Genomic DNA, 45,834 nt, shown 5'->3' with positions numbered 1-45,834 from the left:
GAACTCGCTAGCCTTAGCCGGCAGCTGCAACCTGGCGTAGTGCCTCGGCGCTTCGGCTTGCCAACGCTCCTCGGGCAGGAACAGACGCTCGCGACCGCGGAAGCTCAGTGAATGAGCTATCCAGACCGAGCCGTTGCGCACCGCCCGGCGCAGAGCAAGCAGGGTGGCGACCTCTAGCGCCCCGAAGGCACGCTCGCGGTCAGGGTCGGCGATACTTGCGAGCCAGGCGGCTCCCAGTCGTAGGGCCGTGACTTCGCTTGGAAGTCGCTTGATGCCGGCGGCGTACCCGGCTCGAAGCGTGTTCAGCGCATCAAGTGCCGGGTGCTCGCCGGTGGCCTGCCAAGGCAAGCGGCTGACCCCCACCAGCAGCGAACGCACCGGCGCAATGGCATCGATCAGGAGTTGCCGTATGACCGATGCTCGACTCGGCGGGCGCTGAGCGCACTTGGCAGCGACGATTTCGCGTAGGCGTGAACGCAGTTCGGTATCTGGCACGGCGTCATGGTCTGCGAGCTCGGAGAGCTCCTGCAGCAGTTCCTGGTACTGACGCGCCCAATCCACGGACGCGACACCGTCGGCACAGTGGTGCCACAGGTCGGCCACTCGACGCTGGAACATGAAGATGATCTGGTCGGTCGCCGTGAGCAGGCAGTAGCGCAGGAAGCAGCTGAGCTCCAGCGTGCGGGCCGGCTCCTTGATCCTGGCACTGACCGATGGGGGCCGCCCGGCCATGCGCCTGGCGTAGCGGCGCACCAGAACGTCGTTGAGATCCCCCAGATGTCGATCGACGCCGAGGTCGGTCAGGAACGCGATCCTTTCCAGGACCTCGGTGATCTGGCGTGTGGAATGCCTTGCCGGCGTGCTCCACAGCCCGCTCTGGCAGTGCTCGCCGTCTGGACGCGGCGTATCCAATGCCGATACGCGCGCAGTGAGACCAGATCAGGCGCGGCAATGTCCGGTTCTCGGCTCAAGGTGGCGAAGCAGGGCAGGGGGGCACGATCCGCACGCTGTTCGGCGGCCGTCCGGTCATGCGGGCGAACCCGATGTGCAGCGCCAAGCCCAGCTTGAGGCGGTCGCTGCTGGTCGCCACTGCGGTGTCTCCGCGCCTCTTGGAAGAGTTGGCCGCCGCAGAGTCCAGGGCCTACCTGTCTGGGATGACCGCTGGCAGCCACATCGAAGAGTGCGCCCATGAAGCAGCAACCATCCTCAAGCCCCTGGGGAAAGGCCTCTTGGACGCGATCAACAAGCGAGGCGGCGCCGCACGCATCGACACGTTTCCCGCCTAGCGTCAGTGACGTGCCTGCGGACATGGGCTATTCCTCCGAAGCTCGAGCACCCACACTCATGGGTTCGCGCCCCAGCTGCCGGCGCCGTTGATCGACTCCCACAGGCACTCGTACAGTTGCTTAGCGGTGAGCGATTCGTCGGCGTCGGGGACGTGGCGCAGGAAGTCGACGCCTTCTGCATCTGCATCGGCCTCGCTGATATCCTGCAGCCTCTCGACGCGCACGCCGGTGGCCGCGGGCCGCGCCACGCCTTCGGCGCCATCGATGGTGATCGGAAGCAAGCCAAAGCCGACGCCGCAGTCCGCCAGCATCCAGGCGATCGACCCAACCCCGTCGAAGGGCTTCTTTGAGAGGCAAGAGAACTACTTGCTCGATCTGCAGACCTTCAGGAAGAAGCTCGCAGCATCGTCACGCGCCGCGAAACCGAAGTGAAAGCACTCAAGGCGCAGGTGGCGGCTGACCGGGCACTGATGGGGGACTAAGGCGCTCTTCAGATGTCACCGGGGCCTCACCCTAGGTGGCCCCAGCAGCGGTGGATGACAACGGCAGCCAAGAAAATTATCGGCGAGACCAGCAGCAATCCGCGGACGCGGTTTATCGCCTTGCTCTTTTTCTCTATCCACTCGTGGGCCGCTACGATTCGCCTTTCGATGTTTGCAATCTCGAGCCGGCGCATCGTGTCTATCGAAAGCCCCGGATACAGCAAGACATTCTGTGGATCTTGAAAAGGCGCGGGGAATGGATCCAGCCACATTGTCCGAAGGAACAAATAGAGACCGAGGACAGTGAACCACGCGCAGAGGACAACGTTTCCGAAAACGAAGGGGGTGAGGCTGGCGTCCAGTCCTTTTGCCATAAACGCGAACGTTCCGCCGATCCCCGCGAGGACATAGGTCAGGGTCGCCTGCGCTTCCTTTTTCATGTTGTCGCCGGTTGTGAACTTCTCCTGAAGGTTCTTCAACCCCAACTCTTCGGCCCACTTCAGGCGCTCTGGCCATGTTGCGTGTGGCTTCGTTTCCATCTCTACCAGCCGCCTTCACCCTTGGACTTCAGGAACTCATCCCGTGCCGAGCTCTTGGCGGTTTTCTTCGGCTGGGGGATCTCAAAATCCTCCATCGGCTGCTGAGTCCTGGCAGCTGACTTCTTGCTCGCCCGGGTCGCGCGCCCCGATCCCTTCATCTTGTCCGCGACCCTCGTCGCTGAACGTTTCATGGCAGCCACGTTCTACCTGTGCGCGGGCGGCACGTCGTTCTTGCGGGTTGGAACAGGCTGAGGCACGAACGGCCCTGGCGCCGGCGCAGGTGACGGGGGCGGGGCGCTCGGTGCTGGTCTGTTGCTAGAGTTGCTCATCGGGATCTCCTCGGGTTGTAGTTGGACGGGTATTAGAGCGTACGATCCAAAGCCGCGCCAAGGTGAGTTTGCAGGTTGAGAAGTCCGAGGCCTCGTCACATCAGCTCGGCGCTGGCCGCCCCGGCCGTCGGCGAAGTCGAACACCACTGCGCGCAGCGCGCTGTAGCTCGTCGTGCAGTAGCTCCAGAGGTACGCCGGGTGTGTCTTGCCGTTGCCGGGTTTGAGCATCGCCACGGGCGTCTCGTCGGCATGCAGCACGCGGTCTTCGAGCGTCTCGCGCTTGAGCGCATCGACCAATGGCTGCAGCTGCACGCCGCACTGCCCGACCCAGCTGGCCAGCGTCGAGCGCGGGAAGGCGAGGCCCGCGCGACCGAAGATGGCTTCCTGCCTGTACAGCGGCAAGTGGTCCAGATATTTGCCCACCAGAACCTGCGAGTGCAGCCCAGCTGTCGGGATGCCCTTGTCGATGATGTGCGGGGCGACGGGCGCCTGCACCAGCGTCTCGCACTTCGTGCAGACTCGTTTGCCGCGCACGTGGCGCTCCACCGTGAACACGCCAGACTGGTAGTCGAGCTTCTCGGCCACATCCTCACCAATGCGCTGAAGCGCGTAGCCGCAAGCGCAGGTGGTGCTCTCGGGCTCGTGGCGGATCTCCCGGCGCGGCGAGTGCGCGGGCAGTGCCTGACGCTTGGGCAGTTGCTTCTCGCGCTGCGCCGACGGCGCGCTCGCGAGTTCCTCCAGCTCACGTTCCACCGCCGCGAGGTCGGCATCGATGGTCTCTTCCAGGAGGCTCTTCTGCTCGGCGTTGAAAGCTTCCGACTTGGCGGCGAACTTCAACCGTTTGAGCACGGCCATCTCGTGCGTGAGTTTGTCGATGGCCGCTTGCTTGAACGCGATCTCATGGTCGCGGCGCTCGATCTCGAGCCTGTCGGCTGCGGCCCCTTGCCTGAGGGAGAGCACCATCTGTCGCAGTTGCTGCGCGTCCAGATGGTCAAGGTCGGCCGTGTCAATCACGGAAGGTGATGGTGCCCCAGCGTGCCGGCCCACGCATCAGCACATTCTGCAATTGCACTACAGCACGCAGATCACTCCAGCTTCGCCGATACGTTGCCATGGAAGCCCGAGCACCAGCGCATCGAACTGCGGATGGGTAAGGCTGAGGGTGGTGCCGCTGTCCTTGGGCCAGACGAACTTGTCCTGGTGCAGGCGTCGTGCTGACAGCCAGATCCCGATTCCGTCGTGCACCAGGACCTTCATGCGATTCGCACGCCGATTAGCGAACAGGTAAGCGTGGTGCGGGCGCGCGGCGCCGAAGACACGAACCATGCGTGCCAGCGCCGCTTCGGTGCCTGCGCGCATGTCTGGGAGGAGGAACTGATCGTGGAACTCGTCCCTGAACTGCTCCTGAATGCCCCCCGCGGCGGCACCAGGGTCCAGCGCAACCCGATCGAGCGCATGGCGTTGCCCGTCACGCCTCCGGTTTCTCCGTCCCACTATGGATTGAGGTGCACGATCAAGACCAACGTCAGTGCGGCCAATCCGAAGATGAAGGCGATCGCTGCGTTTTGCCTGAATCTTTTTCCTGCCGATTCTCCAAGAGGAATGCGAGGCTCGAAGATGGCAAGAGATTCGTTACGGCTCGGCGCTGCCTCGTTGTCCGCGTCTTCCTTTGATCTCGGGCTGGCCAAGTGCGAATGGTCGTCCGTGCGAACATCGTTGGCGACTTCGTCGCCGCCATCTCGCAAACAACCAGCTGCGGTAGTTGGCTGGCGAGTGCCTTCTTCCTTCAACAAGGCCGTCCGCGCGAGCAGCTTATGTATTGGCATAGATCTAGTTTGCCACGGCGACACCCTGGCTCAAAGGTGGGTCTAGAGCGTGCAACATCGTAGGATCGACGCTTAACACGAAGGACCTAGTCATGCGCGCAGCATGCCTGGGGCCCGCTCCATACAGAGATGGTTCGTCGCCTGCAAGAGGGTCCTGTTTGATGTAATCGCACTTTTTTCGACATGTGGACCCTGCGCCTTTTGCAAGCTCTGTTCAGTGACGTCAAACGGTCTGCATGCATGTATACGGCTTGCTGTGGGGCGCGTCGAAACATGCCCGCAGCCTCGATGAGATCCGCACACCCTGTCCTCAGCAAATTGACGGCTTGAGTGCGTGACGCAGCCGGTCGAAAAATCAGGCTTCGGGGTGTTGGTTCAACCACTTTTGTCATCACTTCCGAAAGCTTCGCAAACCAGTGCTGGGGGTATTCCTCCTCGAATGTTGTGCTTGGCATTTGGTGGCGGTCGCTCAGCGCGCCGCGGCACTCGACGGGCGATATGGCATGTCGCTGCTCAGCAGGGCCTGGATCACCCGCGCATTCTTGTTGGCCAGCGCCACGGCCGCGCGGTTATAGCCACGCCGCGCGATCAGGTCCTGAAGCCAGCGACTTTGGGCATCGGTCTTGCCCACCGAGTAGCGCAAGACAGATCGCGCACCGTGTATGAGCAAGGTTCGAAGGTATTTGTCGCCTCGCTTGCTGATTCCCCTGAGCTGCGATTTGCCGCCCGACGAATGCTGACGCGGCACCAGACCGAGCCAAGCGGACAGATGTCGGCCGTTCTTGAACTCTTTGGCCTCTCCGACCGAGGCCACCATGGCTGTCGCCGTGATGGTGCCGACGCCGTCAACGGCGGCGATCTTCCGGCACAGCGCTGACTGCTTCATGAATGACTTGAGCCAGGTCTCGGCGTGCTTGATCCGCTCCTCCAGAGCGTGGATCTGTTCCGAGATCTCTAGCACCATGGCTTGGCACACGCTTGTCACCTCGCCCTCGCACGAGCCGATGATCTTTGGGACTTCGCGCTTGAATGCCTGGCGCGTCTGCGCCATGGACACGCCTCGCTCGACTAGCAATCCTCTTGCCTGGTTAATCAGTGCCGTGCGTTGCTGCACCAGCAATTCGCGCACACGATGCACCGCCTGGATGTCCTGCTGCTCGACGGACTTCACCGTCACGAAGTTCATCGTCGGCCGGCTGGCGGCCTCGACGATGGCTTGCGCATCGTTGCGGTCGTTCTTGTTGGTCTTCACGAACGGTGTGACGTACTGCGGACTGATCAACCGCACCTCGATGCCCATGGCACGGAAGCATCGGGCCCAATGGTGGGCGGATCCGCACGCTTCCATGGCAACGATGCGAGGCCGCGATTCGCGGACGGTCTCGACGAATGCGGTGCGCATAACCTTGGCGGTGTAGACCGTGCGGCCCTGGCGATCGGCGCCGTAGAGTTGGAAGACACGCTTGGCCAAGTCGATGCCGAGAATGTAGATCTCCATGATGAACCTCCGGAAACAGCGGTTGATGAGTCGCTCAGTTTGCTATCGGGGTGGCGCAGGGTCCATCTCAGTAAATTGACACGGTCGTAGTTCTCGCCGACAACCAGACACTGCCGTGGATCACGCGCGCAAGCATTGAGCGAGCAACGGGGTGGACGCTGGTTCAGGCGCTGTGCGAGCGCCACGCGGCACCGTGAGCCTGCTCATATCAAGAGACCTTTCTGACTTGATGGCGTTGGCACTCGATGCCGGGCAACGCGCTACCCTGGAGAGCATCACATTCCTCGGGGTGTGCAGTGCAGCAAAGTAAGCTTCGAGAATGGAAGCCGGAGCATCTTCTGGACAGGGGGTCCTGCAGCTGCGCGCAGTGCTGCGCAGCATCAGCCCGTTGATCTGGCGGCGCCTTCTGGTGCGAGGCGATACGAGCGTCGCGCGGCTTCACCAGATTCTGCAGGTCGCGTTCGGCTGGCAGGACATGCACCTTCACCGCTTCGAGATTCGTGGTCGCGAGTACGGAGTCCACCAAGAGGGTGGAATCTTCTTCGAAACCGACGCACACGCAGCCCTGATCGGCCAACTGAAGCTGCGGCCCCTCGAACGATTCACCTACGAGTACGACTTTGGCCATCTGTGGGTGCACGACCTGCGCATCGAGGCGACCTTGCCTTTGGACCCGAAGCGGATATATCCGGTGTGCATCGCAGGCCGACGCGCTGCACCCCCACAGGAGATTGTGGCGGTCCGCATGCATTCATGGTCACTCGGTTCGAGTACACCTTGATTGGCGAGAGCAGGTCCCGGCAGGAATTCGATGATCTTCTCGACGAGGTGGAAGACGAGGAATGGGAGATCCTGCGCCACTACCACCCCGATCGCTTCGATCGGCGCGCCGTCAATCGAAGGCTGGCCGCCTTGGCTGGGCAATCTCAGGAAAGGTAGGCCCCATGAGAGTCACCGTTCAGGTTCATATCGAAGTCGCCGCGGCGCGGCCGGTCACCGTGCCGCTTCATGTCATGGATCGGGCATGTGACCAGGTGCAGGACGTCGGACTCGCTTTCGGCGACGCCAAGCCATCCTCGGCAAGCTCCAACAAGCGCTTGTCCAAGAGCAGCTGGATGGCTACCTATCCGACCGCAGGGCCTGTCCGTACTACGGCAGGCCGGGAGCCGTCAAGGGCTACCACCCTCTGCGCTTTCGCACCGCCTTCGGGGATATCGACTTTCGCAGCCCCCGTTGGCGCCGCTGCCGCTGCGAGCAATCCCGGGAGGCTACTTTCTGCCCGCTGAGCGAACTGCTGACGGTGCACACGGCCCCAGAACTGACATATCTGCAGGCCAAGTGGGCCGCGCAAGTCTCCTTCGCGGCGGTCGGTGCGCTGTTGCATGATGTGTTGCCCGGCGACCAGGGGCTGCGTCCGGAAACCATTCGTCGGCACGTTCTGGACACCGCAGAGCGACTCGAAGCGCAGCTCGGCCCGGAGCAGTTCGCCTACGACGGCGGCTCCCAGCGCGAGATCGAAGCCTCGCCGGAGCCTGCCGCTCCCATCACGGTGGGGCTGGACGGCGGCCACATCCGAGGCCGCGATCGCCTGCCGGGTGCCAACGGATGCTTCGAGGTCATCGCCGGCAAGAGCATCCCGGACGAAGGTGCGGCGAAAGTCTTCGCCTTCGTCCATCGGATAGACCGCAAACCGAAGCGGAGGCTGCGCGCCGTGCTCGAGTCGCAAGGCATCCTCCCTCGACAGCGCATCACGTTCCTGTGTGACGGCGGCGACACCGTGCGCGAGCTTGGCGCCTTCCTGCACCCGCGATCCGAGCACATTCTGGATTGGTTCCACGTCGCCATGCGCATCGAGCAACTCTTGCAAACAGCACGCGGGTGGCAAGGCTCGGAGAAGGAGCACCTCCTCAAGAGCATCGAGCGCGTCAAATGGTTCCTGTGGCATGGAAACGTGATCCGCGCCGACGAAACCCTGTACGACCTGGTCGAGGAAGTCAACGGCGTACTCGAGCAGGACAGGCAAACTGGGCGGCCGTCTTCGGTCGTGCTGAAGAAACTTGATCGGGCGCTGGGTGAATTCGCGACCTACGTCGACAGCAACGCCGGCGCCATCGTCAACTACGGAGAGCGGTACCGGTGCGGGGAGCGCATTGCAACCGGCTTCGTTGAATCCGCGGTCAACCAGGTGATCTCCAAGCGGTTCGTGAAAAAGCAGTAGATGCGCTGGACGCCGCGCGGCGCGCATCTGCTCCTCCAGGTTCGCACCCAGGTCCTCAATGACGAGCCACGCGCATCCTTCGAGAGGTGGTATCCGGGTTTCGGAGCTCGGGACCAGGTGCCGCTCGCGGCGTAGGCGGTGGAGCAAGGATGCTGCACTGCACACCCCCCGGGATTGTGATGCTCTCCGCAATGCACGTCCAAAGCCTCTATTCGCAGATCGAAGATGGACGCAGGGAATGAGCCGAAAGATGACTGGCTCTAATCTGATGCTCAATAACCGACGGTGAACCTCTTCCCGAGGGTGCCGGCGATTCGATCTCGTCGACCATCGCGATCGGGTGGACGACCACGTGCCCTTCGGCGGCCGCAAGGGGTCGAGCTACGGGCCGCGCGAGCAGGGCCGGTATGCGCAGGATGTCTTCACTTTCGTGAAGACGGCGTACACGCTCGGGTAAAGCGCGCTCAAGCCATCCGCTTGACGGCCTCGATCCACTTTCCGAAGGCGCGCATCTGGTCGGTGACGAACTTGCGCGTCTTCTCGTCCGTGCATCCGCCTTCGGCGTCGAACTTGGTGGCCGCGTGACCGATGAACACCTCGGGCTTCACGAGCGGCATGGCATTCACGAACAGCAGAATCTTGCGCAGATCGTATTGAACGCGCGCGCCACCCAACGGACCCGGCGAGGCCGACAGGATCGCAATCGGCTTGTGCGCGAAAGGCTGGTCGTCGCCACGGCTGAGCCAGTCAATCGCATTCTTCAACATGCCCGGAAGCGAGAAGTTGTACTCGGGCGTCGCGATGACCAAGCCATCGGCGCGCCGGATACGGTCTCGCAGTGCCGCCACGGCCGGCGGAAAGCCCTCGGCAAGCACGTCGGCGTCGAAAGCGGGCAGCTCGCGCCACTCGACAACCTCCATCGCCATGTCCTGCGGCATCACCGATGCGGCCAGGTTCAACGCCATCCTGTTGATCGATGCGGCACGCAAGCTGCCGCAGATGCCGACGATATCCAGATTGCTCATCCTGCCGTGTCTCTCATTGAATGCTTCCGCCGCCCATGTGGAGCAGGCTCTCGGTGACGTTGCGTTCCGTGCTGGAAATGTGCTGCCTCAGCAGTCCGACCGCCTTGACTTCATCGCGCGCCAAGACCGCTGCCAACAAGCGCTGGTGCTCTGCCGTCTTGTTGCGCTCGACCTTGCGATGCCGGGCTGAGTAGTGCCTGAATCGCTCGGCGTTGTCGAAAAGGGCGGACACCAGCTTGAGCAGCAACGGCGACGTCGAACCTGCGTAGATGGCCATGTGAAACGCGCGATGACGTCGCGACCAGCCCTCCTCCAACACCATCGGACCGGTACTCAGGCGCTGCTCGATCAGCGAGAGACTGTGGGCAGCGGCGACCAGATCCGACTCCCACTGATCCGACCCGTTGGCCATGGCATCGCGCAGCGCCTCGGATTCAACAAGCAGTCGCACGCGCGTGAGGTCGGCGATGCCCTGCACGGTCAGCGGGGAGACGTGGAAGCCGCGGTTCTCGAAGGCCTGTACCAGACCTTGCTCGGCCAACCGGCTCAAGGCCTCGCGCAGCGGGCTGCTGCTGATTTCGTACTGCCTGCTCAACTCATCGACCCGCAGACGCTGGCCCGGCTCGACTTCGCACCGGACGATGGCCTGGTGAAGCCGTCGATAGGCGAGCTCCGACAGCGGGATATCCGCCTCCACGGCGGGTTCGGGGGATTGGGCTGGGTTCTTCACGGACGGCATCTTAGCGCATCACGCAGATATTAGAACATTGCGCATGCTCGTATACCCTATGCGTATTCTACCGTTTTATGCATGAAACTTCGAATGCAAATCAAGCGGTGCGCCCGTCGCGCGCCAACATCCCCCTTCAAGGAACCCAAATGAAACTGATGTCCTACCTGAACGCCGGCCAAGAGACCTGGGGCGTCGTGATCGGCGACGGTGTCGCCGACCTGAGCCAGCGCACGGGCTGCGCCACGCTGGCGGACTTCATCGCGAGCCCGAAGTTCGCGCAGCGCGACGCGGTCGTTGCCGGATTGCAGGCCGACACGAAACTGTCCGACGTGGTCTTCCTGCCCGTGATTCCCCGTCCGGAGAAGATCGTCTGCGCGGTTCGCAACTACATGGACCACCACCAGGAAGTGCTGGCTGCCGGCATGCAGCGAGAGCTTTCCGAAGAACCGCCGATCTTCCTGCGTGTGTGGCGCTCGCAGACTGCGCACGACGCCCCGATCGTCCGGCCGACGGTGTCGGACTCGCTCGACTGGGAAGGCGAGTTGGCGGTGATCATCGGCAAGGGTGGCCGCAACATCGCCGAAGCCGATGCATGGAACCATGTGGCCGGCTACAGCTGCTACAACGACGCCAGCGTGCGCGAGTGGCAGTTTCACGCCAAGCAGATCGCCTCGGGAAAGAACTTCGAGTCCACGGGCGCCTTCGGCCCCTGGATGGTGACCGCGGACGAGATCGAGGCAGGACGCGAGCTCAAACTCGAGACCCGGCTCAACGGACAGGTTGTGCAGTCGAGCCACACCGGCCACATGATCTTCTCGGTCCCGCGACTTATCAAGTACGCATCGACCATCTTCACGCTGGTGCCCGGCGACGTGATCGCTACCGGGACCCCGGCTGGCGTGGGTTGGAGCAAGAAGCCGCCGCAGTTCATGCAGGCCGGCGACACGGTGGAAGTCGAGATCGAAGGCATCGGCCTGCTGCGCAACCCCGTCGTCGCCCAGGCCTGAGCCGCGCGATCGCTCCAAGGAGACAGGAGACACACATGAAAAGAAGACTGCTTCTCGCAGCTTGCGGCACATGGGCCGCCTGCGCGGCACTGCCCGCCTCGGCGCAAGGCTATCCGGACCGCGCCATCAAGATCTACCAGGGCTTCGCGCCCGGCGGCAACGCCGACGCCATTGCCCGCGCCGTGGGCATCGAGCTGGGCAAGACGCTCGGGCAGCCGGTGGTGGTGGAGGCGCAGGCCGGGGCCGGCGGCACCATCGCGGCCTCCACGGTGGCGCGTGCCAAGCCCGACGGCTACACGCTGCTGCTGGCCACCGGCGGCCACGCGGTGGCGGGTGCGCTCTACAGCACGCTGCCCTACAAGACGGTGGCGGATTTCGAGATGGTTTCCACCATCACCTACTTTCCGTTCCTGGTCGTCGTCAACGCCAATTCGAAGTTCCAGAGTTTTGCCGAGCTGATCGCCGCCGCCCGCGCCGGCCCGGCTGCGCTGGCCTACGGAACGGCAGGCGTCGGATCGACCCACCACCTGGCGGGAGAACTGCTGCAGAGCATGGCCAAGGTGCCGATGCTGCACGTGCCCTACCGGGGCGACGCGGCCTCCATCACCGCGCTGCTGGCGGGCGACGTCCCGTTCATCATCGCTCCGCCCACCGCGGTCATGTCGAACATTCAGGCCGGCAAGCTGCGCGCGCTGGCGACCACCGGGCCGCAACGCTGGCCCGGCATGCCCAATGTGCCCACCGTGGCCGAGCAAGGCGTGCCCGCGTACGACGTACGTTCCTGGGCCGGCCTGATGGCGCCGGCCGGCACCCCACGCCCCGTGGTCGACCGACTCAACTCGGAAACGGTCAAGGCCTTGAATACACCTGCGGTGCGCCAACGCCTCGAAGACATGGGCGGCGAGGCCCGCGGCAGCACGCCCGAGGAAATGAAGACCATGGTCGGCAACGAACTCCAGAAGTGGACGCAGGTGGTGGCCGAGGCCAAGATCCCGAAGCAGTGAACCCCACAAACCGCATGACCTTTCAGGAGCTACCCGCATGAAACCGATTCCCGCCGCGCTTGCCCTCTGCGCGCTATGCGCCTTGCAGACCCACTCGATGGCGCAAACCGCTGACGCCTACAAGAAAGAGGGCTTCAACTACAGTGAATGGGCCAAGGGCAAGTTCTCCGAAGTCGTCACGGTCACCAGCCCGCGGCGTACCCTCTATCTGGCCGGTGTCGGGTCGGAAGACGAGAACGCCACGGGCGACGCCAAGATCCTTTTCAAGGATGACTTCTACAAGCAGTGCTTGTACGCGTGGGACAAGATCAAGCGCATCCTGGAGAAGCAAAACGCGGGGCTTGTCGATGTGGCCAAGGTCACGACGTATGTCACTGATATCCGTCATCTGCGCGACGCGTTCAAGTGCCGGGCCGACACCTTCGGCTCGACACCACAGCCGGCCGGCACCCTGGTGGAGGTCACGGGTCTGGCCTGGCCGGGGATGATGATCGAAGTCGATGTCATCGCAACCAGCGGGAAATGAGGTTTCCACCATGTCATTGATCACCATCCGCAAGCGCAGCCTGACGGTCGAGACGGTCTATCACGAAGGGGGCCCGGTGGCCGACAAGCCCTTGCGGCTGGCCGCCGCATGCGCTGTCGTCCGCAATCCCTACGCCGGCCGCTACGAGCCCGACCTGCTGCCGTTCATGGCCGAACTGCGCGCCCTCGGCAAGCTCCTGTCCGACGAACTGGTCGCGACGCTGGGCAAAGACAACGTCCAGGCCTACAGCAAGGCCGCCATCGTCGGCGTCAACGGAGAGCTGGAGCACGGCGCGGTCTGGCACGAGGCGGGCGGCTGGGCGATGCGGGAGGCTCTGGGGGACCCAAAGGCCATCGTCCCGTCCGCGAAGGCGGTCGCACACACCGGCTACCGGCTCATGGTCCCGCTGCACTACATCCACGCCGCGTATGTTCGCAGCCACTACAACAGCTTCGAGGTCGGCATTCAGGATGCGCCGCGACCCGACGAGATCCTGTTCGCGCTGGTCATGGCCGATGGCGGCCGCATCCACGCACGGCTGGGCGGCCTGAGTACGGACAAGGTCTCCGTGCATGACGGGCAGCGCTGACCGATGGCACGCACCACCATGAAGGCCATTCAGCTTCAAGAGCCCGGGGGGCCCGAAGTGCTCGCACTGGTCGACCTGCCCCTGCCCGAGCCCGGACCGGGCATGGTGCGCGTCAAGGCCCATGCCATCGGCGCCGGCGGGCCGGACGTGTTGATCCGCAACGGCACCTACAAGTGGATGCCGCCGATGCCGGCGATCCCGGGCAACGAGATGGCGGGCGTGGTCGACGCCATCGGCGCGGGTGTCCGGACCCTCGCGGTCGGCCAGCGCGTGCTGGTGAGCGCGCGCGAGTTGCCCCAGCGCGGCAGCTGCTATGCCGAATACATCTGCGTGCCGGAGGCCGCCCCCTTTGCACTGCCCGATTCGATCGGCTTCGACGAGGCGGTGAGCCTGGGCAACTTCCAACTCGCCCTGGCCCTGCTGGCCAGCAATGGCAACCTTCCGGCCCGATCGATCCTGGTCCCCGGCGCCGCCGGCGGCGTGGCGACCGCCCTGGTGCAGGTGGCCCGGGCGCGCGGCCTGCGCGCGATCGGCACCGCATCGACGGAGGTCAAGCGCGCCTTCGCGCTGGCCAACGGCGCGAGCGAAGTGATCGACGGCCATCCCGACACGCTGACCGAGCAGGTGATGCGGCTGACCGACGGGCGCGGCGTCGACCTCGCCTTCGACCACATCGGCGGCAAGCTGTTTATCGCCTGCCTGCGCGCATTGGCGCCGTTCGGCATGGCCGTGTCATACAACATCGTCAGCGGTCCGCCGGACGGCGACGTGTTCGACGAACTGCGCAAGCTGCTGGGCAAGAGCCTGGCGATCCGCACCTTCTCGATCCACACCGTGGACGCCGATGCCGTGCAGCGTCGTGGCCTGATGGAATCGGCCATCGCGCTGATGGCCGCCGGCAGCGTGCGTGCGCCGCAAGCCACCCACTTCGCGCTGGCCGATGCGCGTCGCGTGCACGAGCTGCTCGACAGTGGCGAGACGCTCGGCAAGATTGTTCTGCACCCTTGATCCCACGCCCGGAGCCCATCTTGGACCAGCCCTACACCCCCAACCTTTCGCACTGCGGCATCTTTTGCCGCGACTTGCAAGTGATGAAGGCCTTCTACAGCGGGACTTTCGACATGCAGGAGACGGACCGCGGCGAGGGTCATACCTTCCGCTTCGAGATGATTTTCCTGAGCGGCCGAGACGACCAGCACCACCAGTTGGTGCTGGCCTCCAGCCGCGGCGCCGACTCGCCGAGCACCGTGATGCAACTGTCGTTCAAGGTCCAAACGCTGGACCACCTGCGCGAGGCGCGGCGCCGCGCACTGGCGCTGGGTGCCACGAAGATGCGCGGGCTGAATCATGGCAACGCGATCTCGATCTATTGCATGGACCCGGAAGACAACACGGTCGAGGTCTATCTCGACACCCCGTGGTATGTCAGCCAGCCGCACGGCGACCCGCTCGATCTCGACCAGGACGACGCGTCGATCTGGGCCGACACCGAACGCATTGTCCGCACCGACCCGAGCTTCATGCTCATGTCTGAATGGGCTACTCGCTTTGCACAACGCAAAGTCGCTCTACACGGATCGAACAACTAGCAACGAAAGGTGTCTCATATGGACCGCAGAAACTTCGGATGTGCCGCGTTCTCAAGGTCTCTGCGAGTCGCTACTACGCGTGGCGCGAACGACTGACCGTCGAGGCGTTCGATCGACGATGCGGTGCTGCTGGAGCGAATCCGCGCAATCCACACCGAATCCGACGGCACCTACGGCATGCCCCGCGTGCGCGCTGAACTGATCGACCAAGAGATGCGCGTCGGTGGTCTTGTTCGTCTGTCAGTGCTCGCACCTTCTCGGCCCAATCGGGAGCTGTAGTCGATCGATGCATCTGCCCCAAGACGTTCTGCAACGCCTCTTCTTTCCGGCGTGCTGGCCGCCGCGATCACTTTGCCGGCGCCGTAGAGCTTGGCCAGTTGGATGGCAACTTGTCCCACCCCACCCGCGGCAGCCGCGATCAGTACGCTCTCTCCCGGAGCCAGTCGCGCAGCATTGCGCAGCGAGATGGCGGTGGTGAGACCGTGCCCAACCAGCGCGGCCGCTTGCACGGCGCCAAAGCCGCTCGGCATCGGTATGACCATGGCCGCCGGGACACAGATGAATTGTGCATATCCCCCGGCGCCAGGCGTCGCAAGGACCGGGTGCCGACTTCGAGGGTAGTGACCCCCTTCCCCACCGCGGCGATCGTGCCGGCGACTTCAACACCCAGGATGAAAGGTGGGCGCGACGCGTGGGCGACTTGCTGGTGCTCACGGTGTTAGGGATGGTCTGCAAAACTGGCCCGAGCCTTGCATGATTTGATGCCATGATTTCCAAACGCGTAGCCGAGCAGTTCGGTGGTGAGCTTGCGAATCAGCGGCACTGGGCCCTTGCAACCCATTCCGGGCTTTCCCAAGAGAAACTTCATGGCTTCGAGTCGCCGTATCGCTGCGCGGGCTCGGCCATGCCAAAGCCGCCACGCAGGCCACCGGCCAGCATCGACAGGCGATCTTGGTCAACCGGCTTTAGGTGACTTGCCGCGACCTGGCTGCTCACAACGGCGTTGAGCTTGCCGACCCTTCGTCGCAGGTGGTACCAGTCCAGGATGTGGGTTACCTTCGGCAACGTGGCCAGCTGCCACTGGCGCAGCTGGATGTCGCCATCAGTGAAGACCTCCATCGACCTGTCCTGTCGACCGAACGCGGATAGAACGCATCGGACACGCTGGTGTGCATGCTCGTCGACGGTGCGAACGAATGCCAGGCTGCGCTGCCCGACACCGGCGCGCATGGCTCGGCCGACGACGACTTCGAATGACTTCTCCTCGTCAGGGTGACAAAGCCGCAGGGTAGCCGCCATCCAGCCCGACCGTGGTGACTTTCGGCCTGCACTCCCTCTCAGGCGCTTGCGGACCGACCTGCAGGCCTTGAGCATCGAGGCGGCGCCCAGTGTCCAATGTGTGCCTCCGCACCCCGCTCGTCGAGTTGGTTGCAGCCGCCGGCAACTGGACTTGACCCTGTTGGGCGGACGGGTTGGGACTTGGTTCTCAAGTCGAATTGACGTCTCCCCTTATCCGGTCAGTTCTAAACTGGAGTTGGGCGGTTTTCGGCTTGTTGATCTGACTGATCTGACCTCTTTTTGACGAACTCACCGGGGGTCAGGTGGCCAAGTGATCCGTGCGGGCGGTGATGGTTGTAGTCATGCTGCCATGCCTTCAACTTCTCGCGCGCATCCTGCATCGTAATGAACGCGTTGACGTTCAGGAACTCGTCGCGTAGCCGACCGTTGAACGACTCGATCAGCCCGTTGTCCGTGGGCTTGCCGGGGCGCGTGTAGTCAAGCTTCACACCACGTCGCCAGGCCCATTCGTCGAGCGCTTTGGAGGTGAACTCGGTGCCGTTGTCCACCGTGATCGCCTTGGGCCACCCACGCTGCTGCGCGGCCTCGTCCAGGGCCTTCCCGACGCATCGCCCCGTGAGACGGAAGTTGGCCTCTAGAGACACGCTCTCGCGACTCCATTGATCGATCACCGTGAGCACACGGAATGCCCGGCCATCGAGCATCTGGTCGTGGACAAAGTCCATGCTCCAGTGCTGATTCGGCCCGGTCGCCGGCACCGGTCGACCACGCTGCAGGCTGATGCGCTTGCGGCGTTTGACCTTCATGCGCAGCTGCAGCCCTTCCAGCCGGTACAGCCGATAGACCCGCTTCTTGCCGACCGACCAGCCCTCGCGTTTGAGCATGACCAGGACGCGCAGATAGCCGAATCGCGGTCGGTCCATGGCGACCTCCCGAATGCGCAACCGCAACGCACTTTGATCGCGCGCCTCGCTCTTCTGATACCAGACCGAGGGCCTCAGCAGCGCCAATCGACACGACCTGCGCACATTCACTTTGAAGCGCTCCTGCATCCAGGCTGCCAGCTCACGCCGCTTGGCAGCCTTCAGAGCTTTTTTCGGACGACCTCCTGCAGGATCTGCTTGTCCAGCGTCAGGTCCGCCACGATGCGCTTCAGCCTGGCGTTCTCGTCCTCGAGCATCTTCAAGCGCCTGAGCTCGGTCACGCCCAAGTCACCGAACTTCTTCTTCCAAGTGTAGTACGTCGCTTCGGACACGCCAATCTGGCGGCACACATCGACCACCGGCGTACCCGACTCGGCCACTTTAACATTGCACTCGTCGTCGCCGAGCAGTACTCATCCTATAGATCTGTGCCGTCAAGGTGCAGCTGGACTAAGTGGCTCAAGGGCATTCGTATAGTCGTTGTGGCAGGCTCATGTCCTAAGCGCTCGGTAAATGGGCTTGAGCGGAGGGGAAACAGGCAATTTTCTGGTTCTTTACCGGGCGGCTGCGAGCAGTGCCAACCCGGATAGCAGCATCATGCAATCCAGCAGCTGCTGGAATATCTGTGCGGGTAGGCGAAGCACGAAGAATTTTCCTATGAAGGTTCCGACGGTAAGCGCGCCGCCGATGATCAGACCTTTGAGCACAAGGCTGAACGGAAGTGCGCCCAGGCCAGAAAACGTCACAACCTTGGTCGAGTAGAGGACCAGTGCACTTACTGCCTCTGTGCCGAGGAATGTGCCTTTTAGCAAGCCGTAAGCCGTGAAAACGGGCACGCTGAGCGGCCCAGTTGACAGAACCAGCCCGGTCAAGAAGCCAGTCACGGCGCCGGCAACGGCCAGTTGAGAAAGGCTCAACCGCCATTGACGCCGCCGCAGGAAGTGCCGCGTCGGAACTAGCAGTACGAAGAAGAGCCCAAGCGCAATATCGACCGCATGGCCGGGCATTGCCCACAGCGTTCTTGCGCCCAACGCCGCAGCGGGCGCGCCTGGCAGCGAATACGCGCCGACCGCACGCCAATCGACATCCCGCCACCAAGCCAGCGCACGCCCCGCATTGCCGACGACTGCTGCCACCGCCATGACGGGCACAGCTTCCTTCGGACCAAAAACATGCACGAGCACCGGCAGCAGCATGACTGAGGAGCCGGTGCCGACCACTCCACTGAGCACGCCCGCCATCAGACTCACCGTGAGCACCACCATATACCCCTGCAGCATCCAACGTTCCTCGTTCTTTCTTCTGCCATGACCCGCGCAGATCGGTACGCAACTTCGAACTACGCGACGATAAGCTGTGATCTCAAATCACCATATCGATAAAATCTCACGATAACTGTTGGATCGAATCACAGATGGGCCGAAATTTGCCTCCATTGAATGCGCTTCGGGTTTTCGAAACGGCGGCGCGCGCGGAAAGCTTCACTGCCGCGGCGAGCGAGTTGAACATCACCCACGGAGCCGTGAGCCGACAAATCAAGTCGCTCGAAGAGCGACTGGGGCGGCAGCTCTTCTTAAGGCAGGGGAGACGCAGCGTCGCGACTGACCACGCTCGCGCTTTCGCCCTCGAGATCGGCGCCCTTTTCGATCGCATGGGAGATGCGACTTTAAGATTCGGAAAGTCGCCGCGCAAACGTGTCGTGCGCGTCAATGCACAGACAACGCTCGCCATGCGCTGGCTTATCCCGCGATTGCCCGAGTTCTATGCACTGCATCCCGATATTGAAGTAGTTCTGGCAACCGCCAGCAGTGCCGATCCTGGATTTGGCGGCAGCTTCGATGTTGCGATACGGCGCGATCCGGGCGCCACACCGGGATTTCGACAGTTCGCAAAGACGCCGCTGTTCAGCGAATGGCGTACGGTCATCGCCGCGCCAAGTCTGCTTGAACAGAAACCGCTACACCGTCCGTCGGCGCTGGCACGTCACACATTTATCGCCACAGCGACGCGAGCGGGAGATTGGGATGCTTGGCTCGACGCGGCGGGCCGGGGTAGCCTGCGCCCGGCGAACGTACTTCGGTTCGATCATTTTCACGTCAGTCTGCAGGCCATCGTCGATGGTCTTGGCGTCGGCATCGGTACATTGCCGACCTTGTCGCGCGACTTGCTCCAGGGAAGACTAACACTTCCTTTTCCCGAAGTTCGCGTGGCTGGCGCCGACTATGTGGCATTACTGCCGGTGACTGCGGAGCGGTCCCACCAACTGCATGAATTTCTCGCTTGGCTCACAATGGTAGCCGCAGTACCTTCAACAGCGTAGATGTCGGAAGGGCATCATCAGAAGTGCCCGTTGACGCTGGCGAGTAAATAGCAGAGGTCCGGCCGAGCGCCAAGCCCTAAAGCTAGTGATGGGCCAACGCGTAGTCGTCGTGGGGGCCCTGGCACCTAAGAGCCTTTGGGTTCGAGACACAGCAGCCCGGATGACGAAGTCTCTTTGCCTTGGACGTCGGCGTCCAAAAAGGTCGATGAGATTGCGCAGATATGGAATTTGACGCGCTCAAGATCGCTGATCAGATCAAGACGCTGCGAGCTGATCTCAATGCTCTCTGGCACACCGTCGGTCAGGCGCGCCGAGTGCGCCTAGCTGCATTCCTTCACGCGGGCTCCATACTGCCTGCGGGAAGAGACGAGATTGCGGGCATCTCGAAGATTGCGATGGATGAGCAGCGCCACTGCAAGGGTGAGATCCGCAAGCGTCATGGCGTACAACTCGCTGATCTCACGCCGCTTACACGAGGGTTCTTTGCAGTTCAGACAGGTGACTAGCGACGGCGTCGATGAAGACCCGCGCCTTCGTCGAAAGCGTCTTCCGGTTCGTGTACACGGCGTGCAATTCGACGAAATCAGACGCGTGGTCTGGCAGCAATCGTGACAATGAGCCGTCACGGATGGCCGGCGCAGCGAGGAAGTCCGGCAGCCGCCCGATGCCACAGCCGCCGACGAGGATTGGCAACAGCGCAGCGACATCAGGGATGACGGTGCGGGGAGGCACGCTTACTTCGATGTGCTCGCCCTTTGCCGAGGTATAGCGCCAGCGCGCGGGCTGGTTGACGCGTGACAGCAGGCGATGGGCACTCAGCTGCGATGGTTCGTGGGGCGTTCCGTGGGCCACCAGATAAGCAGGGCTGGCGCACGTCCACAGTGCCATGTCCGTGAGGTGGCGTGCGACGAGTTCCGAGCTGGGTAGCGGGCCGATGCGCAAGGCGACATCGACCTCTTCGGCGGCGAGATCGACCTTGCGGTTATCGACTTCCAGTACTAGGTCGAGGTCTGGATACCGCTTCAGGAAGTCCACGAGCATGGGCGTGAGCAAGATGGCGGCGAGTGCAAACGGAGCATTCACCTTGAGCGTGCCGCGCAACAACCCGGCGGTGCTGTCGATTGACGCCTGAGCCTCTTCGGCAGCGCCTAGCAGGGACACTGCGTGCGGCTGCAACGCGCTACCTGAGTCAGTGAGCTTCACGCGCCGTCCCGAGCGGTCGAGCAGAGCCGCGCCTACGTCGGTCTCCAGGCGATTAAGCGCGCGGCTGATCGACGATTTGGGTAGGCCGGTTGCACGCGCCGCCCCCGAAAGCGAGCCGCTGTCGAGCACGCGAAGAAAAATCCGCAGATCAGAGAGTTGCATGCCCCGATCGTTCCACATCTGGAACGGCACGTCCAACCCTTGCGGCTATGACAGGCATGACCCGGCTTCTTAGGATGCAGCCTTGCTCTGAAGGGAAACGGATGGACGAGCGTTCACGAACTGCTGCATCAGCAGAAATCAAACACCCGGGAGGTGGCATGAAACGCAGAACGCTTCTCGGATCGATGGCCTCTGCTCCTCTCCCAGGCATTGACTGGGCCTCGCAGCCCAAGGAATCACCCGCGGCATCGCATCTAACGGAAAAGAAACTACCCATGAACACAGCCTCCATATCTCCCTTTCATTTGAAAGTGCCCGAAGCGCAACTCCTCGATCTGCGAGAACGCTTGGCGCGCACCCGATTTCCCGACAAGGAAACAGTCGAAGACATGACGCAGGGTGTCCGTCTCGAAACAATGCGCTCCTTGTGCGTGCATTGGCGCACCGCCTACGACTGGCGCCAGACGGAAGATCTTCTGAATCGGGTGGGTCAATACACCACAGAGATCGATGGCCTCATGGTGCACTTTCTTCATGCGCAGTCGCCCCATCTGGATGCGCTCCCTCTCGTCCTGTGCCATGGCTGGCCCGGCTCGGTACTGGAGTTCAAGAAAGTGATCGAGCCGCTGACCCATCCGCCATCGCGTGACGGAGTCCGGCCACAGGCCTTCCATGTCATTGCTCCGTCGATGCCGGGCTTCGGATTTTCGGGTAAGCCCACAGCCACCGGCTGGGGCTTGCCGCGCATTGGCGACGCCTGGATTGAGCTTGTTCAGCGTCTTGGCTACCAAGACCGCTGGGCGCTCCAGGGCGGCGACCTGGGCGCCGGGGTGTGTGACGCGATCGCCCGAGAGCGACCCAAGGGCCTGGTGGGCGTGCACCTGAACTTTGCGATGTTCATGACCACGCCGGCCGAAGCCGCCGAGGCGACACCCGCCGAAAAGGAAATGCTGGAGGACGCCGCCCAGTTCTGGGGTCAACTCTCGGGCTACGCCAAAGTGCAATCGACACGACCACAGACCCTCGGCTACTCGCTGGCGGACTCGCCCGCGGGGCTGGCCGCGTGGATATACGCGATGTTCCAGGACACGGGAGGCACGCGTGACAGTGCGGAAGAGACATTCACCAAGGACGAGATACTCGACCACGTCATGATGTACTGGCTGAACGATTCCGGGGCTTCCGCGGCCCGGCTCTACTGGGAACTGTCAAAAGCGGGTGGCCCTGCAGGAGGGCAGCCTCCCGGCCCGATTACGGTTCCTACGGGCTTCACGATGCTGCCGAAGGAACATGTGCGCAAGTCACGTCGTTGGCTCGAGCGGCGATACAGCCAGGTGGTGTATTTCAATGAGGGCACCGCTGGCGGTCACTTCGCGGCAATGGAGCAACCGGATGTGCTCGTGGACGACATTCGAAAGACGTTCGAGCAAATACTTTGACCTATCGATCTTTCCCGAGATCATGGCAACTGTTGACCCGCTCCGGCGCTAGAGCGGGCGGCCAGAAGCCCGCTTCCTGTAGCAATCCGGGACTCGATTGGATCCTTAAGCCTTGCCTGTTGCAGAGGCGATGGATACCCCTTCGATGCGATGCCGTCTAAGTGAGTTGCTGACGAACCCAGAGGACTTCGCGTCCTCGACAAACTGTTGAAGAAGCGACGTGGCCAAAGCTCCTCGGCTTTTGGGGAGACCCACGCCTGCTCGATGACCATGAATCGCTCGGGCAACAGGCGCAGGCCGCCTAGCCTTCGCGCGTCAGCTTCAGGCTGCTGCCGCACGCCGGCGGCCACGTCCAATCCCATAGCGTGACCGCGCGCGGCTTGTCGCAATGCGGACAGGCCCTGCGGTCGGACAGGTAGCCATCCAGCTGCTCTTGGACAAACGCTTGCTGAAGGGTTTCGAGGATGGTCTTGGCGTCGCCCAGGGCGAGTCCGACGTTCTGCACCTGGTCACATCGACGATCGATGGTGTGAAGTGGCACGGTGAAGGGGCGCGACGCGGCGCCCTCAATGCGAATCTGAACGATTGCTCTCATGGGATCCACCTTTCCTGAGATCGCGCAGCCAAAGCGGCGAGCCTTCGGTTCACCGCGCGCCGATCGAAGCGGTCGGGGTGGTAGTGGCGCAAGATGGCCCACTCCTCGTCGTCCACCTTATCGTCGAGAAGATCCTCGAACTCTTGGCGGGACCTGCTCTCGCCGATCAAGGTGTACTCGAACCGAGTGGCCATGAACGGATGCGGACCGCCGCAATCCTCTGGGGTCCGGCGCGCCGGCCTTCGATGCACACCGGATAAACCCGCTTCGGGTCCAGAGGATAGGTGGCCTCGATGCGCAGGTCGTGCACCCACAAATCGCCGAAGTCGTACTCGTAGGTGAATCGCTCAAGGCGCCGCAGCTTCAGTTGGCCGATCAGGGCTGCGTGTGCGTCGGTGTCGAAGAAGATACCGCCCTCCTGGTGTACTCCGTACTCGCGACCTCGAATCTCGAAACGGTGCAGGTGCATGTCCTGCCAGCCGAACGCGACCTGCAGGATCTGGTGAAGCCGGGCGACGCTCGTATCGCCTCGCAGCAGAAGGCGCCGCCAGATCAGCAGGCTGATGCTCCGCAGCACTGCGCGTAGCTGCAGGACCTCCTGCCCGGAAGACACCCCAGTTTCCATTCCCGAAGCTTACTTTGCTGCACTGCACACCCCCAGGAAATGGATGGACTCCTTCGTTCCGCGCTGCCATGGGCTGTGAGGATCGACAAAGAAGACGCGCACTCCGAACTCGATGGTGAACCGCGCGTGGTCGGAGAGTTCCTTGCCTCGATCCCAAGTCACTGATTGCCATAGCTGAGCAGGCAGCGTGGTCACGGTTCTCTTGAGCGCGTTGGCCATGGTGATGGCCCCGTAGCCCGCGAGCGCAGGACCTCCAGCTTGAATCCAGGATCGTATTTGCTGCGCCTCTTCGTTACTACTCCTGCATCGCCAAGAGAGTCGTAGCCAGCGACCCATTTGCGCAACGACGCAACGTTCACGCCCTGGGCTGCTGCCGTCGCGAGCAAGCCGCCTCTTCCCTTCCTATAGGCCTTGACTGCGTCGAGCTTCTGTTTGTCTGTGTACCTGACCATCCCATTTCCCCAGATTCGTCCAGGTTTTGGGGGTCAGTTCACTTCGAGATGCTCTTCTATTTGCAACAACTTTCAAACAGATTTGGCTTCCGCCGGGCTCGTTCGAGGAGCCCTGAACGTGACTTCTCGATTCGATAGCGCAAGCTAGGCAAGTCTACCCCGACGAGTTGGCCATTCCACTTCTTTACGACGCCTGCGACGAACACGCCTGACACGTTGCTGGTGTCCATCAGGGTCACAACGGCACCAGGTGCGTTGTTGAGGGGAATAGTGTTGATCGTGCCGGTGTCAAGCAACAAGATGTCAGCCTCTTTGCCGGGCGCGATGCTCCCGATCCGCCGCTCGAGGTGAGTAACGTAGGCACCGTTTGTGGTTGCCCATTCCAGAACCTGTCGAGTGGTGACAAGGTGCGGCGCGTTTGCCTCCCCCGAAAGGGAGCGTTCGCTAGCCAATCCCCGCTGAAGAGTGAACGCCGTTCTCATTGTTGAGAACATGTCGGCCGTCATGTTGGTCTCCACGTCAACAGACAGACTAGGCCGGAACCCGAGATCGAGGGCCTTCTGAAGTGGAGGCATCCCATGGCGCATCTGCATTTCGATCGCAGGTGCGACCGAGATCTTTCCGCCCGTATCGGCAATTCGTCTCCACGTGGCGTCAGACAATTGTGTGCAATGGATGTACTCATTGTCAGGCCCCATCGAAGTCGAAACTCGGTCGAGGTCACCAAATCGCTTACCGACGATATGCGACACAATGGGGGCTCCAACTTCGCGAGCCAAGGCCCAGACCTTTGCATCGGGCGCGCTGTTCATCGCAAGGGTGAGCAACTGGTCTTCACTGGCGAAGTAGTCTCGGCGCAAACGCCGGATGTCTTCCGGATATCGGCTCGTTGGCAGGTTTGACCCAGGCGAATAGGCGTACACCGCGCGCCGGCCGGAGTCACGCAATGCCGCAATGCATGCATCGGAGTGCTCGGGAGAGAGCGAGACCTGCGACGTGTCCACCGTGGTGGTCACGCCGGCGCTGAGTTGGCTGAGCGATGCCACTAACTGCGAGACATAGGCGTCCTCGGGTGAGTACAGAGGCGTGTAAAGCTGCTGGATTACTCTGAAGTAGTTCTCCGGCCCATCCTCGGGTTGAAGGCCAAGCGCGCCGTCCGCCAAGATGCTACGAAGCGCCGTCTCGTACTGGTGGTGATGGGTGTCAATGAAACCAGGCATGACGATCTTCCCCCTTGCATCCACGACCACGTCCGCGGTCGCATTGAGGTTCACGCCAACAGCCTCGATTAGCCCCCCGGAGATTAGGACGTCGCCCCGCTCCAAGTCCGGAACGGATCGGTCCATAGTGAGGACGATGCCATCTTTCAGAAGAATGCGGCGGCGTGGATCTTTGGCAGCTCCGGCTAAGGCCGACGTACTGGCAAGATCACCGCGCTGTCCCGCGCAACCGGAGACAGTAGCGAGTAGAGAGAACCCCGCGCCTAGCAGTGTCCGGCGACTCACCGGTTGCAAATGTTGTGTAGGTGTCAATCTCATCATGCTTCTTTCGTCTAGCTGCAATTGAATCCCTGCGATTGATCCTTTAACTTGAGCGTGTGCCCTGCCTCAATCTGCGGTCGCTTGCGGATTTCTGTGCAACATCGTGGAATAGACGACGTCTTTGAACATGTGTCGGGCCGAGATGCGGTTGGAAGGCGCCTGAACCAAATACAACGCGACGAGTCCTTCCTTGCGATCTACGGTGAAGGAGGTGCCGCTGATTCCTGGCCAATAAGCGTCGCCCACGCTGCCCGGTACGACACTCCCGCCAAGGTCGAGACGAACGCCAAAGCCCAACCCGTAGCCGTATCCGGACCCCGATATGGCCGCCGGCGAGCCGCCTAGTCCTTGAATGTGGTTCACCATCATGAAGTCGAGAGTCTTGGGCGATAGCACCCGCACGCCATCGAGCTCCCCTCCATTCAATACCATCTGAGCAAAGCGGAAGTAGTCTTGGGCGGTGGAGAACATTCCACCACCCGCGTAGCGGATGGCCGGTCCCGGCGTCGGCTCTGGGGGGGCATTACGCCAGACCGCCGCCTTCATAGGATCCTGGTCGAAGGCATCTGCGAGTCGTCCGAGTTTGTCCTGCGGAACATACCAATCGCTGTCCTTCATCTTCAATGGCTCGAAAATGGTCTTTTTCACGAACTGATCCAGTCTCTGTCCACTGACACGCTCCAACACAACACCGAGCACATCGGAGGAGATGCCATAGTCGAAAACTGTTCCAGGCTGATAGGCCAGGGGAATGGCGGCGAGCTTAGTCAAAAACTCTTCAGGCGTCTGATTGGTGGCGCCCGGCTGCAGGTCCGCCGCCTCATATGCCTTTGCAATGTCTCTCACATACGCGGGTCGGGTCGGCTCAACAGCGCGCGCCCAGACCAAACCCGATGCGTGGCGTAGCAGATCGTAGATGATGATCGAGCGCTCCAGCGCTATTGGAGCGCTGGGATTTGTCGGGTTTGCGACCTTCAAACCCTTAAGTTCAGGCAAGTAGCGTTCGACAGGGTCATCTAGATTGAGGACTCCCTTTTCCACGAGCGTCATCGCGGCCACTGCGACCACCGGTTTGGTCATTGACATGACCCGGAAGATCGAATCCTTGCGCATGGGCCTACTGCCAGCTGGATCCATGGTGCCGTGCGCCTCAAAATGAACAAGATGTCCGTTTCGCGCAATGATGCTCACAGAGCCTGGCCACATCTTTGAGGAAATTTTCTCTTCGAAGATGCCACCCAGCCTATCGAGGCGCGCTTTAGAGAACCCGAGCTTCTCAGGATCGCGTGAGACTGTCATGGACTGCAGCGCCGGCTTGCTGGTCGGAATGGAGGACTGCGCGTGGGCGCCCATCGATGGTGCGCAAAGTGCACACCCTAGGGCTAATGCAATAAGCGGTCGGCGGAAGTTCGAGGATTCAGAGCGCATGAATGTGCCTTTTTGCGAAGGGGCGAAGAAGAGCGGGGGCTGCACAAGCTCGCACGCATAAAAGTGGTGCGGTCGTGCAAACGTTTGCGTGCGGAGATGCTAGATGAATAGCCGCGGCGCCGTCAAGCCCTTTGTCGCGGCCGGCGCAACCAATTTTCGGCCATCCGAGGATTTAGGTTGTCTGCATGTTGTTAGCGCGGTCGACTTCAATCAGATGCTCCGGGATGCTTTCGATCTGCTTGGAGGCAGGAGTCCAGCTCTGACCGATGCGGACGAGATCCGTGATCGGCAGCTGCAGGGGTATGAATACATCTTCGTCAACGAGTACCAGGACATCGACGAGCAGCAGTACGCCCTGGTCAGCGCCTTGGCCGGCCAACGGCGTGTCGATGCGGACAGCAAGCTGAGCATCATGGCAGTGGGAGACGACGACCAGAACATCTACTCGTTCAAGGGCGCGAACGTTGAGTTCATCCAGCGCTTCCGGGCCGACTACGAAGAGGAGCTCACCTACCTGGTCGAGAACTTCCGCTCCACCCAGAACATCATCTCGGCGGCCAACCATGTGATCCAGCGCGGCGCTGACCGGATGAAGGTCGATCATCCGATTCGGATCGACGCCCGGCGCAAGGACGATCCGCACGGCGGGCGATGGACCAAGGTGGACCCAGAGAGTCACGGTGCGGTGCGACTTCTCACCAGCCCAACCAGCCCGAACACTCAGGCCCAACTGGTCTATGCAGAGATTCAGCGCATTCGACGCATTCACCCTGCGGTGAAGTTGTCGGAGATCGCCGCGCTCTGTCGCACGCATGCCCCGCTGGAGAAGATGCGGGCCATATGTGATGTCGAGGGGTTGCCCCGCGAGATCACGGGGCCTGAGGCCGCCAAGGGGCAGATCTCGCGAATGCGAACACGTGAAGGCTGGGCACTGGCGCAAGTGCTGCGCCGGCGCCGGCTGCGTATGGTCCGACTGGGCGCGTTGCGCAGGCAGTTGAATCGCCAACGGCGCGCACAACCCCGAAACGCCGCGCTGCAGGACTTCCAGGAGATCGTCGAGGACGTTGCCTCGTCGCTTCAGGCGGACATCCTCCCGGCGGCCGAAGTGCTGGAGCTCTTCTACGATGCTGCGGGCGAGATGCGACGCGACGGCCGGGACAGCGCCATCAAGCTCATGACGGCGCACGCTGCCAGGGCCTAGAATTCGGCCACGTCATCGTGATGGACTGCGCAGACTGGCGCTGGAACCATGAGGGCGAGAGACGGCTGCTCTACGTTGCCCTGACACGCGCGCGCCAGACGCTCACCTTGATGCGGGCAGAGGGCGGGCGCAACCCGTACTTAGTCGATCTTGGGACGGTCGGCGGGGTGCAGAACTGCTTGCCGGCCCTCCGGCCTCAGCAACGCGCAGACCTCGAACGTCAGTACGTCATGCTCGGGGCAGCCAACATGGACATTGGGTTTGCCGGACGCAGCCCGCCTTCCCATCCGGTCCATCGGGCGATCGCGACCCTACGCCCCGGGGATCTGGTTGAACTGAGAGACCGATTCGTTCATTCGACCAACGGTCAAATCGTTGGGAGGCTGGCCACGAGCGTCGACGAAATCCCATTGCAAGGAGGCACCGCCGCGGTCGTGGCGATCATGGTGCGCACGCGACTCCAGACGTCCGAGAAGTACTGGCCCTCCTTGCAAGCGGATCTCTGGGAGACGCCGCCGGTGGAGGTCCGACTGGGTGCCTTGCGCATTCAGGGGTTGTCGTAGTGCGCCGGGAGACCGGCAAGGAGTAAAGGGTGCAAGTCCCTGACAGCAAAGAAGTAGCGATTCATGTTGTCCCCGAGTCATGCGCGTCACATCGCGAGGTGTGGCGCGAAGCGTTGACAGGGGTACGCATAGGCCAGCCATTGAGCCACGATAGACCCCCTATCCTGGGTGCCGACGTCGTTACGATGACGGAAGGCAATATGGTCGAGTGCGCAATCGCGAGCACTCGATCGACCCGGCGTGGTCGTAGACCCTGGCACGTGAGCACGCTCCTTGATCGGGAACCGGGAGACCTCGGGTCCGACCAGCCGCCTCGGCGGCTGGCCCGCATCGGGAAGGCGAGGAGCCGTAGCCGATGATGAACGGATCCGAGAAATCAGACTCCGCCATAGTAGCGATGAAGCCTGCGAACAAGGCCGGGCAACCGGCTGCGGAGTGGGTGGCGCCAAGGGCGGGGACCAAGGGAAACACGGGCCAACCGCGCACGCGTCGAACACAGAGTCGCGGTAGCGTGTCACAGGGGCTGGACCGTGTACGGCAAGCTGCAAAGCAGTGGCAGAAGGAGAAGTTCACCGCGCTGCTTCACCACGTGACGATCGACCGGCTGAGGGATGCGTTCTTGGCGCTCAAGCGCCGCGCCGCCCCCGGAGTGGATGGCGTGACGTGGCAGGACTACGAGGCGAACCTGGAGGGAAACCTCCAGGAGCTGAACGCGCAGGTCCATCGCGGAAGCTTCCGGGCGCTACCCGTCAGGCGTCGGTTCATACCGAAGCCGGACGGCCAACAACGCCCACTGGGAATCGCTGCGCTGGAAGACAAGATCGTCCAAAGCGCAGTCGTCGCAGTGTTCAACGCAATCTGCGAGGAAGACTTCCTCGGCTTCTCGTACGCGTTTCGGCCCGGACGCAGCCAGCATGATGCGATGGATGCACTGGCGGTGGCGATCAGCGATATCCCGGTGAACTGGATTCTCGACGCGGACATTCGAGGCTTCTTCGACGCAATCTCCGAAGAATGGATGATCAAGTTCCTGGAGCACCGGATTGGCGACGAGCGCATCATCCGCCTTGTGCGCAAGTGGCTCAAGGCGGGCGTTCTGGAGGACGGGAACTGGAGCGTCAGTGAGAAGGGGACACCTCAAGGGGCAGTGGTTTCACCGCTGCTCGCGAACGTCTACCTGCACTACGTCTTCGATCTCTGGGCCCAGCAATGGCGGCGGCGCGAAGCCACGGGCAATGTGATCGTCGTGCGCTACGCCGACGACATCGTGGTCGGCTTCGAGCACGATGCCGATGCGAGGCGCTTCTGGGACGCGATGCGAGAGAGGTTCGAGCAGTTCTCGCTCGAACTGCATGGGGAGAAAACCCGCCTGCTGGAGTTCGGCCGCCTGGCGGCGTCACGACGAGAGCGGGCGGGATTGGGAAAACCAGAGACCTTCACGTTCCTGGGGTTCACGTTCATATGCGGTAAGTCGCGGCGGGGAACATTCCTGCTCCAGCGCAAAACACGCGCAGACCGCATGCGGGCGAGGCTCAAGGAGATCAAGCGACAGTTGCGTGAACGCATGCACGACACCTCCTGAGCAAGGCAGATGGCTGAAAGTTGTGGTCACGGGCTGCTTCGCGTACCACGCGGTGCCCACGAACAGTCGGGCACTCGGGGCATTCCATACCACGTCACAAGGCAATGGCTACGCACGCTACGGCGGCGCAGCCAGAAGGACCGGATGACGTGGGAGCGGATCGCGAAGATCGCTGCGCACTGGCTTCCTACACCCCGCATCCTTCATCCATGGCCGCAGCAGCGCTTTGCCGTCACGCACCCGAGGTAGGAGCCGTATGCCCGAATTGGGCACGTGATCTGAGCGGGGGGCGACCAGTAATGGGCGTCCCTACCGCGATCTTTCGTGCAAATCGGGGCCTTGTTCACCGCGTAAACCGCCGCATCACCTACCATGCAAACCCTCGACCGCTCGATCAAAGTGCTACGAAAGTTGGGGGCAGCGCAACGCCGAGCGGTCAGCGGTTATGCGTATCCAAGTGGCGACGGGCCAGCGCATGACAGAAAGTTCCTTCGTTCTGGCTGTGGTACGCGCCCATGTAGAGAGCAAATGCGGGATCAGACGGCTCGGGTGCCTTGCCATCGACGCCGAAAGCAGCTTGGATCTGGTTGTCGACGTCCACAGAGGTGACATCCACGGCGCCGCGTGACCTGAACGCCGCCTCGGCAGGCACCTGGTGAACCGCCAGCGGCACCGTGGGATCGCCGGCACCGCCGCACAGCGGCATCGGCGCCCGAGGCGTCCAGTTCAGCAGATCGTTTTGCTTCGCGGCCCTGTAGAAACCGTTTTAGGGATTCGATCTGTAGTCCACGCGGAACTCTTCGCGCAGCAACAAGGATTTGACAACTTCGGGGGTACCGGAGGGCAGCAGACCAGACGTGACCAGCGTGGCCAGATTGCGTGTCTCGCTGGGAAGCAGATCGTTGACATACTCGGCGTATGGCAATCGGAAGACGTCCGACGGCTCCCGATACAGGTCGCCGTAGGTCTTTTGGTACGACGTGATCATGTAGGGCAAGGTGACTTGCGAACCCGCAATGGGCAGATCGCCGCGGATCGTGGCGGAGAGGTTGTAGGGCCCGGCGAGATGAGCGCCTGCAACGAAGTCGAATTCGTCGGAGAAGTCGCGCTCGATCGCGCGCTGGGTCGCCATCGACGTGTGCCCGCCTTGCGAATACCCGGTAGCCATAACCTTGCCATTCAGGGTTCCTCCCGCGGCCATCACAGCCCGGCGGGCGGCGCGCAGGGCATCGATTGTTGCGCTTGCCTCCGAATCAGGGTGCAAGTAGGGGTGGAAGCCGTAGCCGGACCCGGCAAAGCCCAGCATGTCGCTGGCCACCACCGCATAGGCATAGCCCTGCGCAGCGTACATCGACATCAGGAATTGCGTTTCGACATCCTGCGCATTGGCCAGGGTTCTTGGGCGCACGACATCGGTTCCTTTGCCGTAGGCGAGCAACGTGGCCCCGCCCTCGCACCTGGGGCCATGCGGCATCAGGAAGACGTCGGAAGCGTTGGTCCACTCGCCCCTGACGCCAACAGTGCGATAGTTCAGCCGTGCCATCCGCACGCCGCAGCGTGCCTTGCCTGTAATAGACCGAATTTTCGATGCCGACGTCAACGCATCAATCTGGGCCTCCGAAAAGGTTACGATTTCCTCAGCGGGCTCCAGAAGTTCGCCGCGGACGGGCTCAGCGCTGCCGTACGCACCGCCACCGCCACCGCCATGCACGTTCCTAGCGCAGCAGCGCTTTGCCATTTGAAACCCATTACTCTGTCTCCTCTTGTTCGGTATATCGACCGCAATGCCGGGGCGCGTATCACGTGGCCTCATGGCGGCGAGGGCATTTGGTTGGCTCATGTCGGCGGCTGTCTTTGAGAATATTCCGGTCCCCGCGGCGACACCGTCACCGGCTTTGTCTGGCGCTATCCCGCTACGCGATTCAAGTTTGGCCATTCCGCATGAGGCAAACGACGTTCCAGGAGCGGGTCAGGTTCACGCTCTTGGGCGCTGCCCCTCCGCGATGGCGCGGATTGAAGTGGGTCAAAGGCATCATCCACGCAGTCGCCGCGCCGACGACGGCCAGCACTGATGCCGCACGGCTGCCAGCGGCTTCGTCGCGCACACGCTGATCAGCCGCTTCGTGGACCACCTGCCCTACTACCGGCAAGAGACGATCAACGCCCGCAGCGGCGTGCACACGCCGCGCTCCACACTGGCATCCATCGCCGGCCGGGCGGGTGCGGCGCTGGAGCCACTGCACGAGGTGCACAGGCGCTTCATCCTCAGCTGCGCGGTACTGCACGCCGACGAGACGCCAGTGGCCCTGCTGGACCCTGGTGCGGGCAAGACGCGCCGAGCTTACGTCTGGGCCTACGCCAGAAGCTGGCACGACGCGGTACCCGGCGTGATCTACGAGTTCTGCCCGGGGCGCGGGGCGCAGTACCCGATGACATTCCTGGGAGGCCAGGAAAGACACGGCGAACGATGGTCGGGCACGTTGCTGACCGACCGTTACAGCGCCTACGAGACCGTGGTCGATCCGCGGCTGTACCCGGACCGCTTCGGCGCCGCCTGCGCCGCGCACGCGCGCCGCAACTTCGAAGAGTTGACGCACGACGGCACCAGCGTGGTGGGCCTGGAGGCGGTCCGTCGCTTCGCGCGCATCTACGGGGTCGAGGCTGAGCTCAAGGACCTCAGCGACGATGAGCGCCGGGCGCAACGCCAGCGGCTCGCCAAGCCTCTGTGGGAGGAGCTCCAGCAGTGGCTGCGACTGGAGCGCCGGCTCGTGGTCGACGGTGGCCCGATGGCGAAGGCCATCGACTACACGCTGACGCACTGGACCGCGCTGACCCGGCACCTGGGCGACGGCGCGGTTGCGCTGGACAACAACCATCTGGAGCGCCAAATCAAGCCGTGGGCGATGGGACGCAGAGCCTGGATGTTCGTGGGCAGCGAACTGGCCGGCCAGCGGGCCGCCATCGTGATGAGCCTCGTGCAGTCGGCACGCATGAACGGCCATGACCCCTGGGCCTACCTGCGCGACGTGCTGCAGCGCCTACCAACGCAACCGAACAGTCGGATCGAGGACTTGCTGCCGCACCGATGGCAGCCAGCGTCCAACGCGGCACCATGACCTTGATAACGCAGGACGTGATGGTCCGGGCGAACATCGACGTCAACCGCATGAGCGCGCAGCAGAAGGTTGAGCTGGCTGGCGAAATCTACGCTCTGCAGCCAAACCTGCTCGCCTCCGTCCTCGTGCTGCCGCGCTTCGGGGTCGACACCTTGCAACTCGAGGTGCCGATCCACGTTCTGCTGGTGATCTTCCAGGCGATGAAGCGCAGCGGGCACGCCTTCCCCACGATCACCGAAGACGTGCAGGAAACCTGCCTGCAGCGGCTGACAGCGACGATCGGGTTTACCGAGGGGGTGCCGCCGGACCTCGTCGAGCAGATGATCACGCGGTTCTGCGTTGACCACCCAGAGCGTTACCTACTCGCGTTCGTGTACGGCTACCTCGGCGAGCACGACCTGCTACGCGTGCGAACCGACGCCGAGAAGTTCCTGCTGCTGGCGGCCCTCAACCTCGTCGAGTGCGTCGCCTACGTCGGAGCGCAGCTGCAGCCCCGATGAACCGCGCGGCCGGTCAAGATGGGTCGACTGGACGCTCACTGCCGGCCAGCCCCATCAGCTCAATGACGAAGCCATGCTGTTTGTCAACCGCGCACGGCCTTACTCTCCTCCAAGCGCTGGATCAGGCGACCGAGTTCAGCCATATCCGTCCCATTCAACAACGGTCCCGGGCGCCGCACATATGCCGAGCGGATCGCACCGCGACGCTTCAACGTTTCCTTGCGCAGCGCCAGGCCGATCCCGTACTGGAACTCGTGACGCAGCAGCGGCAGGTAGACATTGAAGAGATCCTCCGCTTCCTCGTCGCGGCCTTCGTCGAACAGCTTGCATACCTGCACAAGCATCTCCGGGTAGGCAAAACCCGTCATCGCACCGTCCGCGCCACGCAGCATTTCCTGCGGCAGGAAGAGGCCGCCATTGCCCACCAGCACGCTGATGCGGCGGCGACCCGCGGCCGCGCTTTGCTCGCGCACTTCGCTGAGCTTGCGCATGCCCGGAAAGTCCTCGTGCTTGAGCATGACGACCTGCGAGAAGTCGTCGATCAGCTTGTGGATCACCGACACCGACATGTGCACGCCAGTCGACTGCGGAAAGTCCTGCAGGCAGATCGGGATCTCGGGGCCGAGCAGCTTCGCCACAGTGGCGTAGTAGTTGTAGACATGTTCGTCCGTCTTCAGGTTGGCCACGGGAGCCAGCATGACGCCGGCGGCGCCCTGATCCATGGCGGTCTTCGACAGGCGTTCCACGTGCCGGTTCGACGCATGGCTGACGCCCACGACTACGGGTGCGCGCGTGCCGACTCGCTTCAACACGCGGTCCATCACGGTCAGCGTTTCCGCCTCGGTGAGCTTGGGCGCCTCACCCATCATGCCGAGGATGGTGAAGCCCGTGACGCCCTTCTCCAGGTAGAAGTCGGTCAGGCTGTCGGTGCTTTCCAGGTCGAGTTCGCCGCTGTCGGTGAACGGTGTCGCGGCAATGATGTAGACGCCCTTCGACGTCTCGCTGATCTTGGTCATCTGGGCTGTGGTCACGGGGATTCCTTTGGATGAGAGAGTTTTTTTGTTGACTGCCGCTTGGTCTCAGCGGCGCGCACGGCGGTGTTCAAGACGGCCGAGCCAGCGCGTGAGCGGCCACAGCAACGCCAGGTACATGAATGCGGCCAGCATCACCGGCGATGGGTTGAACACCAGCGACTGCGCATCGCGCGCAGCACGTAGCAGCTCGGGCATGGCTACCACACTCGCAACGCTGGTGAGCTTTACGATCTCGATGCTGTTTCCCACGAGGTCGGGTAGCACGTTTTTCACGGCCTGCGGTACCACCACATGGCGCAGCGCCTGGGCGCGGGTGAGGCCGGTGGAGCGCGCAGCCTCCATCTGACCCTTGACCACGCCTTCCAGCCCCGCCCGGAACACCTCGGCGTAGTAGCTCGCATTGTTCAGGACGAAGGCAAGCGCCACCGCAGTGACCTTGCCGAGCTCGATGCCCAGGAACGGCCCACCAAAATAGATCAGGATGAGCAGCACCAGCGGTGGAAATGCACGGAAGAAGTCGATATAGCCGACGATACTCCAGCGCACCGCGCGGCTGCCTGACTGCGTGAAGCCGAGCGCCAGCGCCAGCCCCGCGGCCGCGCCGAGCGGAATGACCAGCGCGGACAGCCACACCGTCGTCCACAGGCCGCGCAGTAGGTGCGGAAACACTTCGGCGTAGATTTCGAGGTTGAAGAAGTTCTGAATCAGACTTTCCATGCCATTCCTACCTCTGCTGCCAGTGCTGTTCGAGCCATCGCGAGAACACGACCAGCGGCAGAAACACCACCAAGTACGCGAACGCGCCCATCATCAAAGGCGTGGGATTTCCTGCGTAGCTGCTCGCGCCCTGCGCGATGTTCAAGATTTCGTTGAGCGCCACCACCGAGCCCAGCGCGGTGTTCTTGGTGATCGAGATCACACGGTTGGTCACCGGCGGTACCGCACGACGCAGCGCCTGCGGCAGCACCACCCAGCGCATCGCCTGCCACCAGCGCATACCGGTGGAGCGCGCCGCCTCGAGCTGCCCCGAAGGCACGGCGCAGATGCCGGCCCAGATGCTTTCTTCCGCATACGCGGCCAGCACCAGCGACAATGACAGCCAGGTGACGGCGAAGGCCGACAGCGGCAGCCCGAGCGCGGGCAGCCCGAAGTACAGGACGATGAGAACCACCAGCGGTGGCAATGACCGCATGATGTCCGCGAACGCCACGATGGGCAGCGCCAGTGCGCGACGTCCGAGCGCACGAACCACCGCCAGCCATAGTCCGAGCACCGTGCCCGTGACGACCACCGCAATGCCCACCCCCACCGTCACCAGCATGCCGGCCGCGATGTTGGGCCAGTACTGCTTCGCAACCGCGAGGTTGAAGAAGGTAAAGAAGAATCCGCTGTCACCGCCCGTCATGACCGCCGGCTTCCATAGCGAGCCAGGAAGCTTTGCGTGCGCGCCTCGCGCGGGCGCTCGAACACATCGGCTGCGCTGCCTTGCTCGACCACCACTCCGCCGTCCATGAATACCACCCGGTCGGCGGCCGCATGGGCGAAGGACATCTCGTGCGTGACCACCAGCATGGTCATGCCGCGCTGGCGCAGGTTCCGCATCACGTTCAGCACGTCTTCCACCAGTTCGGGGTCGAGCGCGCTCGTGGGCTCGTCGAAAAGAATCACGTGCGGCTTGAGCGCGACCGCGCGCGCGATGCCCACGCGCTGTTGCTGGCCGCCCGACAGTTCGGCGGGAAACGACCTGGCCTTGCCCCCAAGCCCCACCTGTTCGAGCGCGACGTGCGCCAGCGCCTCGGCTTCAGCCTTGGGGCGCCGCTGCACCTTGCGCAGCGCGAGCGACACGTTGTCCAGCGCCGTAAGATGGGGGTACAGGTTGAACTGCTGGAACACCATGCCGATGTCCTGGCGCAGGCGGTTGATGTCCACCGCGGCCGAGGTCACGTCATGCCCGTTGGCGAGGATGCGCCCGCCAGTGGGCGTCTCCAACAGGTTGCAGCAGCGCAGCATCGTGCTCTTGCCCGAGCCCGAAGGCCCGATTACGCACACCAGTTCGCCCGCATTCACATGCAGGTCGACGCCGCGCAGCACCTCGGTGCCGCCGTAGGACTTGCGCAGTCCGGAGACTTCCAGAATGGGCATCAGGCGCACTTGGGGGTGACGGGGGTCGGGTCGTAGCCGTCGGTGCCGGGCACGCCGGTGCCGGGGGCGATCTTCACGGCGGCGTTGTCGGCAGCGGGCTGGAAGCCAAACCACTTCACCGCGAGCTTGGCGACGGTGCCGTCCTGCTTCATGCACTTGAGCGCGTTCGACGCGGCGTCTCGCCCGGCCTTGTCGTCCATGCGAAACGGCAGTGCCCACACCAGCCCGGTCTTGATGGTGTAGCTGGTCTTCAGGCTCGGGTTCTGCTTGGCGACCCAGGCCACCACAGTGGTGCCGGCCAGGTTGTAGTCGGCGCGGCCCGACTGCACGGCCTGCACCGCGTCGGCATTGGCGCCGTACACATCGAACTTGAAGCCGTACTTCGCAGCGTTGTCGCGGGCCCAGCCTTCGTAGTTGGAGCCCTTGTTGACCGCCACGGTCTTGCCCTTGAGGTCTTCGAGCTTTTCGATGGCGGGTGCCGCCTTGGCGCCGAGGAAGGTGTAATCGGTGTCCAGGTAGCCTTCGGTGAACAGAAGCGACTTCGCGCGCTCGGGCGTCACCGTGACTGGCGCGATCAGGAAGTCGTAGCGGCGGCTGTTCAGGCCCGGCACGAGGCCCGAGAACTCCGCGGCTTCGATCTCGATCTTGCGGCCCAGGCGTTTGGCCAGTTCCTCGCCGAGGTCGACGTTGAAACCCTGCACGCCGCCGCTGAGCTTGGCCATCGCATGCGGCGCGAAGGTGGCGTCGACCGCGGTGCGCAGCGGCGCCTGAGCCAGGGAGGCGGTCGCGCCGAAACAGCAGAGCAGCGCAAAGGGCATGGCGCGAAGGCACGAAGAAAGAGATGGGGACTTCATGGTTCAACTCCTGGGTGGGTGATCTAAGGACGGCCGGGGGTGTCCGGCTCAAGGAAGGAAATCAGTTCGTTGCGTTCGTGCGCACGAGGCCCACGAGTTCGCTGAAGCGCCCACGCTCCAGCGATGCGGCGGGCCTGCTGGCGAGAGGATTGGGCCGCCCGCGCGCGATGTACTCACCGGTTCCGCGCTCGACCTGCAACGCGTTGTCGCGCACCACGCAGCGGCCGCGGCTGAACACCTGCTCGGGCCAGCCCTGCAGCACGCGGCCTTCGTAGGGCGTGTAGCCCACGTTGTCGTGCAGCATCGCGGCGCTTACCTCGACGGTGCGCTCGGGATTCCACAGCACGATGTCGGCATCGGAGCCGACGGCGATGGCGCCCTTGCGCGGCGCAAGGCCATACATGCGGGCATGGTTGGTGGACGTGAGCGCGACGAATTCCTCGATGCCCAGCCGCCCCTTCATCACGCCTTCGGAGAACAGCAGCGGCAGGCGAAGCTCGATGCCCGGCACGCCGTTGGCCATTTCCTTGAAGGTGGTGGCGTCACCTTTCGGCAGCTTTCCCGAGGCGTCGAAGCGGTAGGGCGCATGGTCGGACGAGTACACGCCGAGCGTGCCGTCCTTCAGGCCCGCCCACACCGCTTCTTGCGAATCAGCGTCGCGCGGCGGCGGGCTGCAGCAGAACTTGGCGCCTTCCATGTCGGGCTTGTCGCTGTCGTCGGCTTCCAGGAACAGGTACTGCGGGCAACTCTCTGCGTACACGGCTGCGCCCAGGCGGCGTGCATTGCGGATCACGTCCACCGTCTCGCGTCCCGCCACATGTACGATGAGCACGGGCACGTCGGCCAGCCGTGCGAGTGCGATGGCGCGATTCGTCGCCTCCGACTCAGCCAACGCGTCGTGCGCCACGGCATGGAACTTCGGCGCCACGTGGCCGCGCTCGAGCAAGCGGTGCGCGATCCAGCGGATCATGTCGTGGTTCTCGGCGTGCATCATTACAAGCGCGCCTTCCTCCCCTGCCACCGACATCACTTCCAGCAGTTGGTAGTCGTCGAGCTTGAGCTTGTCGTAGGTCATGTAGACCTTCAGCGATGTGATGCCGCCGCGGATCACCTGGGGCAGGTGCTCGCGCAGCGCTGTCTCGTCCGGATTGGTCAGGATCAGGTGAAAGCCGTAGTCGATCACCGCCTTCTCGCGCGCCAGCCTGCCGTAGGCGGCCACCACCTCAGGAATGCTGTCGGCGCGGTGCTGCGCCGCGAACGACAGGATGGTAGTGGTGCCGCCGAACGCGGCCGACACGGTGCCCGAATAGAAGTCGTCCGCGCACATCACGCCCATGCCCGAGAGCTGCTCGATGTGGCAGTGGCTGTCGATCCCGCCCGGGAGCACCCAGCGACCTGCGGCATCGACGTCGCGCGTGCCCGGCGGCAGGTTTGGCGCAATCTGCACGATCACGCCGTCAGAGATGCCGATGTCAGCGTTGAGGCTACCGTCCGCATTGGAGATGCGGCCGTTGCGGATCGTGAGGTCGAAGGGTTTGTCTGGGGTCGCGTTCATGACGGTCATGGCTAGAAGGTGCCCGGGTACGAACCGCCGTCGAGCAGCAGGTTCTGTCCCGTGATAAAGCCGGCTTGCGCGCTGCACAGGAAGGCGCAGGCGTCGCCGAATTCGTGCGGCAGTCCGAAGCGCCCGGCCGGGTTTGCGGCGCGACGGCGGGCGAGCACTTCGCCTTCGTCCTGGCCGCGGTCCTGTGCCCACTGGCGCGCGGTTTCCAACAGCCGCTCGGTTTCGAAGGGACCGGGCAAGAGGTTGTTGAGGGTGACGTTGTGCGCCACGTTCTGGCGCGCCAGGCCGGCCACGAAACCGGTCAGGCCGGAGCGTGCGCCGTTGGACAGGCCAAGGATGTCGATGGGCGCCTTCACGGCGGCCGAGGTGATGTTCACGATGCGTCCGAAGCGGCGCGCCACCATGCCGTCGAGCGTGGCGCGGATCATCTCGATGGGCGCGAGCATGTTGGCGTCAAGCGCTGCGATCCAGGTGTTGCGGTCCCAATCCCTGAAGTGGCCGGGCTTGGGTCCGCCTGCGTTGTTCACGAGGATGTCGGGCGCCGGGTGCGCGGCCAGCGCGGCTTCGCGCCCCGCTGGCGTCGTGATGTCGGCCACTACGGCATGCACCGTCACGCCGCTCGTTCGGCGTATGTGTGCTGCCGTGTCTTCGAGGGCTTCGCGGCCCCGTGCGACCAGCGTCAGGCTCACGCCTTCGCCGGCCAGCGACACGGCGCAGGCGCGTCCGAGGCCGCGGCTCGATGCGCAGACCAGCGCGTGTCGGCCGTGGAGCCCGAGCTTCACCGCCCGGCTCCCCGCACCGCCTTAACGCCCCGTGCAGGCTGGCGCGCATCTGTCAGCAACAGGTATTCGTGTCGCGCGGAGCGGATGGCGATGGCAGGCATGGAAAGCACTCCAGATCGGGCGTTTTGTTGCGGCAATTATTCCGACGCGGACCCGTGCTGTCGCGTGACAGTTTGAGCGCCATGCTTAACATGTTGTTAAGTCTCTTGGGTAGAAACCCGGAAGCCCTCCCGCTCCATCACACCCTGCAGCACCTCGACGAAGGCCTGCGCCAGCTGCGACATGGGCTCGGTGCGCAGCCGCACGAGCGTGGCTTTGAGCACCGGCGCGTTCAGTACCGGCCGCACCACGAACTTGCTGGCCGCCCAGCTGCGTGCCGAGAACTCGTCGACCAGCGCGATGCCCGCGCCGGCCTGCACGAGGGCGCAGGCGTTCTGCGGCGAGCCGGCCTCGATGGCGGCCCGCACAGCCTCGCCTCTGGCTTCGAACAGCGCGCCCACCATGGCACCGAAAGGCGAGGCCCTGTCGTAAGAAATGAGCGGAAATGGGAGCAGGTCGGCCACCGCCAGCGTGGCGCGCCGGGCCAGCGGATGGTTGTAGGGACAGATGCACACCAGCCGACCGCTGCCGATCTCCTCCATCTCCAGGTTCGGATGGTTCACCGGGAGGATCGAAACCGCCAGGTCGGCTTGCCGGTTCAGCAGCCGCTCCATCAGCGGTGTGTGGCCCAGGTAATGGAAGGTGAGCTTCACCTGCGGGTTGTTGTGCCGGTATTCGGCCATGGCCATGGGAATGACCATCTGGCCCACGCTCGGGCTGGCCACCAGGTTCAGGATGCCTTCCTGGTGCTCGCTGAGTTCGCGCGCCAGCTCGTTCACCCGCTTGACGCCCGCGTAGACCTGCTCGACCTCGTGGAACAGCTTTTTGGCCTCGGGCGTGGCGTGAAGCCGCCCCCTGATGCGCTCGAACAGCGGAAACCCGACACGGGCCTCGGTGTGCGACAGCAGGCGGCTCACCGCCGGCTGCGACACAAACAGCAGCTGAGAGGCCCCGCGGATGGAGCCCGTGATCATGACGGCCCGAAAGACCTCGATCTGCCTCAGATTGAATGACATGATGGGGGATGAAATAACAAGGTGTTAATGATGACGCATGAATTGGCAAGTGTCGACGCGCCCATGCGCTCCTAAACTTCGAGCCCTCGGCGCCTCCCTTGCCGGGTCATACCAATGTGTTCGAGTTTCCAAGGTCACGAGGCTGCCATGCAGAAGACTCTCTACGTCATCAACCCCAACAGCAGCCAGGCCGTCACCGCCGGCATTGACACAGCCATGGCGCCGTTTCGCCGGCCGGACGGCCCGCGCATCGAGTGCGTGACACTGGCCGACGGCCCGAGCGGCGTGCAGACGCAGCACGACGTCGACCGCGCCGCGCTGTCGGTGCACCGTTTCGCACAGGAGCACCTGGGCGACGCCGCCGGCTTCGTCACCGCCTGCTTCAGCGACCCCGGGCTGTACATGCTGCGCGAGATGAGGGGCGCGCTCTCTTTCGGCATCAGCGAGTGCGCCGCACTCACCGCGCTCACGCTGGGCCAGCACTTCGGCGTCATCGCCATCCTGCAAGGCCCCATCGGCCGCCATTGGCGCAACTGGGGCGCCATGGGCATCGCGCAGCGCGTGGCGGGCGAGGCGGCCATCGGCCGCACCGTGGCTGAACTGTCGGACCAGCAGGCCACGCTTGCCGCCATGGTCGACGCAGGCAAGCGCCTGCGCGACGAGAACGGCGCGGACGTGCTGGTCATGGGCTGCGCCGGCATGGCGCCCTTTCGCGCGCCGCTGCAGGAAGCTACCGGCCTGCCGGTGGTCGAGCCCACGCAGGCGGCTGTCTCCATGGCCCTCGGCCGCATTCAACTGGGCTGGTAACACCACATGAGCAACATGCACCCCGAACTCCTCAAGCGCCTGCACGCCGCCGTCGGCGACGCCGGGCTCGTCAGCGACGAAGACGCCAAGGCCCCCTACGAGACCGACTGGCTCAACAAGTGGACCGGCCGTAGCAGCATCGTTGTGCGCCCTGCCGACACTGCGCAGACCGCCGAGGTGATGCGCATTTGCCACGAGACCCATACCCCCGTGGTCACGCAGGGCGGCAACACCGGCATGAGCGGCGGGGCCACGCCCGACGGCAGCGGGGCGCAGGTAGTGCTGAGCATGGTGCGCATGAACACGATCCGCGCGGTCGATCCGCTCAACAACACGCTGACGGCCGAAGCCGGCGTGCTGCTCGCGCACATCCAGGCGGCCGCGCAGGAGGTGGACCGCTTCTTTCCGCTGAGCCTGGGCTCTGAGGGCAGCTGCACCATCGGCGGCAACCTGGCCACCAACGCCGGCGGCATCGCGGTGCTCCGCTACGGCAATGCACGCGAACTGGCGCTGGGATTGGAGGTGGTGCTCCCCGACGGGCGCGTCTGGAACGGCATGCGCGCGCTGCGCAAGGACAACACCGGTTACGACCTGCGCGACCTGTTCATTGGCTCCGAAGGCACGCTGGGCGTGATCACCGCGGCGGTGCTCAAGCTGCACCCGCGCCCTGTGGCGCGCGCCACCGCATGGGTGGGCGCGAAGGACATCGACGCGCTGGTGCGATTGCTTGCACAGTTGCGCGCGGCCTGCGGCGAGCGGCTGGTGGCCTTCGAGATGCTCTCGGCCGAGTCGTTGTCGCTCATCCTCGCGCACGTGGCAGACGTACGCGCGCCGCTGGGCTCGGCCCATGCATTCCATGCCCTCATCGAGCTGGCCGACACGCAGGGTGAAGGCCTGGCCGAGCTGCTCGAGAGCGGACTCGGCGACGCGCTGGAGCAGGAACTGATCGACGATGTCGCGGTGAGCGTGAGCGGCGTCCAGACCCAGGCCTTCTGGAAGATCCGCGAGGGCATCTCGCAGGCGCAGATGCGCGCGGGCAAGGCCGTGAAGCATGACATCGCGTTGCCCATCTCGGCCATCGCCACGTTTGCACACGAGGCCGACGCCGCACTGCAGGCCGAGTTTCCGGGCGTGCCCATCGTCAACTTCGGGCACCTGGGCGACGGCAACCTGCACTACAACGTGCTGCTGCCTCTCGGCACCTCGCCCGACGAACTGGCCACCTTCACTGCGCGCCTGAACCGCATCGTCCACGACATCGTCTCGGCCGCCAACGGCAGCATCAGCGCCGAACACGGCGTCGGTCAGCTGCGACGAGACGAGCTGCGGCACTACAAGTCGGAGGTCGAGTTCGACCTGATGATGCGCATCAAGCAGACACTCGACCCGAACCAGATCATGAATCCAGGCAAGCTGATCTGAGCGCGCCCGGTTCCCTTACTTCCTCTCCCTCTCTCTCTGCATAACGACAAGGACACATCCATGGACCTCGGACTCTCGGGAAAAACAGCGCTGGTGCTAGGCGCCGGCGGCGGCCTGGGCAGCGCCATCGCGCGCACGCTCGCTCGCGAGGGCGCACGTGTCGCGCTCGCCGACATCGACCTCGCGGCAGCGAGCGTCGTGGCTGAGCAGATTTCGAAAACCGGCGGCCAAGCCATCGCACTGCCCTGGGACCTCGCCGACCTGTCGGTGATCGACGCGAACGTCGCGCGCATCGAAAGTGATCTGGGGCCCGTAGAGGTGCTCGTCAACAACACCGGCGGGCCGCCGCCCACGCCGGTGTCGGGTCAGACCAGCGAGCTTTGGAGCCAGCACTTCCAGAGCATGGTGATGTCGGTCATCGCCATCACCGATCGCGTGCTGCCCGGCATGCGCGAGCGCAACTTCGGCCGGATCGTCACGAGCACCTCGTCGGGCGTGGTCGCGCCCATTGCCAATCTGGGCCTGTCGAACGCGCTGCGCATGACGCTGCTCGGCTGGTCGAAGACGCTCGCGCGCGAAGTCGGCAAGGACGGGATCACCTGCAACATCGTGCTGCCGGGCCGGGTGGCCACGGGCCGCATTAAGTTCCTCGACGAGCAGAAGGCCAAGCGCGAGAACCGCCCGAAAGAGGAGGTGACGAACGAAAGCACCGCCAGCATTCCGGTCGGCCGGTATGGCGACCCGCAGGAGTACGCCGACGTCGTGGCCTTTTTGGCCAGCCGCAACGCGTCGTATGTGACCGGCTCGATCGTTCGCGTGGACGGCGGCTTGCTGGCAAACGTGTGACCGGCATTCGCGTGCTTCGCACCTCGCCTGCCTCGCCTTTCGGGCGCAAGGTGCGCATGGCGATCGACGTGGTGGGCCTCACGGCGGACGTGCGCGTCGTCAACGCCGATACCAGCGACCCAGCGGACAGCCTGCGGCAGCAGAACCCCCTGGGCAAGATCCCGACGCTGCTGCTCGAGGACGGCCAGGCGCTGTTCGACTCGCGCGTGATCGTCGAGTACCTGGACGCGATCGATGGCCGCGGCATACTCGTTCCGCCAGGCGCGCTCGAACGCATCGGCGTGCTGCGCCAGCAGGCATTAGCCGACGGCCTGCTCGACGCGGCGCTGTTGCAGGTGTACGAACGACGCTTTCGCCCCGAGACCCACCAGATGGAGTCGTGGGTCGAAAACCAGCGCAGCAAGGTCGAGCGGGCTCTGGACGCTTTCTCGGTGCAGTTGCCCGCGCGGCGCGACGTGGGCCCACATATCGGAGAGATTGCCCTTGCGGCGGCGCTCGGCTATCTGGATCTTCGGTTCGAGGGCAGGTGGCGCGTCACGCATCCGCCGCTCGCGCAATGGTTGGACGACTTCGCAAAACGCGTGCCTGCCTTCGAACGCACCAAGTCATAGTCCTGGCGCCGAACGATCCCCCAGTCGATGCGTTTGACGTCAGTCGGATATTGCGCTTTCTCGGTAAGCGTGCGACCGAGGCCCTCTTGACCTCTCGACGGGCCGTCAGCTGCTCATAGCTTGATCTGGCCGAGGCGGTCGTTGACCTCGATGCTGTCGAACGCTGCCTGGTCCCAGGTATTGGCGCCGAGCCACTGCGCATGGTGCGCATGTTCGGGGTGGTCCGGATCGGCCATGGCGCGCACGAAGTCCTCATACCCGGAGACGCCCCCGCAATCCTCGGGCGGCGTTGCCCCGGCCCCTCCGATGCAGAACAGAAGCTCCAACAGCGGATCGCCGGGGAGTGTCTTGTCCACCGTGATGCGATGGTCGCAGTAATCTCCGAAGTCGTAGACATAGCTCAGCGTCGAGGACCGCAGCACCGTGGTCAGGCGCACGTTGTCGCTGCTGACGGCCTCGGCGTCGTCGTACCTCGGGTCGGGGCTGCCGAAGCGCTCGCCGTCACCGGCGATGAACTCGTGCCGATGGCCCCCGCTCCACCCGAAGGCAGCCCGGATCACCGAGTGCAGCTTGCGCAGCGTGATGGTCTGCGGCACCAGCACCCGGCGCCAGATCTTGGGCTTCGTACCGCGCAATTCGATGCGCAGTTGCAGGATGGTGGTTGCAGCAATTCGTTTCCGGGGTGTCTTGGTCGCCATGGTCATGCGGTGTCGTTGTTGCTCAGCGCATCGGCCGACGCTCCAGGGCAGCAATTCTTCGATGCGGTTGATGGGGTGCTCGGCGATGCGCTCGAACACGTCGCGCAATAACTTCTCGGGATCCAGTCCGATGAGTTTCGCCGACTCCACCAAGCTGTAGATCCCCGCGGCACGCTCGCCTCCGCCCTCGGAGCCGAAGAACTAACGTTTGTGCAAACGTTTGCCTTTGCTCTTTGTTTTTCCTAGAATGCCAGGCGCAACGATACCTCATAGGAAGCACCCATGACATTCACCACGCCCTTTCGCACGTCGCCGACTAATCCTGACGTGGGCGAGATTCAGACCCTGCCTGAGCGACA

The 45,834-nt window shown here is 63.5% G+C and carries 50 protein-coding genes and 8 pseudogenes; 22 read left to right on the top strand and 36 right to left on the bottom strand.

The window, feature by feature from the left end; all coding sequences use genetic code 11:
* The 8 genes and pseudogenes from AC1DF3_RS31770 to AC1DF3_RS31735 all read right to left on the bottom strand — a co-directional run.
* A pseudogene (locus AC1DF3_RS31770) lies at nucleotides 1–900 on the bottom strand (Tn3 family transposase); the annotation flags it as partial.
* 442 nt (nucleotides 901–1,342) lie between these two features.
* Entirely contained in the window at nucleotides 1,343–1,597 is a 255-nt protein-coding gene (locus tag AC1DF3_RS31765; RefSeq protein ID WP_478142049.1) for a hypothetical protein, read from the bottom strand.
* A 197-nt stretch (nucleotides 1,598–1,794) separates the two neighbouring features.
* Nucleotides 1,795–2,307 (bottom strand): hypothetical protein, encoded by a 513-nt coding sequence (locus AC1DF3_RS31760; RefSeq protein WP_478142048.1) that lies wholly within the window; start codon nucleotides 2,305–2,307, stop codon nucleotides 1,795–1,797.
* A 2-nt stretch (nucleotides 2,308–2,309) separates the two neighbouring features.
* Entirely contained in the window at nucleotides 2,310–2,498 is a 189-nt protein-coding gene (locus tag AC1DF3_RS31755) for a hypothetical protein (RefSeq protein ID WP_478142047.1), read from the bottom strand.
* 249 nt (nucleotides 2,499–2,747) lie between these two features.
* Nucleotides 2,748–3,647 (bottom strand): annotated as a pseudogene (gene tnpC, locus AC1DF3_RS31750) (IS66 family transposase); the annotation flags it as partial.
* A gap of 60 nt (nucleotides 3,648–3,707) precedes the next feature.
* Complete coding sequence (tnpB, locus tag AC1DF3_RS31745) at nucleotides 3,708–3,995, bottom strand: IS66 family insertion sequence element accessory protein TnpB (RefSeq protein ID WP_478142046.1); 288 nt, start codon at nucleotides 3,993–3,995, stop codon at nucleotides 3,708–3,710.
* 134 nt (nucleotides 3,996–4,129) lie between these two features.
* The gene (locus tag AC1DF3_RS31740; protein ID WP_478142045.1) at nucleotides 4,130–4,462 is read right to left on the bottom strand and encodes a hypothetical protein; all 333 of its coding nucleotides are present in this window, start codon (nucleotides 4,460–4,462) and stop codon (nucleotides 4,130–4,132) included.
* 469 nt (nucleotides 4,463–4,931) lie between these two features.
* Complete coding sequence (locus tag AC1DF3_RS31735) at nucleotides 4,932–5,960, bottom strand: IS110 family RNA-guided transposase (RefSeq protein WP_478142044.1); 1,029 nt, start codon at nucleotides 5,958–5,960, stop codon at nucleotides 4,932–4,934.
* Nucleotides 5,961–6,279: 319 nt separating this feature from the next.
* On the opposite strand from AC1DF3_RS31735, the gene AC1DF3_RS31730 reads away from it, so the two are divergent.
* The 3 genes from AC1DF3_RS31730 to AC1DF3_RS31720 all read left to right on the top strand — a co-directional run bounded on the left by AC1DF3_RS31730 (nucleotide 6,280) and on the right by AC1DF3_RS31720 (nucleotide 8,178).
* A complete protein-coding gene (locus AC1DF3_RS31730) occupies nucleotides 6,280–6,741 on the top strand; it encodes a plasmid pRiA4b ORF-3 family protein (protein ID WP_478142043.1) in 462 nt (153 codons plus the stop codon).
* Complete coding sequence (locus AC1DF3_RS31725) at nucleotides 6,714–6,899, top strand: hypothetical protein (RefSeq protein WP_478142042.1); 186 nt, start codon at nucleotides 6,714–6,716, stop codon at nucleotides 6,897–6,899. Before AC1DF3_RS31730 ends, AC1DF3_RS31725 begins: the two co-directional genes overlap by 28 nt.
* Before the next feature lie 133 nt (nucleotides 6,900–7,032).
* Nucleotides 7,033–8,178, top strand: coding sequence for an ISKra4 family transposase (locus tag AC1DF3_RS31720; RefSeq protein WP_478142056.1), 1,146 nt, complete (start codon nucleotides 7,033–7,035; stop codon nucleotides 8,176–8,178).
* A gap of 464 nt (nucleotides 8,179–8,642) precedes the next feature.
* Here AC1DF3_RS31720 and AC1DF3_RS31715 read toward each other — a convergent pair whose 3' ends face one another.
* Nucleotides 8,643–9,203, bottom strand: coding sequence for an NADPH-dependent FMN reductase (locus AC1DF3_RS31715; RefSeq protein WP_478142041.1), 561 nt, complete (start codon nucleotides 9,201–9,203; stop codon nucleotides 8,643–8,645).
* 13 nt (nucleotides 9,204–9,216) lie between these two features.
* A complete protein-coding gene (locus tag AC1DF3_RS31710; RefSeq protein WP_478142040.1) occupies nucleotides 9,217–9,933 on the bottom strand; it encodes a GntR family transcriptional regulator in 717 nt (238 codons plus the stop codon).
* A gap of 149 nt (nucleotides 9,934–10,082) precedes the next feature.
* On the opposite strand from AC1DF3_RS31710, the gene AC1DF3_RS31705 reads away from it, so the two are divergent.
* The 7 genes and pseudogenes from AC1DF3_RS31705 to AC1DF3_RS31675 all read left to right on the top strand — a co-directional run.
* Nucleotides 10,083–10,943 (top strand): fumarylacetoacetate hydrolase family protein, encoded by an 861-nt coding sequence (locus AC1DF3_RS31705; RefSeq protein WP_478142039.1) that lies wholly within the window; start codon nucleotides 10,083–10,085, stop codon nucleotides 10,941–10,943.
* Between the two features lie 35 nt (nucleotides 10,944–10,978).
* Entirely contained in the window at nucleotides 10,979–11,947 is a 969-nt protein-coding gene (locus tag AC1DF3_RS31700; RefSeq protein ID WP_478142038.1) for a tripartite tricarboxylate transporter substrate binding protein, read from the top strand.
* Between the two features lie 37 nt (nucleotides 11,948–11,984).
* Nucleotides 11,985–12,473, top strand: a complete 489-nt coding sequence (locus tag AC1DF3_RS31695) for a RidA family protein (protein WP_478142037.1) — start codon at nucleotides 11,985–11,987, stop codon at nucleotides 12,471–12,473.
* A gap of 10 nt (nucleotides 12,474–12,483) precedes the next feature.
* On the top strand, nucleotides 12,484–13,062 hold the full coding sequence (locus AC1DF3_RS31690) for an amino acid synthesis family protein (protein WP_478142036.1): 579 nt from the start codon (nucleotides 12,484–12,486) through the stop codon (nucleotides 13,060–13,062).
* A gap of 3 nt (nucleotides 13,063–13,065) precedes the next feature.
* A complete protein-coding gene (locus tag AC1DF3_RS31685; protein ID WP_478142035.1) occupies nucleotides 13,066–14,070 on the top strand; it encodes a zinc-dependent alcohol dehydrogenase family protein in 1,005 nt (334 codons plus the stop codon).
* A gap of 20 nt (nucleotides 14,071–14,090) precedes the next feature.
* Nucleotides 14,091–14,651, top strand: a complete 561-nt coding sequence (locus AC1DF3_RS31680) for a VOC family protein (protein ID WP_478142034.1) — start codon at nucleotides 14,091–14,093, stop codon at nucleotides 14,649–14,651.
* A 123-nt stretch (nucleotides 14,652–14,774) separates the two neighbouring features.
* Nucleotides 14,775–14,864, top strand: a pseudogene (locus AC1DF3_RS31675) (IS3 family transposase); the annotation flags it as partial.
* On the opposite strand, the gene AC1DF3_RS31670 reads toward AC1DF3_RS31675, so the two are convergent.
* From AC1DF3_RS31670 to AC1DF3_RS31650, 5 genes and pseudogenes are all read right to left on the bottom strand, one after another.
* Nucleotides 14,822–15,181, bottom strand: coding sequence for a zinc-binding dehydrogenase (locus tag AC1DF3_RS31670; protein ID WP_478142055.1), 360 nt, complete (start codon nucleotides 15,179–15,181; stop codon nucleotides 14,822–14,824). The pseudogene AC1DF3_RS31675 and the gene AC1DF3_RS31670 overlap by 43 nt on opposite strands.
* Nucleotides 15,070–15,333, bottom strand: a pseudogene (locus AC1DF3_RS31665) (alcohol dehydrogenase catalytic domain-containing protein); the annotation flags it as partial. The gene AC1DF3_RS31670 and the pseudogene AC1DF3_RS31665, both read right to left, overlap by 112 nt.
* Nucleotides 15,334–15,515: 182 nt before the next feature.
* Entirely contained in the window at nucleotides 15,516–15,950 is a 435-nt protein-coding gene (locus tag AC1DF3_RS31660; protein WP_478142033.1) for a hypothetical protein, read from the bottom strand.
* Between the two features lie 224 nt (nucleotides 15,951–16,174).
* Nucleotides 16,175–17,283, bottom strand: a protein-coding gene (locus AC1DF3_RS31655; RefSeq protein ID WP_478142054.1) for an IS3 family transposase whose coding sequence is annotated in 2 segments (ribosomal slippage) — nucleotides 16,175–17,040 and nucleotides 17,040–17,283 — 1,110 coding nt in all. Because the reading frame shifts where the segments join, the coding sequence is not laid out codon by codon here.
* Between the two features lie 144 nt (nucleotides 17,284–17,427).
* A complete protein-coding gene (locus AC1DF3_RS31650) occupies nucleotides 17,428–18,153 on the bottom strand; it encodes a sulfite exporter TauE/SafE family protein (protein ID WP_478142032.1) in 726 nt (241 codons plus the stop codon).
* A 134-nt stretch (nucleotides 18,154–18,287) separates the two neighbouring features.
* On the opposite strand from AC1DF3_RS31650, the gene AC1DF3_RS31645 reads away from it, so the two are divergent.
* Nucleotides 18,288–19,193 carry a LysR substrate-binding domain-containing protein gene (locus tag AC1DF3_RS31645; protein ID WP_478142031.1) on the top strand — a complete coding sequence of 302 codons (906 nt, stop codon included), beginning with the start codon at nucleotides 18,288–18,290 and terminating at the stop codon, nucleotides 19,191–19,193.
* A 221-nt stretch (nucleotides 19,194–19,414) separates the two neighbouring features.
* Nucleotides 19,415–19,699: a hypothetical protein gene (locus AC1DF3_RS31640; protein ID WP_478142030.1), complete on the top strand. Its 285-nt coding sequence runs from the start codon at nucleotides 19,415–19,417 to the stop codon at nucleotides 19,697–19,699.
* On the opposite strand, the gene AC1DF3_RS31635 is transcribed toward AC1DF3_RS31640, so the two are convergent.
* Entirely contained in the window at nucleotides 19,662–20,558 is an 897-nt protein-coding gene (locus tag AC1DF3_RS31635) for a LysR family transcriptional regulator (RefSeq protein WP_478142029.1), read from the bottom strand. The genes AC1DF3_RS31640 and AC1DF3_RS31635 overlap by 38 nt on opposite strands.
* A gap of 275 nt (nucleotides 20,559–20,833) precedes the next feature.
* Between AC1DF3_RS31635 and AC1DF3_RS31630 the strand changes: the two genes are divergently transcribed.
* A complete protein-coding gene (locus AC1DF3_RS31630) occupies nucleotides 20,834–21,997 on the top strand; it encodes an epoxide hydrolase family protein (RefSeq protein ID WP_478142028.1) in 1,164 nt (387 codons plus the stop codon).
* Nucleotides 21,998–22,102: 105 nt separating this feature from the next.
* On the opposite strand, the pseudogene AC1DF3_RS31625 reads toward AC1DF3_RS31630, so the two are convergent.
* The 8 genes and pseudogenes from AC1DF3_RS31625 to AC1DF3_RS31590 all read right to left on the bottom strand — a co-directional run.
* A pseudogene (locus tag AC1DF3_RS31625) lies at nucleotides 22,103–22,356 on the bottom strand (ABC transporter substrate-binding protein); the annotation flags it as partial.
* Nucleotides 22,299–22,592, bottom strand: coding sequence for a hypothetical protein (locus AC1DF3_RS31620; RefSeq protein WP_478142027.1), 294 nt, complete (start codon nucleotides 22,590–22,592; stop codon nucleotides 22,299–22,301). The gene AC1DF3_RS31620 and the pseudogene AC1DF3_RS31625, both read right to left, overlap by 58 nt.
* Nucleotides 22,589–22,786 (bottom strand): hypothetical protein, encoded by a 198-nt coding sequence (locus AC1DF3_RS31615; RefSeq protein ID WP_478142026.1) that lies wholly within the window; start codon nucleotides 22,784–22,786, stop codon nucleotides 22,589–22,591. Before AC1DF3_RS31615 ends, AC1DF3_RS31620 begins: the two co-directional genes overlap by 4 nt.
* A complete protein-coding gene (locus AC1DF3_RS31610) occupies nucleotides 22,759–23,205 on the bottom strand; it encodes a plasmid pRiA4b ORF-3 family protein (protein WP_478142025.1) in 447 nt (148 codons plus the stop codon). Before AC1DF3_RS31610 ends, AC1DF3_RS31615 begins: the two co-directional genes overlap by 28 nt.
* Before the next feature lie 45 nt (nucleotides 23,206–23,250).
* A pseudogene (locus tag AC1DF3_RS31605) lies at nucleotides 23,251–23,469 on the bottom strand (transposase); the annotation flags it as partial.
* Complete coding sequence (locus tag AC1DF3_RS31600) at nucleotides 23,409–23,669, bottom strand: helix-turn-helix domain-containing protein (RefSeq protein ID WP_478142024.1); 261 nt, start codon at nucleotides 23,667–23,669, stop codon at nucleotides 23,409–23,411. The gene AC1DF3_RS31600 and the pseudogene AC1DF3_RS31605, both read right to left, overlap by 61 nt.
* Before the next feature lie 56 nt (nucleotides 23,670–23,725).
* Entirely contained in the window at nucleotides 23,726–25,207 is a 1,482-nt protein-coding gene (locus AC1DF3_RS31595) for an amidohydrolase family protein (protein WP_478142053.1), read from the bottom strand.
* Nucleotides 25,208–25,276: 69 nt separating this feature from the next.
* Nucleotides 25,277–26,638 carry a serine hydrolase domain-containing protein gene (locus tag AC1DF3_RS31590; protein WP_478142023.1) on the bottom strand — a complete coding sequence of 454 codons (1,362 nt, stop codon included), beginning with the start codon at nucleotides 26,636–26,638 and terminating at the stop codon, nucleotides 25,277–25,279.
* A 103-nt stretch (nucleotides 26,639–26,741) separates the two neighbouring features.
* Between AC1DF3_RS31590 and AC1DF3_RS31585 the strand changes: the two genes are divergently transcribed.
* The 3 genes from AC1DF3_RS31585 (at nucleotide 26,742) to ltrA (ending at nucleotide 29,984) form a co-directional block, all read left to right on the top strand.
* Nucleotides 26,742–27,839, top strand: a complete 1,098-nt coding sequence (locus tag AC1DF3_RS31585) for a UvrD-helicase domain-containing protein (RefSeq protein ID WP_478142022.1) — start codon at nucleotides 26,742–26,744, stop codon at nucleotides 27,837–27,839.
* A 20-nt stretch (nucleotides 27,840–27,859) separates the two neighbouring features.
* Nucleotides 27,860–28,402, top strand: coding sequence for a hypothetical protein (locus AC1DF3_RS31580; RefSeq protein WP_478142052.1), 543 nt, complete (start codon nucleotides 27,860–27,862; stop codon nucleotides 28,400–28,402).
* A gap of 511 nt (nucleotides 28,403–28,913) precedes the next feature.
* A complete protein-coding gene (gene ltrA, locus AC1DF3_RS31575) occupies nucleotides 28,914–29,984 on the top strand; it encodes a group II intron reverse transcriptase/maturase (RefSeq protein WP_478142021.1) in 1,071 nt (356 codons plus the stop codon).
* 436 nt (nucleotides 29,985–30,420) lie between these two features.
* On the opposite strand, the gene AC1DF3_RS31570 is transcribed toward ltrA, so the two are convergent.
* Both AC1DF3_RS31570 and AC1DF3_RS31565 read right to left on the bottom strand, forming a co-directional pair.
* Nucleotides 30,421–30,690: a hypothetical protein gene (locus AC1DF3_RS31570; protein WP_478142020.1), complete on the bottom strand. Its 270-nt coding sequence runs from the start codon at nucleotides 30,688–30,690 to the stop codon at nucleotides 30,421–30,423.
* A 60-nt stretch (nucleotides 30,691–30,750) separates the two neighbouring features.
* Nucleotides 30,751–31,824, bottom strand: coding sequence for a lipase family protein (locus tag AC1DF3_RS31565; protein ID WP_478142019.1), 1,074 nt, complete (start codon nucleotides 31,822–31,824; stop codon nucleotides 30,751–30,753).
* Nucleotides 31,825–32,071: 247 nt separating this feature from the next.
* On the opposite strand from AC1DF3_RS31565, the pseudogene tnpC (AC1DF3_RS31560) reads away from it, so the two are divergent.
* Together tnpC (AC1DF3_RS31560) and AC1DF3_RS31555 are read left to right on the top strand one after the other, a co-directional pair.
* Nucleotides 32,072–33,100, top strand: a pseudogene (gene tnpC / locus AC1DF3_RS31560) (IS66 family transposase); the annotation flags it as partial.
* Complete coding sequence (locus tag AC1DF3_RS31555) at nucleotides 33,070–33,600, top strand: hypothetical protein (RefSeq protein WP_478142018.1); 531 nt, start codon at nucleotides 33,070–33,072, stop codon at nucleotides 33,598–33,600. The pseudogene tnpC (AC1DF3_RS31560) and the gene AC1DF3_RS31555, both read left to right, overlap by 31 nt.
* 83 nt (nucleotides 33,601–33,683) lie before the next feature.
* Here the strand turns inward: AC1DF3_RS31555 and AC1DF3_RS31550 are convergent, their stop codons facing one another.
* The 8 genes from AC1DF3_RS31550 to AC1DF3_RS31515 all read right to left on the bottom strand — a co-directional run bounded on the left by AC1DF3_RS31550 (nucleotide 33,684) and on the right by AC1DF3_RS31515 (nucleotide 41,091).
* The gene (locus AC1DF3_RS31550; RefSeq protein WP_478142051.1) at nucleotides 33,684–34,616 is read right to left on the bottom strand and encodes a dihydrodipicolinate synthase family protein; all 933 of its coding nucleotides are present in this window, start codon (nucleotides 34,614–34,616) and stop codon (nucleotides 33,684–33,686) included.
* A 63-nt stretch (nucleotides 34,617–34,679) separates the two neighbouring features.
* Nucleotides 34,680–35,351: an amino acid ABC transporter permease gene (locus AC1DF3_RS31545; RefSeq protein WP_478142017.1), complete on the bottom strand. Its 672-nt coding sequence runs from the start codon at nucleotides 35,349–35,351 to the stop codon at nucleotides 34,680–34,682.
* Nucleotides 35,352–35,358: 7 nt separating this feature from the next.
* A complete protein-coding gene (locus tag AC1DF3_RS31540; RefSeq protein ID WP_478142016.1) occupies nucleotides 35,359–36,039 on the bottom strand; it encodes an amino acid ABC transporter permease in 681 nt (226 codons plus the stop codon).
* Nucleotides 36,036–36,776: an amino acid ABC transporter ATP-binding protein gene (locus AC1DF3_RS31535; RefSeq protein WP_478142015.1), complete on the bottom strand. Its 741-nt coding sequence runs from the start codon at nucleotides 36,774–36,776 to the stop codon at nucleotides 36,036–36,038. Before AC1DF3_RS31535 ends, AC1DF3_RS31540 begins: the two co-directional genes overlap by 4 nt.
* Nucleotides 36,776–37,630 carry a transporter substrate-binding domain-containing protein gene (locus AC1DF3_RS31530; protein WP_478142014.1) on the bottom strand — a complete coding sequence of 285 codons (855 nt, stop codon included), beginning with the start codon at nucleotides 37,628–37,630 and terminating at the stop codon, nucleotides 36,776–36,778. The genes AC1DF3_RS31535 and AC1DF3_RS31530 overlap by 1 nt, the downstream gene beginning before the upstream one ends.
* A 61-nt stretch (nucleotides 37,631–37,691) precedes the next feature.
* Nucleotides 37,692–39,185 carry a dihydropyrimidinase gene (gene hydA, locus AC1DF3_RS31525; protein WP_478142013.1) on the bottom strand — a complete coding sequence of 498 codons (1,494 nt, stop codon included), beginning with the start codon at nucleotides 39,183–39,185 and terminating at the stop codon, nucleotides 37,692–37,694.
* A gap of 11 nt (nucleotides 39,186–39,196) precedes the next feature.
* Nucleotides 39,197–39,976, bottom strand: coding sequence for an SDR family oxidoreductase (locus AC1DF3_RS31520; RefSeq protein ID WP_478142012.1), 780 nt, complete (start codon nucleotides 39,974–39,976; stop codon nucleotides 39,197–39,199).
* 197 nt (nucleotides 39,977–40,173) lie between these two features.
* Nucleotides 40,174–41,091, bottom strand: a complete 918-nt coding sequence (locus AC1DF3_RS31515) for a LysR family transcriptional regulator (protein ID WP_478142011.1) — start codon at nucleotides 41,089–41,091, stop codon at nucleotides 40,174–40,176.
* Nucleotides 41,092–41,238: 147 nt separating this feature from the next.
* Between AC1DF3_RS31515 and AC1DF3_RS31510 the strand changes: the two genes are divergently transcribed.
* Genes AC1DF3_RS31510 through AC1DF3_RS31495 form a run of 4 tightly spaced genes read left to right on the top strand, consistent with a single transcriptional unit; the run spans nucleotide 41,239 to nucleotide 44,777 of the window.
* The gene (locus AC1DF3_RS31510) at nucleotides 41,239–41,898 is read left to right on the top strand and encodes an aspartate/glutamate racemase family protein (protein ID WP_478142010.1); all 660 of its coding nucleotides are present in this window, start codon (nucleotides 41,239–41,241) and stop codon (nucleotides 41,896–41,898) included.
* A gap of 6 nt (nucleotides 41,899–41,904) precedes the next feature.
* Entirely contained in the window at nucleotides 41,905–43,320 is a 1,416-nt protein-coding gene (locus AC1DF3_RS31505) for an FAD-binding oxidoreductase (protein WP_478142009.1), read from the top strand.
* Between the two features lie 60 nt (nucleotides 43,321–43,380).
* Nucleotides 43,381–44,166 carry an SDR family oxidoreductase gene (locus AC1DF3_RS31500; RefSeq protein WP_478142008.1) on the top strand — a complete coding sequence of 262 codons (786 nt, stop codon included), beginning with the start codon at nucleotides 43,381–43,383 and terminating at the stop codon, nucleotides 44,164–44,166.
* Nucleotides 44,163–44,777 (top strand): glutathione S-transferase family protein, encoded by a 615-nt coding sequence (locus tag AC1DF3_RS31495; RefSeq protein WP_478142007.1) that lies wholly within the window; start codon nucleotides 44,163–44,165, stop codon nucleotides 44,775–44,777. The genes AC1DF3_RS31500 and AC1DF3_RS31495 overlap by 4 nt, the downstream gene beginning before the upstream one ends.
* Nucleotides 44,778–44,890: 113 nt before the next feature.
* Here the strand turns inward: AC1DF3_RS31495 and AC1DF3_RS31490 are convergent, their stop codons facing one another.
* Together AC1DF3_RS31490 and AC1DF3_RS31485 are read right to left on the bottom strand one after the other, a co-directional pair.
* Entirely contained in the window at nucleotides 44,891–45,475 is a 585-nt protein-coding gene (locus AC1DF3_RS31490) for a plasmid pRiA4b ORF-3 family protein (RefSeq protein WP_478142050.1), read from the bottom strand.
* 36 nt (nucleotides 45,476–45,511) lie between these two features.
* A pseudogene (locus AC1DF3_RS31485) lies at nucleotides 45,512–45,676 on the bottom strand (transposase domain-containing protein); the annotation flags it as partial.
* Between the last annotated feature and the right edge of the window lie 158 nt (nucleotides 45,677–45,834).

Source organism: Variovorax sp. 10N432 (genome assembly GCF_056394465.1).
Note: the sequence above shows the minus strand (reverse complement) of the source record. Positions and strands in the feature narration are given on the sequence as shown.

Coding starts and splice junctions, on each gene's coding strand:
- AC1DF3_RS31765 (WP_478142049.1), bottom strand. CDS start 1,597: ATGCTGGCGGACTGCGGCGTCGGCTTTGGCTTGCTTCCGATCACCATC.
- AC1DF3_RS31760 (WP_478142048.1), bottom strand. CDS start 2,307: ATGGAAACGAAGCCACACGCAACATGGCCAGAGCGCCTGAAGTGGGCC.
- AC1DF3_RS31755 (WP_478142047.1), bottom strand. CDS start 2,498: ATGAAACGTTCAGCGACGAGGGTCGCGGACAAGATGAAGGGATCGGGG.
- tnpB (WP_478142046.1), bottom strand. CDS start 3,995: ATGCGCGCAGGCACCGAAGCGGCGCTGGCACGCATGGTTCGTGTCTTC.
- AC1DF3_RS31740 (WP_478142045.1), bottom strand. CDS start 4,462: ATGCCAATACATAAGCTGCTCGCGCGGACGGCCTTGTTGAAGGAAGAA.
- AC1DF3_RS31735 (WP_478142044.1), bottom strand. CDS start 5,960: ATGGAGATCTACATTCTCGGCATCGACTTGGCCAAGCGTGTCTTCCAA.
- AC1DF3_RS31730 (WP_478142043.1), top strand. CDS start 6,280: ATGGAAGCCGGAGCATCTTCTGGACAGGGGGTCCTGCAGCTGCGCGCA.
- AC1DF3_RS31725 (WP_478142042.1), top strand. CDS start 6,714: ATGGTCACTCGGTTCGAGTACACCTTGATTGGCGAGAGCAGGTCCCGG.
- AC1DF3_RS31715 (WP_478142041.1), bottom strand. CDS start 9,203: ATGAGCAATCTGGATATCGTCGGCATCTGCGGCAGCTTGCGTGCCGCA.
- AC1DF3_RS31705 (WP_478142039.1), top strand. CDS start 10,083: ATGAAACTGATGTCCTACCTGAACGCCGGCCAAGAGACCTGGGGCGTC.
- AC1DF3_RS31700 (WP_478142038.1), top strand. CDS start 10,979: ATGAAAAGAAGACTGCTTCTCGCAGCTTGCGGCACATGGGCCGCCTGC.
- AC1DF3_RS31695 (WP_478142037.1), top strand. CDS start 11,985: ATGAAACCGATTCCCGCCGCGCTTGCCCTCTGCGCGCTATGCGCCTTG.
- AC1DF3_RS31690 (WP_478142036.1), top strand. CDS start 12,484: ATGTCATTGATCACCATCCGCAAGCGCAGCCTGACGGTCGAGACGGTC.
- AC1DF3_RS31685 (WP_478142035.1), top strand. CDS start 13,066: ATGGCACGCACCACCATGAAGGCCATTCAGCTTCAAGAGCCCGGGGGG.
- AC1DF3_RS31670 (WP_478142055.1), bottom strand. CDS start 15,181: ATGCCGAGCGGCTTTGGCGCCGTGCAAGCGGCCGCGCTGGTTGGGCAC.
- AC1DF3_RS31660 (WP_478142033.1), bottom strand. CDS start 15,950: ATGGCGGCTACCCTGCGGCTTTGTCACCCTGACGAGGAGAAGTCATTC.
- AC1DF3_RS31650 (WP_478142032.1), bottom strand. CDS start 18,153: ATGCTGCAGGGGTATATGGTGGTGCTCACGGTGAGTCTGATGGCGGGC.
- AC1DF3_RS31645 (WP_478142031.1), top strand. CDS start 18,288: ATGGGCCGAAATTTGCCTCCATTGAATGCGCTTCGGGTTTTCGAAACG.
- AC1DF3_RS31640 (WP_478142030.1), top strand. CDS start 19,415: ATGGAATTTGACGCGCTCAAGATCGCTGATCAGATCAAGACGCTGCGA.
- AC1DF3_RS31635 (WP_478142029.1), bottom strand. CDS start 20,558: ATGCAACTCTCTGATCTGCGGATTTTTCTTCGCGTGCTCGACAGCGGC.
- AC1DF3_RS31630 (WP_478142028.1), top strand. CDS start 20,834: ATGAACACAGCCTCCATATCTCCCTTTCATTTGAAAGTGCCCGAAGCG.
- AC1DF3_RS31620 (WP_478142027.1), bottom strand. CDS start 22,592: ATGAGAGCAATCGTTCAGATTCGCATTGAGGGCGCCGCGTCGCGCCCC.
- AC1DF3_RS31615 (WP_478142026.1), bottom strand. CDS start 22,786: ATGGCCACTCGGTTCGAGTACACCTTGATCGGCGAGAGCAGGTCCCGC.
- AC1DF3_RS31600 (WP_478142024.1), bottom strand. CDS start 23,669: ATGGTCAGGTACACAGACAAACAGAAGCTCGACGCAGTCAAGGCCTAT.
- AC1DF3_RS31595 (WP_478142053.1), bottom strand. CDS start 25,207: ATGAGATTGACACCTACACAACATTTGCAACCGGTGAGTCGCCGGACA.
- AC1DF3_RS31590 (WP_478142023.1), bottom strand. CDS start 26,638: ATGCGCTCTGAATCCTCGAACTTCCGCCGACCGCTTATTGCATTAGCC.
- AC1DF3_RS31585 (WP_478142022.1), top strand. CDS start 26,742: ATGAATAGCCGCGGCGCCGTCAAGCCCTTTGTCGCGGCCGGCGCAACC.
- AC1DF3_RS31580 (WP_478142052.1), top strand. CDS start 27,860: ATGGACTGCGCAGACTGGCGCTGGAACCATGAGGGCGAGAGACGGCTG.
- AC1DF3_RS31570 (WP_478142020.1), bottom strand. CDS start 30,690: ATGCCGCTGTGCGGCGGTGCCGGCGATCCCACGGTGCCGCTGGCGGTT.
- AC1DF3_RS31565 (WP_478142019.1), bottom strand. CDS start 31,824: ATGAGCCAACCAAATGCCCTCGCCGCCATGAGGCCACGTGATACGCGC.
- AC1DF3_RS31555 (WP_478142018.1), top strand. CDS start 33,070: ATGGCAGCCAGCGTCCAACGCGGCACCATGACCTTGATAACGCAGGAC.
- AC1DF3_RS31550 (WP_478142051.1), bottom strand. CDS start 34,616: ATGACCAAGATCAGCGAGACGTCGAAGGGCGTCTACATCATTGCCGCG.
- AC1DF3_RS31545 (WP_478142017.1), bottom strand. CDS start 35,351: ATGGAAAGTCTGATTCAGAACTTCTTCAACCTCGAAATCTACGCCGAA.
- AC1DF3_RS31540 (WP_478142016.1), bottom strand. CDS start 36,039: ATGACGGGCGGTGACAGCGGATTCTTCTTTACCTTCTTCAACCTCGCG.
- AC1DF3_RS31535 (WP_478142015.1), bottom strand. CDS start 36,776: ATGCCCATTCTGGAAGTCTCCGGACTGCGCAAGTCCTACGGCGGCACC.
- AC1DF3_RS31530 (WP_478142014.1), bottom strand. CDS start 37,630: ATGAAGTCCCCATCTCTTTCTTCGTGCCTTCGCGCCATGCCCTTTGCG.
- hydA (WP_478142013.1), bottom strand. CDS start 39,185: ATGAACGCGACCCCAGACAAACCCTTCGACCTCACGATCCGCAACGGC.
- AC1DF3_RS31515 (WP_478142011.1), bottom strand. CDS start 41,091: ATGTCATTCAATCTGAGGCAGATCGAGGTCTTTCGGGCCGTCATGATC.
- AC1DF3_RS31510 (WP_478142010.1), top strand. CDS start 41,239: ATGCAGAAGACTCTCTACGTCATCAACCCCAACAGCAGCCAGGCCGTC.
- AC1DF3_RS31505 (WP_478142009.1), top strand. CDS start 41,905: ATGAGCAACATGCACCCCGAACTCCTCAAGCGCCTGCACGCCGCCGTC.
- AC1DF3_RS31500 (WP_478142008.1), top strand. CDS start 43,381: ATGGACCTCGGACTCTCGGGAAAAACAGCGCTGGTGCTAGGCGCCGGC.
- AC1DF3_RS31490 (WP_478142050.1), bottom strand. CDS start 45,475: ATGGCGACCAAGACACCCCGGAAACGAATTGCTGCAACCACCATCCTG.